Source organism: Mastigocoleus testarum BC008 (assembly GCF_001456025.1).
GTDB classification, from domain to species: Bacteria; Cyanobacteriota; Cyanobacteriia; order Cyanobacteriales; family Nostocaceae; genus Mastigocoleus; species Mastigocoleus testarum.
This window is the reverse complement of sequence record NZ_LMTZ01000066.1, coordinates 1-57671: the sequence shown is the minus strand read 5'-3', so window position 1 is coordinate 57671 and position 57671 is coordinate 1. Positions and strand designations below refer to the sequence as shown.

Genomic DNA, 57671 nt, shown 5'->3' with positions numbered 1-57671 from the left:
AGCAGTCAAAATTTCTAAGTATTTAAAAGCAAGTGAGTTACATTTGCAAGAAAAATACGCATTCCGCAAACCAGGAGCAGGAATGATATTTTTGGCATCTTTAGATTATGATGTCGACTTAGATTTATCTTGGATGATAGGTAATTATCCGGAAGATGAAGGTGCAGCAAGAAATGCTCAAATAGAATTTGTGCACACAAAAAATTGGATCCAAAGGTTTTTGTGAGTAATGAGTAATGAGTAACAAGTAATGAGTAACAAGTAATGAGTAATGAGTAATGAGTAATGAGTAACAAGTAATGAGTAATGAGTAATGAGTAATGAGTAACAAGTAATGAGTAATGAGTAATGAGTAACAAGTAATGAGTAATGAGTAATGAGTAATGAGTAACAAGTAATGAGTAACAAGTAATGAGTAATGAGTAATGAGTAATGAGTAACAAGTAATGAGTAATGAGTAATGAGTAATGAGTAACAAGTAATGAGTAATGAGTAATGAGTAACAAGTAATGAGTAATGAGTAATGAGTAATGAGTAACAAGTAATGAGTAACAAGTAATGAGTAATGAGTAATGAGTAATGAGTAACAAGTAATGAGTAATGAGTAACAAGTAATGAGTAATGAGTAATGAGTAATGAGTGATGAGTAATGAGTAATGAGTAATGAGTAATTTATTGGTTAAACTTGTTAGCCATAAACGTTAGCGCCTAGCAAAGTCTACCGTAAGTATTGCGTGTGCGTTAGCAGCTAACGCGTCTCTACGGAGTAATCTGTTGCAATGATTTATTGAATTGGTATAAGTTTACAAGCGCATTAACTGATAACTGATAACTGATAACTGATAACTCGACAAAAAAGTGGGGAAAATTTCCCCCACATTTAACGAAACTCTATTTTGTTACCTAAGAGCTTCGCGATTGGATTTCTGTAATTCTGAATTTCTGTGTTGGGATGAACCAGATTCCGGTGGGAAAGAAGGACAAAACCTAGTTTGAGCACTCATACAGTCCATATGTGGTATTTTGGCACATACCACGAGTAATGCACCCAAGACAAACAATAAACCGGAGATTGATAACGCTTGAACCCAAGATATATCCAGTGCTCCATGTACAACAACTTCCCTAAGCAAAGAAACTATTGCAATTTCTACTGCTACCCCCACCGCGATACTGTGTTCTTGCAAATAAACTACAAGTAGTCGGAATAATTCCACCAAAATCAGAATAAATAGGATTTGAGCCGTCACCTGTTTGTAATTAAGAGGTTGGGATAAAGCACGAAAAATCCCCCACAATTGCAATAGCATCACGGCAAACATGCTGCCGCATAAAACCATCACAATTAAATCCTGAAAGGTTTCCATACTACCAACAATCCAATTTCTGTCAATCCAGCGATCGCAAAACATGAATCGACTTTTCTTGCGCTTTTTCATGAAGGGTACCAGTTACAAAAGGAAATGCATTGTATGAAATCAAGAAACACACCAGCCTCCTCCATATCCCTAATCAAAACATTTAATTATGTCTTTATTTTGCCGCGATCTATTTGATTTTCACAGTATTATAATTACCCATTAGCGGCGTTGAGAGTTATTAGTTTGTATTTGTTCCAGTAATTGTCCTGCTCGCTGAGCCCATTGATTATTTCCGTTCGTTGCATATAAATCTCTTGCGTATCGCAACACTTGTGCAGCTTGGGGGTATTGGTTTAATCGTATAAATACCATCCCCGCTCCGTAATAAGCATCAGCATAATTATTATTAGCTTCCGCCGATTTTCTAAATGCTTTTAAAGCATCTTCTAATTTACCTTGGTCAAACAGCATACTTCCCATACTGTAGTGGGCTTCTGCATACTGAGGATTGATTTTAATTGCCCGACGGAAATAATTTCTTGCCCTTTTTTTTCTGCCCTGTTGTAGATAACATAAACCGGTATGATATGCAGGCTCCGGAGCTTTTTTACTATACTTCATTGCCTTTCTAAAAGCTGAAATAGCACGCTTACAATCCCTTTGTTGTTTGTATAACAATCCTAAGTTGTAGTGAGCAATACCTTCTTTGGGATTTAGTTCTAATGCCTTTTGTAAGAAACTATTTGCTTGAGTAAAATTTCCTCCTTCCAATAAAGCTCCTCCCAAATTAGCATAGGCTAGAGTAAATTTTGGATCTGCTTGGATCGCATTGTAAAAGGCTGTAGCTGCAGGTTGTAATTGTCCTGACTGTCGCAATGCTAATCCTAAGTTGTATTGGGCTGGGGCTAAATCTGGGTTGAGTTCTGTTGCTTTACGAAAAGCCTGAATAGCTTGTGGAACCTGTTGTGTTTGGATTAATTGTAACCCTTCGTTGAGAAAATCTTCTGCACTTCTTCCAACATATTGTGCTATGATTTGCTTCTCGATTTTTTTTCTTGTTTCTAATGATATTTCTAATATTTCTAAATTTTTTGGTTTGATAACAGCATTGCGATTAAGATTTGAGGTTTGCAGCAAAGAAGCAGAAATTGCAGTACTAGGATATAAAGCTGCTGCCAATGATATTAAACCACCGAACAAGATAAAACTAGAGCGAGTATAAAACTCATATTTATGAAGTAGTAATCGCATAGTTGTTTAGACTCAATAGTTATTGTTTTAGTTTGGTGTGTGTTTTGTTTTAGTTTAATTTTGATTTATCTATACTTAGATTTTGATACAGCCGAAAATATTCCCTAACTTCATTTTTATATAAAAATATTTGTAATACTTAACCGGGATTGCAGTAAATCTTACAAGAAAATACGATTTTGACCTGCAATGATAAAAAACAAGATAATCTCAGATTAAAGCGAGATAATCTCAGAAATGACAGCGAGATCGTTCTCAAACAAAAGTATTTTATCCCTGAAATTATAGATGGGGTAAAACCAATGTTTGTGCGTGATGCGCCAAGGAGGTTTTATGCAAGAAAAAGTCAAATCGGGTTCGCGTAACGTAGCAATTGTCGGTCCCTATTTAAGTGGCAAAACCACCTTGTTGGAAAGTTTGCTATTTGTTACAGGAGCAATTTCCCGCAAAGGCAGCTGTAAAGAAGGTAATACAGTAGGAGATAGCTCCACAGAAGCACGTGCTCGCAATATGAGCGTAGAAGTAAGCGCTGCTAGCACCAAGTATGAAGACACTAATTTTACCTTTATTGACTGTCCGGGAAATGTAGAGTTTGCCCAAGAAACCTACAATGCTTTAATAGGAGTTGACGCTGCAATAGTTGTTTGCGAGCCCGCTAATGACCGAGTTCTGACTTTAGCCCCCCTATTTAAATTCTTAGATGATTGGGAAATTCCCCATATTATCTTCGTAAATAAAATGGATCGGGCAAATAATCATGTTATTGAAGTATTAAACGCCCTCAAAACAGTTTCTAGTCGTCCCCTTGTTCCCCATCAATACCCAATTATGCAAGGTGAGGCGCTGACTGGTTTTATAGATTTAGTTAGTGAACAAGCGTATTTATATCATTCCGGCGCACCTGCACAACAGATCCCGTTACCGGAAGAACTTAAAGCAGAAGAACGCGCTGCTAGGGAAGATATGTTAGAAGCCTTAGCAGATTTTGATGACCATTTACTTGAAAAACTTTTAGAAGATATTGAACCACCCCAAGAGGAAATCCTTAAAGACTTAAAACTAGAATTAGGAGCAGATCTAGTTGTACCGGTTTTCTTCGGGGTTGCAGAACAGGATTATGGGGTACGCCCGCTACTGGAAGCGTTGATCCAAGAAGCCCCAGAACCTGAAACTACTGCGCAACGTCGCCAACTTGGGCAAAATGTTAATACTCCCATAGCCCAAGTATTAAAAACTTACTACACTCCCCAAGGTGGAAAAATTTCTTTAGTTAGAGTTTGGCGAGGAACTTTAACTGATGGGATGGTTTTAAATGGCGTTCGGGCTGGCGGAATTTATCGCCTCACTGGACAACAACAAAAGCTACTCAGAAAAGCTGAAGCGGGAGAAATTGTTGCTCTGAGTCGCTTGGATAATATCTACACTGGCGATACTCTATCTATTGATAAAGAATCTGTAAAAGAACTACCCAAGGCTGAATCTCTTAGACCTGTTTACGCTTTGGCGATCGCTCCCGAACATCGTAAAGATGAAGTTAAACTCAGTAGTGCGATCGGTAAATTATTAGAAGAAGATCCATCTTTAGCTTGGGAACAACATGGCGACACCCACGAAGTTATTCTTTGGGGACAGGGCGAAATTCATTTGCAAGTTGCGTTAGACCGTTTGCGGCGTAAGTATAACTTACCGATGTCTACACATATGCCCCAAGTTGCTTACAAAGAAACGATCCGCAAACCCGTTGATTCTATTCACGGTCGCTACAAACACCAAAGTGGCGGTCACGGACAGTTTGGCGATGTCTATTTAGATATCAAACCTCTCCCCCGTGGCGAAGGTTTTAATTTTAAACAAACTATCGTTGGTGGTGTAGTTCCCAAACAATATATTCCCGGAGTGGAAACAGGTGTACGGGAATTCCTGAGCAATGGACCTTTAGGTTTTCCTGTTGTTGATGTTGCGGTAACTCTCACCAATGGTTCTTACCACAGTGTAGATAGTTCCGAACAAGCATTTAAACAAGCTGCGCGAGCCGCGATGCAAACCGGAATGCCGAAATGTAAGCCAACCCTCCTTGAACCGGTTCTGCAAGTTAAAGTAAATACTCCCAGTGAATTTACCTCAAAAGTTCTCCAACTATTAAGTGGAAGACGGGGACAAATCTTGGGTTACGAAGCTGTAGGAAATTGGCAAGGTTGGGATAGCATTACTGCTTATTTACCCAAAGCCGAAATGCAAGACTTTATCGTCGAGTTGCGATCGCAAACTTTAGGTGTTGGTTCTTTCAGTTGGGAATACGACCATTTACAAGAGGTTCCTGACAAGTTAGCTGACCGAGTTTTGGCGATGAATGGTGATGGTAACGGTAATAGTAATGGTAATGGGAAGTAATCTGAGATTACGAAAAGATTTGGATTAATTTGAGATTACGAATTCAATTCACATTGCTGATTTGATTGATGCTTCCCACGGTTGTCAGCCGTGGGATTCTCCCTAAGTACAGATAATCTGCTCAATTTTTTGACTTTGCAATGATTCTTGTCTCTGGGAATTGTTGCTTACAGCGTAAACAGTACCAGCACCCATTGCATAAGCTAGAAGCGCCCCAATAGCCGCTTGAGGAACTTTTATCCTTAAAGTCCAAATCATGCGATATCTTGTAGCATTCTCAATAACCGCCTTGGATTAAAATCCCAGGCTAATAAATAAAGTCTGATAAATCAGACTATGCAAGGGTTTTAGTGCGTTTTAACGTACTTAGTCTATGAGCCTGGAAATTTATTTCAAGGTGGAAATTTGGGCTAAATGACATTGCTGCAAGTTATCAGAATCATTCAATTTTCGTCATTGCTATTATTTATAAGCACAAATGGTTGCCACAACTTCAAAATTTCATAACAAAATTATTGAGAGAAATAAGAGCTAAAATCCTTATTCTCCAACAATGTGGGCATTACCTAACCTAACCTTATTGAACATATGCAAGGTATATTTGTTGACGATTGTTAATACATTGGACTATACTTATATAGTCTAATGAAGTTGCGTGGTGGACATCCACCAGATACACAGTTGTGATAAAAAGTGTTTAAAGTTAAACTCCTCCTTAAATGTTTATTTTCACACTCCTTCTTCATAGTAGACATTTACAAGTTTCAAGATTTCTATTTTCAATAACCTAGTATTCGTGCTGGGATTAATAAGAGCAATGCCAATAGGGGACAAAGCAATAACCAGCAAGAGAATAATTAATTTATCTCGCTTCATTTTTAGTTTCAATTTTTTTTACGTTGATTAGTCCGGGAAACCGGACATTTTCATTTGAATAGCAAAAATTAGGGTTGATGAAATTCAATCAATCCTGAGAGTTTGCTCCTCGATATTTTTGGCAAAGCAAAAATGCTGCCAGTATAAATATATCACACATATCAGATAGGAATAGATGAAGGAATTTAGAAGGAATAATTCCTTTCCTGAAGCGATAGCTGGTACTGACGAGCTAATGGATGATGCATAATTGGAGGAGCTTGGGCAATTTAATTTTTACTTGTCATGTATTTACCCAAGCCCTCATGAGTAAAGCTTGTCACTACCAACATCTTTAACAAAAGCCAAAACACAAGTTAATTCTGATAACCTTTATCCCACCTGGAATTGTAAATTTCAGCCCAATATTATAAGTTTCCAGCTATGAAAGATTCTAGAATTATTAAAAAACACTCTTACCCATGACCCAAACATTACCTAAAACACTAACATTTGAAGAATTCGCCATTTAACTGTCGAGCAAATTTTTCAAGCTGCGACATTATGAAATACTGTAATAGATTCAAAGGACAGTAAATCAGAGAAAAAAGTTATTGACCCCTTGACGTAAGTCTCAGATAAAATTTTTACAATAATAAATAAAACAAAAATAATTTACATCATGAATCTGAAACGTCAATCAGGAGGAAATAGCGCCTTAATTGCTACCGTTGCTATTATTTGGGGCTGTGCAACAGCAATGATGGCTGTTTGCATTCCGATGATAGACATGACAGACGACGCTATCATACTGCCAATATTTGTTATTTTAGGGGCTAGCATATCTACGGTAGTAGCTTGGCGTAGTGGAAGTCGGCAGAAAGGAGAAATTGACGAATTAACCAATAAGTTTCGAACAATACAGGAACGAGTAATAGATTTAGAAGCTATTTGTAGCGCTCAAGAGTTGGAAATCAACAAAAAATTTGAGCAGTTAGAACCGACAGACCAACACCGTTCTCGATCTTAACTGCCTAAGTTCAAACTACCAACAACTATGAATGAGTGACCCAAGCATTTGGCCGCAATATCAACAATATTGGTTTGGTGAACCTTTTTACCAAACCTTTTTATTTATCTGTGGTGTGGGGATTATTTATCGAACAGAAATTATGGCAGCATAGCACTACGAAGTTACGTTAGGACATATATTAACCCTAAAATCCATACGTATTAGGCTTATGTCCTACGGACACGCTACGTTAGCGGAGCGAGGTGATAGCCTTAGACTGACTTTTTACTTTTTACTTGCGCGTAGCGCTATAAGATTTCCATTTTCTTAACTTTTAACTTTCTTAACTTCCCTAGTTTTTCTCGATTCGTTTCTAAACTGGACAAACAAAAAATCAAACTATCCGATAGAGACAGCGTGAAAAAGAATACGCTGTATCTGCGCTACAGGTGCTAAATGTGTTGCTAAATATACTCTAAACTCCGTTAACGACGGAGAACCGTCATGAATCAGCAAAACAATATCTTACAACCCAACCTCTTTGAACTGACTGGCTACAATACAAAAATCAGCTATTCTGCAACTAGTATTGCTGGAGTCCCACTATTAACCTATTCTCAAAACGATAAAACTCTTTCCTTCAAAGGAGAGGAGATTCGAAGCGAGGAGACTAACCTCGGTCAGAGTGTTACAGTCACACTAAAAAGTAATTTAGCAGATGAAGGTTTTGAAAGTTTGACCCTATTACTACCAACGATTAACTTACCCGAAAAATCTTTGACAAGTAGTATTACAACCTTGGCAATCCTATCTCAGCGTCCAGGTTTTATTCCTACTAACACCACAGGACAACTACAGCAGTATCAATCAATCTTTCTTTATGGAACTGCTCAAAAAGTCGAATCCTGATACCAGGATTTTTTTCAACAACAGGCTCTATCTTTTTTACTAAGGAGAAAATCAAATGACTGAAACTCTACATGGACTTGTTCTCACCGACACTACTGCAACTATTACAGTGACTAGTACTGGTTGCACCGACAAAAGCGACTTCAAAATCCAACTCCAAGAATCATCTCCTCCAATCGTTACCTTCGTCCGTGTGAAACCCGATTTTTGTCGAGTTGTTCCACACAGCGTTGATATTGTTTTCTCTCTCAAGGAAATTGGTGCAGCATCTTTTAAAGTTGCTAATCTGTTTGAGCCCGGACCAAGACGCTTAAGTGTTTAATGAATACCCTTAGAAATATTCACATAAAAGGAGACTAAGAAAATGGGAAAATTTAAAATGTCTGCAGAAGAAGTGAAATTATCAGGAAACCTAGTCAGATTGTTCGCAATAGGTGGAGAGACAACAGGATATGGCTTAGAATCGACTATCGAACTAGATCTGAAAACAAACAATCTAGAAGATAAATTTAATGAAGATGCAAATGTTTCTGTTGTTGGTAGTTTCAAATTAGTAGAGGGAGTTGAAACTGGTAAGAGATACGTATTTGTTGTATCTGAGCTTAAAGCAATTGGTTAAGCTAATCCAGAAGACGAAAATTCTCAAATAAATTTCTAGTGCATCAGACAACTCTAAAATTAAAAAACTCATCCCATAAACCTGTTAATGAGTTAAGCATAAACACGTTAGCAGGTTTAATCAATATCAAGTTAATCCATTTATATGGTAGTCAATGCTACTATGCCGCTAAACTAATTTCAAAAATAGCTCCTTGTGGTTGATTGTTTTTTACACAAATATTACCTCCATGGGCTTCAACAACCATTTTACAAAAGGCTAAACCCAATCCTATTTGAGAAACACCTGACATTAAATTACCGACCTCATATTTATCAAAAATCTTTTGGGATAAACCATCAGGAACACCTGGTCCAGAGTCAATAACCTGAATTCTGCAATTGTTAGAATTAGGGAATTCCACATTCACTACAATTTTGCTGTTGTGTGGAGAAAACTTAATAGCATTTGATAGAAGATTATCTAATGTTCGATGCATCATAGCAAAATCAACAGAGACTTCCTGATTAGATTTATCTAGCAATTGACTAACTAGTAACTGATTTTTTTGAGATGCGATCGCTTTAAAATTTGAAATAGCAGACTGTACGAGATTATAGATATTAACTTTTTTACGCTTTAAACAAATTTTACCCGATTCTAACAGAGCAACTTTGAGCAAATCATCAATTAATGCTTGCAATGCTCGCGCCGAAGAATGAATTTGATTTATTTGATACTTATGTTGTTCCTGAGGATATAGTGGATTTTTGAGAAGTTCCAAACCAAATAAAATAGAAGTAAGCGGACTTCGTAGATCGTGGACCATCATGTTCGCCATATCTTCTCGAAATTTAAGTAAGTTTTGCAGTTCGTCATGCTGTTGTTTAATCCTTAACATGGACTGAACTCTAGCACGTAGTTCAAGAGGATTTACTGGTTTACTAATGAAGTCATCTGCACCCGATTTTAAGCAGTGAGCTAAGTCTGCTTTAGCAGTCAGAGCAGTAACCATAATTATGGGAGTTGCTTGCCATTTAGACATCGTTTTTATTCTTTGGCAAACTTCAATACCATCCATACCTGGCATCATTACATCCAATAAAATCAGATCGGGCTGGAATGTGTCTAAAGATGCAATCGCTTCTTGTCCGCTGGCAGCATAATTTAGATCGTAGCCTTGATTACTTATCAAAGAGGCTTTGTCATTATCAATACTGACACTCAAGAGGGTTTCGATAACATCAAAATTATCAGGTTCATCGTCAATAACTAAAATAGATGGTTTTTCCATGAGTTATAATCCTGAATTACTAAAAGTATTTAACTTGTATTTTTAAATAGTATTTACGGACAAAACCTATAAAAAATATATGAACAAAACTTTTATATAAGATTTAGGTACATAAAATAGATACTTGCAATTAATAGCAACTAGATAAGCCCTATCAATTCTGTGTTCATGATTTGAGAGAATTTAAAGGTTTTTCAAGGGAAAGATATTTTTGAATAAGTATCTCGATTTTATCTGCTTCAAATTCCTTTGCTAGCTCCGAAACTTTCTCAGTAAAAGGTAAATAGCGTTCGCTCTTTTGACCTATTTGGTCAACCATTTTCCCTAGCTTCAATAGCAAACCATCTTGTGCTAACTCTAATAATATTTGTAAATCTTCAGAGGGAGGTACAATTAGCTCATCATCATCTTTACTGAAAATAGCAGTATAATATCTCTCATCTTTACTATGTATCCAATTCAACCGTAAGTGTTGAGACAGCAGGGTCAATAAATCCTCTGTATGGATTGGTTTGGGTAGAAAATCATTACCACCTGCATCTAAGCTCATCTGTCTATCCATATCTGAGACCGATGCTGATGAGATAATGACAGTTAAATCTTTAATACTATCTTCACTGCGTAAATGTTTTAGCATTTCAAAGCCATTCATTACCGGCATCATAATGTCAGTTAGTATTAAATCAAAACGTTGTCGTCTAGCTTTCATTAATGCTTCTTGACCGTTTTCTGCTTCGGTAACCTCAAAGCCAAGGGGTTTTAGTAACTCCACCAACACTGAGCGATTCTCCCATCGGTCATCAACAATTAAAAGATGGTAAGGTGGACCTTCATAACCAATAATTTGTAGCCCATTGCTTACTGAAATCTGTTGTTCCCAGTCATGAAAAATTGCTAAGCCCACTTCAAAGTTAAAATTACTACCTACACCTAATTCACTCTGAACTTGAATTTTGCTATTCATTAGTTCAATGATTCTTTGACTAATCGCCAAACCTAAACCTGTACCCTCTGCACGACGTTTTTTATCGCCGACTTGCTCAAAAGGCTGAAAGATTTGTTCTAGTTCATAAGGAGCTATACCAATTCCCGTATCTTCCACTTGAAACCGAATCGAGGCGATAGGTTGTTGTGTTTCTCCTGCACATCTATCCACAAGCTCAACTGTAAATGTTACACTACCTTTCGTAGTAAATTTGATGGCGTTGCTTAAAAGATTTATTAATACCTGGCGCAGTCGTTTTTCGTCTCCTAAGATACTTGTGGGCAAGTTATCATCGGGTTGGTAAATAAATTCAATACCTTTTTTATCAGAGCGCACGCGAAAAATTTCCACAACTCCTTGCAAGAAAGAGGGAAGGTGAATTTGTTTGAGTTCAAGGTCTAGTTTGCGAGCTTCGATTTTGGATAAATCTAAAATATCATTAATTAATGTCAGCAAATGGGAGCCACATTGATAAATTATTTGAACGCCATGACGTTCTTTTTCTTTTACTGCTTTAGAACGACGAAGAATTTGTGCATAACCTAAAATACCATTGAGGGGAGTACGAAGCTCGTGACTCATATTAGCTAAAAATTCGCTCTTAGCTTGATTAGCTTCATCGGCGCTCTCTTTTGCTTGTTCGAGTTTTTTGGTATAGATTTGCTGTTCCTGTAAAAGTTGGTTGACACAATGAATCAGTTGATTAAAGGAAGAAGCTAATAATCCAACTTCATCTTTGGTCTCAATGGGTGCTTGCAGATCAAAGTTAGCTTCTCTTGTGACTTGTAAGGCGATTTTATTTAAAGTTTGAATTGGTTGAGCTATCGTTCTACTAATATGTAAGGCAAGGAAAATAGCGATCGCAATTGAGATGCTCAAACCTGCAATAATAATTTGAGTACGAATTGCTTCAGCTTTTAGCAAACTAATTTCAGCAGTATTTTCCTGTTTTTCCGCTAATTCATAAAACTCTGTTAATCGATCGGGAAATTCAATAAAATCTGTAAATTCCTTACTTTTTACCAAATTTAAGACATTTTTTTCTGCTTTTTGGCTATTATTTGGTGAAGCAAGTAATAAGGTATTAACCTTGGGAACAAAATATCGTAATTGCTGTGCAAACTTTTCAACAGTTATTGCATAATCATCAAGTAGTGGTTGTAAACCTTTTAGAGTAGAAGATTTTCCGAATTGATTGTAGATAGCCAAGGTGTTCTGAATTTTATCAATTCGTTGAATAAGCTTCATACCTTCCCGATGAAAAGCTTGAGGTTTTTTTAGATGGGGTACCAGTTGCTTAGTTGGACGATTATATAAAATATCGACTTCCAATGTACTCAGAAGCTTTCTTTGCTGAGAAGCATTTTGTCGTTCTCGTAATGCTTGTTGTTGATAATAGTTACCTACGAATAATCCCGTTCCTGTTCCCAAGACAGCTATTCCCAAAGCAAGTGCGTAACCGTAGATAATCTTGTTTTTAATTTTCATATCCAATTACCTACTAGAAGTTGCTTTTCCATATTCAATTAATTACTTGATAACAATTGCTGAATGCTGTTGAGGAGATTTTTCAACTTGATGGGTTTACTGAGATAATCATTGGCTCCAGCAGCGAGACAGCGTTCTCGATCGCCGTTCATGGCTAAGGCTGTGAGAGCAATAATTGGTACATCGATTAGATCGGGTTCGCAACGAATATGTTCCATAGCTTCTAGACCGTCCATTTCTGGCATTTGAATATCCATCAGAATCAAATTTGGGACTTCCGAACGGGCTAAAGTAACTGCTTCCCGTCCGTTTCTTGCCAAAACAAGGCGATAACCCTTAGCTTTTAGATAACTGGCAATAGTATTAATATTCGCTTCATTATCTTCAGCTAACAAAATTAAGGAAGATAGTTCCTCTTCGGGCTGGCGGAATCCTAAACTACTACTGTTAGAATTTTCTAGATTAGTAAAAGATTGTATAGAAGTGTTATTACAGGGTAGGTCGAGTGTAAAACAACTACCAATTCCCACCTCACTAGTTACTCCCACATGTCCTCCATGAAGTTCAACAATGCGTTTAACAAGTGCAAGACCCAAGCCTGTTCCGTCATATTTTCGATTTAAAGCGCTATCGATTTGAACGAAAGGCTGAAATAATTTCTTGATATGTTCTGGGGCAATACCAATACCTGTATCAATTACTGCTATTCGTAAGTAAGTTTGAGGCAAGGAATTGGCCATATATGGGTCAGCAATACCCTGATGAAGACTAACCTCTAATGTAATGCGTCCCCCTTCCGAAGTAAACTTGACTGCATTACTAAGGAGATTGATTAATACTTGACGGATACGTCGTTGGTCTGCGGATATTTCAGGTAAATGAAAGGATTGTTTAATTTCCAATTGGATGGATTTTTTTAGAGCTTGTTGTTTGATAAAAGTCAGACTTGATTGGCATAGTGGACCTATAGCTGTGGGTGTCAAATCTAGCTCTAGCTGACCCGACTCAATTTTAGCAACATCGAGAATTTCATTAATTAACTCCAGGAGATGGGAGCCACTACGTTCTATAGTTTGTAGAGCTTTGATTTGTTGCTGATTAATTTCACCAAAAACTCCCTCCTGTAGTCCTTCAGTCATCCCTAAAATTGCGTTGAGGGGAGTACGAAGTTCGTGACTCATGTTAGCAAGAAATTGGCTCTTGGCAATATTCGCTTCTTCTGCTGCTTGCTTGGCTTGCTGTAATGAAACGACCTTAAGAGCAACTTGTTTTTCTAAGTCTTGAGTTAGTCTTCTTAACTGTAGATGAGTTTTGATTCTGGCAAATACTTCTTGTTCTTGAAATGGCTTGGTAATATAGTCTAACGCCCCTAGTTGAAATCCTTTCATTTTGCTCTCTAGGTCCGTTAAAGCTGTCATAAAAATAACAGGAATATTAGATGTTCTGGGATTTGCTTTGATTTTTTCACAGATTTCAAAACCATCCATATCAGGCATTTTTATATCCAGTAAAATTAAGTCTGGTAATTTACGCTCTAATTGTTTCAGGGCTCGCTGTCCACTAATAGCGATCGCCACATCGTAGCCCACCGCACTGAGGGTTTCAGAAAGGACATCTAGATTAGTCGGAATATCATCAACTATCAATATCAGTCCAGTTGATTCTATTAATTCTGTAGTCATAATTTAGATAAATTTAAGAGTTATTAAATATAAATTTGCTTTGAAATAAGTTTATTTATAATAAGCTTGTTTTTTAATTTTTTGATTTTAAAATAAGTTTTCGGTTTTATTATATTCAATTTTATTCAATAGTTTTACAACTTTATATAGTAATCCTAAATCATTTGTGAGAAATAATAATATATAAATATTTAGTACTATTATCTCACTCCTTATTAGCTACTGAGTAAGATAATAGTACTATTTGTTACTAATACTAAAATTTCATTCATGATTCATTTAGGGTTGCTATACTCTCTAATTGTTCCCATAAACTACATAACTGCTAACAATAGCCAGAAATTGAATCTTATTACTCCCGATAAAATTATAAGTAAACCCCTGATATTTTGAATTAGAATAGCTTTAGGATTTTTCCAAGTTAATATATTTCTGTAATAATATCTCAAGTTTTTCTACTTGAAATTGCTTAGCTAACTCTGCAATTTTTTTTGTAAATGGCAAATAGCGATCGCTATTTTTTCCCATTTGTTCGGCAGTTTTACTTAATTTAAGCAACAAACCATTTTGGACTAAATCTAGTAGTATTTGTAAATCCTCCGATGGAGGTGCAGTAAGTAGTGCATCATCATCTTCATCTTCGCTGATGATAGAATTGAATTCCACCTCATTTTCCTCATAGATCCAATTTAATTGGAGATGCTTAGATAATAACGAAAATAAATCTTCAGCATTAACAGGTTTAGGTATGAAATCATCACCACCTGCATCTAAGCTTTTATTTTGATCCGATTCTGATACCGATGCTGAAGAAACAATCACAGTTAAATGTTTGATATCTTCATCATTACGTAATTGCTTGAGCATCTCAAAACCATCCATTACTGGCATCATGATGTCAGTTATAATCAAATCAAATTGCTGCTGTTTAGCTTTAACCAAAGCTTCTCTACCATTTTCTGCTTCACTAATTTCAAATCCCAGTGGCTTGAGTAATTCCATCAAAACTGAACGATTTTCCCATCTGTCATCAACAATTAGTAAATGACGAGGCGATCCGTTATAACCTATGATTTTTTGACTGCGGTTAATTGACAGTTGCTGTGTCCAATTTTCAGCAAGTTTTAAGCCAATTTCAAAGTTAAAACTACTACCAACTCCAACTTGGCTAGTAACTTGAATTTTACTACCCATCAATTCAACGATTCTTTGACTAATGGCTAAACCAAGACCTGTACCCTCTGAGCGAGAACACCGCTCACCAACTTGTTCAAATGGTCGGAATATTTGTTCTAGCTCGCTAGAGGAGATTCCTACTCCCGTATCCTCAACTTGAAAGTTAATATACTGTGAATTAGTTTCGAGTTTTTGAGTTATTTCGACTTTGAAGCTCACGGAACCTTGATGGGTAAACTTTATTGCATTACTCAAAAGATTAATTAACACCTGACGTAATCGTTTTTCATCGGTGTAAATTCCCTCAGGTAGATTAGGATCTGGCTGATAGATAAAATCTATCCCTTTCTGCTCAGCTCGGATCCGACAAATTTCCACAACACCTTGGAGTAAAGAGGGAAAGTATAGTGCTTTAGGAATAACCTCCAACTTACGGGCTTCGATTTTAGAAAGGTCGAGGATATCGTTAATCAGAGTCAGCAAATGTGTACCACATTGTTGGATAATACCGACACCATGCCGTTCCTTTTCAGAAAAAGTTTTGACACGACTAAGAATTTGGGCATAGCCTAAAATACCGTTGAGAGGAGTTCGCAGCTCATGACTCATATTGGCAAGGAATTCGCTCTTTGCTTGGTTGGCTGCATCTGCGGATTCTTTAGCTATTTTTAATTCTTGAGTGCGTTTTTCGACCCGTTGTTCTAACACTTCCTTGCTGTGGTGCAGTTCACTAAACGCAGATTTCAATTGGCTTGCCATGCGATTGAAAGACTGGGCTAATATGTCAATCTCGTTGACTTGGGATTTACCAACATTTTGATCTAGCTTACCTGCAGCGATCGCTTCTGAAGCTTGACTCAAGATCAAAATCGGTTTTGTAATCCAACGTGAAGTAAAAATACCCAAGATACTGGCAACAGCCAGAGCAGCAAAACACAATAAAATGGTCGTACGTGTATTAGCATTAATTTGTTCCATAAAATCAGATTCAGGAACAACAACCACACTCAGCCAATCAATACCTCGCCCATCATTAATAGGTAATATCTCAATAAACTGACGTTCACCTTGAAAATCAAATTCTAATTGGTGACTTTTTTGGATATTTTTAAGGTTACCAAAGTATTGAAATAAATACTTAGCTGTAGCGCTAATAATAGGATCTTTGGAATCTACAGCGTTTATTCTGCCAACTTTCTTACCCTTTACAATATATGGTTGTTTAATCTTTGAACTAGCAACCATATTGCCATTTCTTTCAATAATAATGGTTTGTCCCCTACGACCAATTTTGATACTTGCTAAAAAATCACGTATTTGACCAACTTCAAAGAGATTATGAACAATCCCTAACAGTTTTCCAGATTTATCATAAATAGGGTGAGTAGGTGAAGTTGCAACTACAGGATCCTTAGTTTTTGTTGCTGCTCGTGAATAAAATGGACTCCAAAAAGGACCGTTAGCTTTAACTGTACTGATGTACCATGGACGAGTTCGAGGATCGTATTTTTTAGACTTTATCAGTTTGATACGGTTTCCTTTGCTATCGAGGCTGTATACCTCGCGAATCGGCGCAGTGGAAGGATCTCGATATCTAGCTACTAATTTATTATCTTTCCAGCGTTCAACTGCAACAACATTTCCTTCTGCACTACCAAACTGAAGATAATTAACAATTCTTTTATCTACCAATCGCCAGAAATATCGCTCTAGGGCAGGTAAATCTTTAATATCTACCAGACCTTCTTCCATAGCCTCAGCAATCACAGCATTAACCAGATGGGGATCGTTGAGGTAAGTAAAAACTCTTTGCTTAATGCGATCGCTTACTTCAGTTCTGAGTTGACCTGCAACTTCATTAACTGCCTTTTGTCCATTTCTGAGGGATAACCACCCCGTTAATGTCACGGCAGCGAAAACTTGGAGAATAAAGGGTAAAACTAGCAATAGTCGCAAAGATATTTTTTTAGAACGATTCATAAATTTTTACCCATAAAAACTTACATTTTTTGGCTAAATGATTTGATATTTCATCGATTATTATTGGTATTATTGGAAGTAATTCTGTTAATTGTGCTAATCCAATTTTGGTTTATTTACCAAAAGCTTAAATTAAATTAAATTAAATTAAATATGTTTGTGTATTTTATTGTTTGAGAGGTAACTCAATTAGAAACTCTGTTCCCTCTGAAGGTGATGAAATACAACTCAAATTACCACCATGTTTTTCTACCACAATTGAATAGCTAATTGATAGTCCTAAACCCTTGCCATTACCAACAGGCTTTGTAGTAAAAAATGGATCGAATATTTTATTTAAAATAGCCTTATTTATACCAATACCATTGTCAGCAATACTAATTAATACCTTACTGTCCTCCTTAAGTGAAGTGCAAATAGTAATTCTTGGTTTATCAAAGTTTGAGGTATTCTCCATTTTTTGGAGCAAAGCACCTATTGCATTACTGATAACATGCATAAATACTTGATTTAATTCAGAAGCATAACAGTATACTCTTGGAATTTGCTTGTACTTTTTAATGATTTCAATTTCTGCATGTTGGGAATTTGAAGTAAATTGATGTTGCAGAATTAAAAGAGTGCTATCAATTCCGGAGTGAATGTCGACGGGTTTCATTTCTGCTTCATCTAAGCGAGAAAAGTTCCGCAATGAAAGAACAATTTCACTGATACGCCGTGCCCCTATTCCCATCGAAGCAAGCAGTTTTGGTAAATCATCAATCAAAAAATCCAGTTCTATATCTGCAATTTTTGATTGAATGGTTGGTAAAGGCTGAGGATAGGATATTTGGTACAAATGAATTAATTCAATTAATGACTCTACATATTCAGTTGCTGGGGTCAGATTACCGTAAATAAAGTTGATCGGATTATTAATTTCGTGAGCAATACCAGCAACTAATTGCCCCAAACCAGACATTTTTTCAGCTTGAATAAGTTGGGCTTGAGTCGAGTAAAGTTTTTCTAGGGTAGACTCTAATTCAGTTGCTTTTTGTGTTAGTTGAAGGGTACGCTGGCTAACTTTTTGTTCTAAGGTATGGGAATAGTCTTCTAATTTGCCATAAAGTTGGGCATTTTCTAGGGAAATTGCTACTTGGGTTATAAGCAAATTCAAAACTGAAACACGATCCCGTGTAAATGCGCCAGTAGTTAATTTATTTTCTAGATATAACAACCCAATTAATTTACTTTGATTCAAAATTGGCATACAAAGTAGACTCTTAGGTTGTTGCTGTCTTAAGTATGAATCAGCCAAAAAATCGTTTTGTTGTATAGCATCATCTAATACCACTATTTTTAAGCTACGTTTGACATTGTTAAGTACTGTCGTAGGAATATCTGTACTTTCTTGATATGGTATGTTTACTAATTCTACACCCCGCTCAGGGGTAGCTAATGCTTTGAGAATAGCAGTGCTATCTTTGAGCAATATTAAAGCAGATTTGAGCGCCCCAGCATTTTCCATTACCACTTGCATTAACTTAGAAATTAATTTTTCTGTATGAATTTCACTTGATAATGCTTGTGAAGCTTTAAGCACTGTAGCAAAATCTAGAGCTTGGGAAATAGTGCTACTGCTTGAATAGGTTGTTTGAAGAGTTTGATTGATAAAAGAAGATAGATTACCCTGCTCGAAAGTAGCTTCACTCGATCTAATTTGATTATGTTGCTTTCGTAATATGGGGACAAGTAATTGGGGATAGCATTTTTCTAAGTCATCAGTTTTGGCTTTAGCTCCCCAAAGAGCATAGGAATAGTAAGCTTCTTGCATATAATCTGCAGCTATTCTCTCTTTACCCCAGTCGAGGTAAAATTTAGCCGCCAACTCTTTAGCTATTGCTTCTTCCTGAAGGTAGTGATTGGCTTTAGCTCCGGATATTGCTTTGTCATATAAATCAATCGCTTCTGCTTTTTGTCCTAAGACTCGGCATTTTTCTGCTTCTACCAAATCTACCTTATGTTGGTGATTCATAGGAGCATAGCGTGCCCATTGTTGATGCAATTGGGTCTGATTTTCTTCTATCTGCACAAACACCTCTGGTTTATGTTCCAATTCTGAACTTAAAGTAGCTAAAATACTCAAAGAATCATAGAAATAAAACGCTGGTTCCGCAACCATTCCAACTGCAGCAAGTAAATAGCGCCTGACTTCAATTGCATGATTTTGAGCAGCTTCAATTTCCCCAAACAAATAACAAAGCATCAGTTTGTATAAATTGAATATAAATAATCCAAAAAAGTCATGGGCTTCTACTAGCAGAGGTAAAAATTCTCCTTCTTGGAGGGCTTCTCCAGACAAAATATTCGCTGTCTGTCCTCCACGACCCAACAAATTTAAAATAGTTTGCCAATAAATTTGACACCAACCAGCAGTAGCTAATTGATTCAATTTCACCAAACCATTGCAGTAAGCGCGAGTTTCTTGCTCTAGGTCTCCAAGGGTTTGACTGCACCAAAAAGAATGAAAACAAATAGCTTTGGCATTATATCCTGCCATTTCCTGGTTTCCAACTTCGAGTGCAACTTTGTAACCCTCTTGCAGAAGCGGTAATGTTTCTTTAAGATGGGATTTACGGTGTAGGATAAATAACCCCATTGCATTAAATATCGCAGGTTTGATGGCTTTAGCATCCAGTTGCGAGAAAACCTGAAGAGCTAACTGACCAAATTTTACTCCTGTATCAACATCCTGTTTGAGTGTACAAGCAATAATGCCATAGCTAGCATAGGCAACAGATGAAGCTGATATATTCCCATATTGAATCGATAGTTTGACTGACAGTACAACTAGTAATGGATACAAAGGAGAACCACAGATACAAGCAATAGGTATGACACTATTAGCAACCCTAACAATAGCTATTTTTTCTTGCTCGCTCATGACTGGAAGATGAGCAAAATCTTCAATTTTTCGACCGTCGATTAGTTTATCAATATCTGCAATCGTATTTTGAATTTCTTTATGGGTAATTGTTTCCGGAAAACTAACACCCAACTGTTGCAATAACTCTTGTGCGATCGCAATAGCTTTGGTCAATTTATTCTGGGAAATATTTGCCTGAATTCGAATTAAGTAAATATTAACCTGTTCTAGTATTGATTCGGCATGTTTGATGACCGCCTCAATCAATTGTTCCATTACCTCGAATTCACCGCAAAGAAAAGCCAATTCAGCAGCGAGTTCATGAAATTCTAGACTCTCTTCATACTTTCCTTCTTTGATCGTGGAATCTTCCGTTAATGGGATATTTCCAGGGTTATCCATAGATGAAGATAATGGAATAATCTGCCCCTGCCAAACCTTGTCCCCCAACAAAGATAATCCAATCTTGGCATATTCAAGACCAGCTTGATAGGCACTAGCATTCCTAGCTTTGCGACAAGCTTGGAGGTTGAGTCGGATTAATTCATCTAGCTCTTTTTCGTCAATAATTAAAGCAGTTCCATGATTCAATTGATTAACTAGTTCAAAAATCCGGTCTTCTCTGGCTTCAGAAGACATACTTTCTAGGAGGATCTGTCCAATGTGGTAGTGGGTTATTTGTTTTTGCTTGTCAGGAATTAGGGAATAAGCAGCTTGTTGGACGCGATCGTGCAGAAAACGGTAAGATACATTTTCGGTGATTTTTTTGGTGTTGCTGGTATGTGGATATTCCCCATCATTCCTAAGATAAAACTTATACATTTCACCTTCTGGCACAATCAATCCCGATTGCAAAGCTTCCCACAAAGCATCTGCCGCTTCAATTTCAGATTTATCTGAAATCATTGCTAGGGTAGCTAAGTCAAATTGATTGCTAATACAAGCTGCTAACTGCAAGATATCCTGAGTTACGGTTGGAAGTTTCTGTAATTGAGTAGCCATAAACTCAACTACATCATCAGTTAGTCCTACTTCTCGTACTTTAGTAATATCACATTGCCAGTATCCTGCCTGAGAATCGAAGCAAATTAATCCATCCTCGTATAGTGCTTTGATAAATTGAGTCGCAAAAAATGGATTGCCTTGGGTTTTTTGGTAAACTATGTCGGTTAATGGTTGGGCTAATTTAGGATTACAGCTAAGAGTATCTGCCACCAATTGAGTTAAACTTGATTTACTCAAAGGTTTTAAGATAATTGTATTAATTTTTGCCTCTGTCTTCTTCAATCCATCTAAAGTCAAAATTAATGGATGAGCGGAAAAAACCTCATTATCTCGGTAAGCACCAATCATCAATAAATAACTGGTTTCTAACTCACCCACAAGTAATTGCATCAACTTCAAAGATGCTGAATCTGCCCACTGTAAGTCATCTAGAAAGATAACTAAAGGATGTTCTTTACTAGTGAATACTTGAATGAAATTTTGAAATAATAAATTAAACCGATTTTGTACTGCACTACCGGATAGTTCTGGTACGGAAGGTTGTTTACCAATTATTTTTTCTAGTTCGGGAATAACTTCAATAATTACCTGTCCATTCTCACCTAATGCCTGTAATATTTTATGTTTCCAACTTGATAATTGAGCATCACTTTCACTCAATAATTGCCCCATTAAATCCCGAAACGCCTGCACAAATGCAGAAAAAGGAATATTGCGATTGAACTGGTCGAATTTTCCTTTAATGAAATAGCCATGTTGTTTGACTATAGGTTTATGAACTTCCTTGACTACCGCTGTTTTCCCAATACCAGAAAAACCTGCGATTAGCATTAGTTCGCTTTTTAATTGACTGTCGCTCGGTTCAGAACTACTAGCATATTTTTCTAGAGTATGGTTATTAGAGTTATTTTCTATCCCAGAAACTCGGTTAAATGCTTCCAATAATATTTTAACTTCAGCTTCTCTACCATAAAGTTTTTCGGGAATAATAAATCGGTCACAAACATCTTTTTGAGCAATTGGAAAGTCTTTTATTTTTCCTGTTCTTCGAAGTTGTTTCAAACAGTTTTCTAAATCATACTTTAACCCCAAAGCAGTTTGATATCTATCTTCCGCATTTTTTGCCATCAACTTGGTGACAATATCTGATAGTACCTGGGGGATCTTTTCAGCATTAGCTGCTAAATTACCATTGTCAATTGAAGGAAGAGTTTGTGCAATATGGCAATGCACTAGTTCCATTGCATCATCAGATTTGAATGGTAACTCTCCTGTTAATAATTCAAAAAATGTTATACCTAAAGAATAAAAATCACTACGGTAGTCAATTCCTCGATTCATTCTTCCTGTTTGTTCTGGAGAAAGATAAGCGAGAGTTCCTTCTAAAATATTGGGATTTTTTATTTCTTGGGTTTCCTTTGATAACAAAGATGCAATACTAAAATCAATTAATTTAACCTGTTTTGTTTTCGCATTAATTAAAATATTGTCAGGTTTAATATCTTTGTGAATAATAAGGTTTTGGTAAAGTTGGTAGAGAATATCAGTTAGCTGAATTGCAATTGATAAAAATTCTATAAGAGATAAATTATTATTTTTGATATATTCTCGTAAAGATATTTCTCCTTTATCTTCCATCACTAGGATATAACCATTCCCATGGGTTTCTAATGATAAAGGGGAAATTATGCCAGGAACATTGAGTTTTTTTGTAATAAAATATTGATTACGAAATTGTAGTAATTCGTTAAAACTAGGATATTCAGAGGTAAGAAGTTTGATGACGACAGGTAAGGAATCTTGCTTTCGGATTGCTCGATATACTTTTGTTCTCGAACCTTGATAGAGTTGTTCGCAAATTTGATATTTGGGAATAATTGGGGAACACAGTACGGTAGTCATTGATACCTTAATTCTGTTACTGCTTGACTATTACTTCTCCAAAAGAAGTTGGATGAAGCATATTTACACCTTTTTAGTGTTCCCATGACACATATGTTTACTAACAATACTTGGAAACTCAGATCTGTGCACATTGGAGCGGAAGTATAATCTCAAATTCAGTTCCTTCATCTGGCTTGGAATATACATTCACAATTCCACCATGTTTTTGGACTATTGAATAACTCACAAATAACCCCAAACCTGTACCCCGACCAACTGCTTTTGTTGTAAAAAACGGTTCAAAAATGCGTTCTTGAATATTCACTGGAATTGTACTGTCTGTATTAGCAATCCCTATACTTACCCACTTTTCATCTATCGCTTTAGTACGAATCCCTATTTCTGGATTTTCACCCCTTTGAGTATTGTCTCGAATCGCATCAATTGCATTATTGATGATATTGAGAAAAACTTGATTGAGTTCGCTGGGATAGCAGGTTATTTTTGGTAAATTATGACAATATTCTTTGATTATTTTAATTTCTCTCTGATTTTCTGAACCTTGCAAACGATTTTGTAAAATTAATAAAGTACTTTCAATCCCGCTGTGTATATCTACTGCTTTAATTGCAGATTCATCCAAACGAGAAAAGTTACGTAAACTCAAAACTATTTGCTTGATGCGATTACTACCTGATTCCATAGATTTGATGATTTTAGTCACATCCTCAAATAGAAAATCCAGGTCAATCTCCTCACACTTTCCTTTTATTACCGAACTTGGCTGGGGATATTCCTGTTGATAAAGTCCCAGCAAACTTATCATTTCTTCGATATAACTTTTTGTATAACTTAGATTACCTTCAATAAAACTAATGGGATTATTTATTTCGTGAGCAATCCCTGCAACTAATTGACCCAAAGATGACATTTTCTCATTTTGAATTAGTTGTGCTTGAGTTCGCTGCAATGTTCTCAAAGCTTGTTCTAAATCCTGGGCTTTTTGGTTCAAAGCTCGAGTCTTTCGCTTCACCTCGGATTTGAGAATTTGGGAATAATTTTCAGTTTTCTGATACAACCGGGCATTTTCAATGGAGATTGCAGCTTGACTAGTCAAAAGTTGAAGGATTTCGATTCGATCCAGAGTAAAAGCACCCAAGGTCAAATTATTTTCTAGGTATAAAATACCGATGAGTTTTTTTTGCCGAATAATTGGAATACATAAAACTGATTTGGGTTTGTGGGTAACTATATAGTGGTCGCCAGCAAATTGGACTACTGAACTCAAGTTTTCAAAAACAGCTGTTTTTTGGGTGCATCTAACCAAATCAATTAAACTTTGGGGAATTTTCTGGTATCGCTTGAGGGGGATTTCTAAATGCTGTATCTGTTCTCCTTGTACTTGCTCTTGAAATGTACTTACTTGCTTAGGTTTATTATCAGCTTGAATAACTACAAACCATTGATTATCATCTTGACAAAGAATAAGGTGACCGCTTTGGGCTCCAGCATTTGCGATCGCTGTTTCCATTAAAGTTGTTAACAGTTTCTCTAACTCAATTTCCTGTGAAATAGCTTGTGCTGCTTTCATTACTGACGGAAAATCTAACGATAAATTCTGGCTGCTACTAGTTCTAATTACATTTTCGATAGATGTAGAAGTTATGTTTGCACTATTTTTAATATTGAGGTTATTAGTCTTAAGGATAGTTGCTAGCAGATAGGGGTATTGTTGTTCTAAGTGGTCAACTTTAGCCTTTGCACCCCAACGGGAGTAACAATAACAGGCCCCTTGCATATAGACCGCAGCAATTTTATCCTTACCCCAACTCAAGTAAAATTTAGCTGCTAATTCGTTAGCTAAAGCTTCTTCTTGAAGATATTTATTTTCTTTGGCTTTACCAATGGCGTGATCGTATAAATTTACTGCTTTGATTTTTTTCCCAGTAACACGGGCTATTTCTGCCTCAAGCAACAAAAATTTATGCTGGAAGTTTTCTGGACAATTCATTGCCCAAAGTTTCATTTTTTCTTGGTTCTCAGATAATTTATGCCAATATTTTTCTTGTTGAGATTTTGAAGCTTTTGAATAAAGACTGATAATATTTAGAGAATAATAAAAAATATGAACTGCAACCTGATATTTGGCGGCTAAGACTGCAATTATTTTTTTTGTTTCTTCAGAATAATAGAGGGATTCTGTTACTCTATCATATAAATAAAGCAACATTGACTTCAATATATAGTAATGACAGAGTGCATAAGTACTTTGATTATTCTGACATTTCTCTAGATACTTTTGTTCGCTGCAGCCATCAATATCGAATGATTCCAATGAACTTGTATGTCCAAGTAAGTTCATTATTATCATATCGAGTGCCAGGATTGAATCCTCTCCAACCTGATGATTATTTTTTTGCACAAATAACAAACACTCTGGCAAATTAGATATAATTTCTTCTAAATTTTTTCCCTGATAAAATGGATTTAATAGCTTATAAATCAGAATATAGCCCAAAAATAGAAAATTTCCAGATGCTAGTCCAGCTTGAATTCCCTCATCAAATATTTTCTCACTTCCTTGGAGGGGTTGATTCCAGGCATAGACGTTATTGCCAAAGATATAGCAAGCTTGGGTAATATCATCTAACTTGTTATATTTTCTGCTCAATTTTAATCCCAATAATCCAAAATCGTACCCTAATTTATAATTAGCTAAAGCCGTTCCTAAAAACATTCCATAAACAATAAAGCCGTAAGCAGAAGCAGGCACTGTACCATATTGATAAGAAAGTTCTACAATTTTCGTCCCTAACCAAAAATGTAGCTTTTCTTGTTGAGAGATATAAGAAGGGACTAAAAGACTATTTAATAACTGAAGACATATTCTTTGCTGTGGAACAGTGGATTCTGGTAATTCAAGCCAAGATTGAAAAGAAATATCTCGAATTTTTGAAGTTACATTCTGGAAAGAATTATGCAGAGATTTTTCAATATTTTCTGTCGACGGTAAATTTATTTTGAATAAATGCAGTGATTTTCTTCCAATATCTACTGCCATGATACCTTGACCCATCATGGTATATTGAATTATAAAAAGATTATATAAATCAGCTTTTTCTAATTTTTTTTGTGCTTTTTCTAAGGATAATAATATTAAATTTTCTGACTCCTGAAAATTACCATTTAGTTGTTCAGCTTCTGCTAGTAATCTATGAATATTGAAAGATAGTTCATAGTTATCATCCCATCCACTCTTCCCAATATATTCTTGAGCAATTCTCAAATAATCTCTAAATGCAACATAAGCTGTTGATTTTTTGGCTTTCTCACCTGCATGAATATTTAATTTTATCAGTTCGATTATATCGCGTTCTTCAGTAATTAATTCGTGTCCCAAATTTAAATGATCTACTATTTCAAATAGTCTTTCTTCTTGAGATTTACACTGAAGATTTGACAGTAATAAACGGCCAATATTTAGGTGAACTGACTTCTTTTGATTATCTTCAATTAATGTATAGACAGCTTGTTGTACTCGGTCGTGTAGAAATTTGTAAAAAATTTTCCCTGACCTTTCTTGATTAACATATTTTTCTGTGTCAAATTCAAATGTAAAAAAATCATCTGAAAAAAATTTATAAATCTCACCCTGAGGTATTACTAATCCTTCTTGCAGTGATTCCCATAAATTTCTGGCAGTTTGATAGTATGATTTTTTATAAACAATTGACAATGTTTCCAAATCGAAATGATTGCCAATACAAGCTGCTAATTTAAGAACCTTTTGTGTCTCTGGGGATAATTTCTGTAATAGAGCAGCTATAAATTCCACCACATCATCGGTAAGGAATAATGCATCGATTTGCGTCAAATCCCATTCCCAATAGTGGTCATCGCGATTAAATTTAATATTTCCGTTCTGATATAAAGCCTTGAGCAACTGTGTCGTGAAGAAGGGATTACCTTGTGTCTTACGAAAAATAAATTCAGTAAGGGGACGCGATCGCGCCGAAACTGACTTATCCGTGCACGGGGTTGAACAATTCAAGATATCAGCAACTAAGCGACTTGTATCATCAAAGCTAAGAGATTGGAGAGTAATTGTATTAATGACCACTTCTGCTTGTTTGAACTTCTCTAACAGGGCCATTAATGGATGTACGGAAGAGACTTCATTGTCCCGGTAAGCTCCTAACAGCAGCAGATGACTATTGCTCATAAGAATTTTGATGGACTCCATTGAAGCTGCATCACTCCATTGCAAATCATCTAAAAATATCACCAGTGGATGATCGGCTTTTGCAAAAACCGCAATAAAATTTTGGAATAACAAATTAAATCTATTGTGTGCAGCTGCTCCCGATAGTTCCGATACAGGTGGTTGTTTACCAATTAGAGCTTCAAGTTCTGGAATCACTTCAATCAAAACTTGGCCATTTTCACCAACAGCTTCTAAAATCTGAGTACACCATCTGAGTCGTTGGGAATCTGATTCTGATAATAATTGTCCCATCAAATCTCGTAGGGCTTGGACAAAGGCAGAAAAAGGAATATTGCGATTGAACTGGTTGAACTTTCCTTGAATAAAGTAACCTCGTTGGTGGGTCATTGGTTTATGAACTTCATTCACTACTGCAGTTTTACCAACGCCCGAAAATCCAGCTACCAACATTATTTCTGAACTACCATTGGTAACACGCTTGAAAGCGTCTAATAATTCTTGAACTTCCACTTCCCGTCCGTAAAGTTTTTCGGGAATTAAAAAATGATCGCACACATCCCGCTGACCAATTTCAAAATATCTAATTTCACCACTATCCTTTAATTGGTACAAACAAGTCTCTAGATCGTGCTTTAACCCCAAAGCACTTTGATACCTATCTTCGGCATTTTTCGCCATCAGCTTACTAATCACTTCACTGATGACTTCTGGTATCTCTGATTTAATGTCTGATATTCTAAATGCCTGTTGAGCGATATGACAATGTACCAAATCCATCGGGTCGTCAGATATGAATGGTAACTGTCCGGCGAGCATTTCAAACAAGGTTATTCCAAGGGAATAAAAATCGCTACGGTAGTCTATCCCTCGGTTCATTCTTCCTGTTTGTTCCGGAGAAATATACGCCAGAGTCCCTTCTAATAGATTAGGACTTTTGATTTCTTGGGTTTTTTTAGTAAGTAATGAAGCGATACTAAAGTCAATTAATTGAATCTGTTTCGTTTCGGGGTCAATGAGAATATTTGCTGGTTTGATGTCTTTATGAATTACCTTGTTTTGGTAAAGATTGTGGAGAATATCAGCTAACTGGATTCCTAAAGACAAAAATTCAACTAAGGAAAGTCTGTGGGTTTTGATATATTCATCTAATGATATCTCCCCCTTATCTTCCATCACTAGAATATAACCATTACCAAAAGTTTCCAATGATAAAGGATGAATGACACCGGGAATATCGAGGTTCTTGGCGATCGCATACTGGTTACGAAATTGCAATAATTCGTTGAAGCTTGGATATTCAGAGTTGAGGAGTTTTATAACTACAGCCAAGGAATCTTGTTCTCGCAATGCTCGATATACTTTTGTTCTTGAACCTGCATAAAGTTGTTCGCGAATTTGATATCCGGGAATAATCGGAGAACGACACACAATATTCATTTATGCTTTACCTTGTTGCAGCTTAGCCATGTACTTCTCTCATAGAAGCAGTGCGCAGTAATTCTACACCTCATTATGATTCCCACAAATTAGATATTCGTTAACACTCACTATTTGGCTTGGCTTTATTAAAATAGCTGTGCACATTGGAGCGGAAATACAATCTCAAATTCAGTTCCTTCCTCTGGCTTGGAAGATACATTCACATCTCACTATGTTTTTAGACTATTGAATAACTCACAAATAACCCTAGACCTTTACCCCAAACTACTACTTTTGTTAGCTGTTGTTTCTGAAATCTAGTATTCCCATAAACCGGATGGTGAATAATAACAAGCAAATTAATCCTAACAGGAAACAATTTTTATCCCAGATATTTCGAATGAATACCTACTTTATGTAAGTTGCAGATATCAATTAATTTTTAAAATACATCCCAAAATCAAAACACTTCCTATTAAATTTTTGATTAACTCTACTTATCTAAACAAAATAGTTACTTTTATTTACAACATACCTTATTTTCTCTGTTAACAAAATAAGGTATGTTGATGTAGAAGAAATTAATATAAATGCAGTCTTTTGTAGTGTTTAAGTGTGGATATTATACCATACAAATCTACAGGGAGCGCGGGAGGCTAACATAATGTTTATTGAAGTCATAGATAATCTCGTAGAAGTAAATTCGATTAAAGTTATTCGCTTTGATTTTCAAACTACTGAGCATTTCAACTCAAGGGATTATCAACCAAATAGCAGAATCCCAAGTAGTTTGGAGAGACTAAAAGAAATGAGTAAAGAATATGGAATTCTGACTGTTTATATTTTGTTAAAGGATAATACTCAAATTGTTGAAGTGAGAAAATTTGTGAGAAGAGATGAGATGGAAAAAATCAAGCAAGATATATTAGCAGAATTAAATATGAACTCTTCGAATGATAATCGCATAAAAATTGAAAATAGAAGTGAAAATCACGACACTAGAAAATATCAGGTAACCAGAAAAATTAAATCTTTGAATAACTAATTTATAATTATTCATTTTTCCTTCACAATTTGTAGTCTGTCTGTACCGATTGTCGATCCCCAATTTTCAAGTTCGGAAAATTTCTAAATTAAGGATATTCTCTTATAATCGGGACTTATGCACAGAGTCGAATAAATATGAGGGCTTGGGAGAAGCAAAAACCTTATATAACCCTTGATATTCGATAGAGCATCCTCTGTTAGGACGCTTCCTGGGTGGCATAAGTCCTAAGAATAATTTCTTGAATATTCCACGCTTTAATTATTCGATCTATGAAGTCTTATCTCGCCGCCGCCATTCAAATGACCAGCGTACCTGAGTTAAAAGAAAATTTGGTACAAGCGGAAGAATTAATTGAAATAGCAGTTCGTCAAGGCGCTCAACTTGTTGGCTTACCAGAAAATTTTTCTTTTATGGGAGAAGATCAAAAGAAGCTAGCGCAAGCCGAAACAATTGCTCGGGAAACCGAGAAATTTCTCAAAACAATGGCACAGCGGTATCAAGTTAACATATTGGGTGGTGGTTTTCCGGTACCTGTGGAAGGGAAAGACAAAGTTTTCAATACAGCATTATTAATCGATCCTAACGGTCAAGAACTAACCCGCTACCAAAAAGCTCATCTATTCGATGTGAATGTTCCTGATGGTAACACCTACCGAGAATCGATTACAGTAATGCCGGGGACCGAACTGCCTTCTGTTTATTCTTCTGAAACACTTGGCAATATCGGACTATCTGTCTGTTATGATGTACGTTTCCCTGAATTATACAGACACTTATCTGAAAAAGGTACGGATATTATTTTTGTCCCGGCAGCCTTTACTGCTTTTACCGGCAAAGACCACTGGCAAGTATTATTACAAGCACGCGCAATTGAAAATACCTGTTATGTAATCGCTCCAGCCCAAACAGGAATTAACTATGCCCGTCGTCAAACCCACGGACATGCGATGATTATCGATCCTTGGGGAATAGTTTTAGCTGATGCTGGTGAAAAACCAGGAGTTGCAATTGCTGAAATTAATCCTGCCAGAATTGAACAGGTACGCAGACAAATGCCTAGTTTACAACATCGTGTATTCTAGAAATTTTAAATACCTACTAGAAATATAGACAAAGCTGAACATGGGCGTCTAGTCTAACCTCCCCTCGGTGATAGCGCTGCGTGCCGCCGCAGCTTTGCCCCCTGTAATACTAAGTCCGGGTTAATTACCCCTTTTTAGAATGAGAGAGGGAAGTGTGGGAGGTGTGAGAAGTGTGGGGGAAATCCCAAAAAATATAAAGGGGTTTTAAAAATCGGATTTGGTATAAGAGGCAGCTTTGCTGAACTTGGCTACGCCACGCGTTTTGAAGGCACTACGTGAACACATGGTGCAATACCCATAGCTAGAGGCTATAACTATAGCTGCCTACCTACGGATCCGGAGCCTTTACCTGCGGGTCCGGTAGGCTTACGCTAGCCGCTAACAGCTAAATGTCGCGCGTTCTTAGCGGCATATGGGATAGTTTTTAGTACTTTTTCCTCATTATCTTCGTTTAAGCTCTATTTATTTAAAAGTCCAGTGATAAATACTAACTGGTAACTAAAGTTAAAGGATTGTATAAATGTTGTTACGAATACTTGTTGTTTTTTTTTTAACACATAAAATAACATTGTGATTTATTTTACGATTACTTCATGATTCTAAGGTTATCTGCAAAGGCTAAGTTTATTACTCTGGGCGTTCTAGCTAGTTTCTTGGGTAATGTTCGAGCAAGTCAAGCAGTAACTAGTAGTAACACTGAACAAAATTTTAAAGTAGAAGATTTAATAAATACAATTAATTCTTTCCATGAACAGAATCTTATCGCTCAAAAATTCAACATCACATCTTACACCTCTGAGAATAGACGAGAACATGGATTAGATAGAGCTCTATTAAACGAAGACGTAATAACTCCTTTAGAAGAAAGTGTAGAATACAGCTACAACAAAGTAGATCTAAATGGTGATGGTAAAAAAGAAGCTATTGTTTATTTAGAAAATCTTGAGTTGTGTAATTCTGATGAATGTCATATTTTTATCTTTCAGCCAGTAGGAAATAATTATCGCTTAGTATCCCAGATCGGTGGTGTATATGGGAGTTCGATTATTGTCAGCGATCGCAAAACAAATGGCTGGCATAATTTGATTCTCCCACGTAAAAAACATTATCTAGGTCAACCGACATACGTATTGGCCCGATTTAGTGGTAATAAATACATCAAAGGTGGCTTAATATCTTCAACAGCTAAGATTTCAGGAAGAGCATATTTAGCAGATCGAGAGGATTCGCCCAAAATTGTATTGAGATGGGAAACTATATCCAACATTTCCGCATCTGTTTCTACCCAAACTTCTGGACAAAAAGTTAATGTTCGTTTGTATCCATCCATTCAGTCTCCTATTCTCTATGCAGCCAAAAATGGCGATCTAGTTAAAATTCTTCAACAAAAGAGAAGTGATGATGGCTATGCTTGGTTTCAAGTAGAATCTAAGGATTCAGGAAATCAAGGCTGGATTCGTAGCGATTTACTGAAGTTTTAGAGAACTGGGAATAGAGAACTGGGAACAGGAAATTCTGACTTGACTCTTTTCCGCACTTCTTTGAAAAGGCACGAGGTATTTGCGCTGTTTCCTGTTCCCTTTAATAAAAAACAAAAAACCCGGGAACTTCAAAATTTCCAGGTTTGCTCAAATATTAGATTTAAATCCTCAATGAAGTAGAAACACTACCAATCGAGTGTCTCTACCTACCTAAGTACGGCGAAAGCTAAACTTTAGCAGTTTTCTTGGTTATAGCATCAAGTTCGCCGCTAGAATACTTCTCTGCAAAATCATTTAGAGAGATTTGCTTAATCTTACTAGCATTACCAGCAGTACCAAACGCTTGATAGCGATCGAGACAAACTTGCTTCATGTACTTGATTGAAGGCTTGAGGAAGTGGCGAGGATCGAAGTTAGAAGGATCTTTCGCTGCTGCTTCTCTAAACGCCGCTGTGATAGCTAAGCGGTTATCAGTATCGATGTTAACTTTTCTCACACCACTCTTGATACCCTTTTGAATTTCTTCAACAGGTACGCCGTAGGTTTCAGGAATCTTACCACCGTACTGGTTAATCATATCTAACCACTCTTGAGGCACGGAAGAGGAACCATGCATCACGAGGTGAGTATTGGGTAAACGACGGTGAATTTCTTCAATTCGGCTGATTGCTAAAATTTCACCAGTGGGCTTACGAGTAAATTTGTAAGCACCATGGCTCGTACCGATTGCAACTGCTAATGCATCAACTTGTGTTTGCTCAACAAAGCTAACTGCTTCATCAGGGTCGGTAAGTAGTTGCTCTCTGGTGAGAACTCCTTCAGCACCATGTCCATCTTCCTTGTCTCCTTGCATGGTTTCCAGAGAACCCAAACAGCCTAATTCTCCTTCAACACTTACACCAACCGAGTGAGCCACTTTCACGACTTCGGCGGTGACTGCGACGTTATACTCAAAGCTTGCTGGTGTTTTAGCATCAGCTTCGAGGGAACCATCCATCATCACACTGGTAAAGCCATTGCGAATTGCAGAGTAGCAAGTCGCTGGGCTATTACCATGATCCTGGTGCATAGCAACGGGAAGATGTGGATAGGTCTCGATTGCTGCTAAAATCAAATGACGCAGGAAGTTTTCTCCGGCATACTTCCGAGCACCGCGAGATGCTTGGAGGATTACTGGACTATCTGCTTCGTTAGCAGCCTGCATAATTGCCTGGATCTGCTCCATGTTGTTGACATTGTAAGCCGGGATGCCGTAACCATTCTCCGCAGCGTGGTCTAACAGCAACCGCATTGGTACGAGCGCCATAAATATTCCTCCTAATGTCGTGATTAGCTAGTCCTTATAAGACGAGCGTAATACTTAAGTTTATCTTAAGATAATTTTCAACTTATAGGAAATTATAACTAGTCACGTGTACTTCTGTTAAGCAAGTTTAAGCTGGACAAGGATAAACGCTTTGACGACCCCTTAAAACCTTATAGATTTATTTCTGTAGATTCATATTTGTAAATTTATTTTCTGTAGAACTCATATTTTCCAGATTAAAATTTTCTAGTTCAAAACTCTTACATAATTAGAACCTTGCAAAATTAATGTTTTTTGGCCTAAAAATACGCAAAATCAGAATATTTAAAAACTATCAATATCTTAAAATCACAATTAATTCAAAACAAATAGTTTGGATTTGATTTTCATATGGGTCGCCTGGGATTCGAACCCAGAACTAATCGGTTAAAAGCCGAGTACTCTACCGTTGAGTTAGCGACCCGTTGACCTATTAAATTTATATCTATTAGATCTGAATTTGTCACTTTCATAATAGTTACCATTAAATATATGGTACTATTTGGTTTCAATTGATTTCTCGTTTTCAACCAGCGACTATCGAATAATAGCATAAACTTTTCAAATTTGGTAAAAGATTTTGAAAAAAATCTAGAAAAAATTTGCGGTCAAGCGAAAAGTAGCCAAGTAGTCAGCTTCTGGCTCCAGAGTAATTAAACTTTCACCAGTATTTAAAGAGTTACGTGGAGCGCTCCAAGGCTCTAAACAATAAAAGTTTCTACCCTTAAGGGTCCAGAAAACTAAAGTTGAAAAGGTATCATCGTAATCGAATTTTAATTTCAATTTACGACTATGGTCGATAGTAGTAGCTGATTGACTATTTAATTGCTTAAACGCCACATCAATTTCATCTCGTTCGAAGTCAAATTTTCCGTTGAACTTGTGAATATCCTTGGTATTTTGGTCTTGATATTCCGATGAAGGAATTTCAAACTGTAGCTGAGTTTTATCGGTAGTTAGGAAATATGGATGGAAACCAGTGGAAAATACCATTGGTGCAGAATTAGAAAGATTAGAATAGCACTGCTGAATTTCTAAGGTCTCACCATGAATTTTGTAAGTAAAGCACAAGCTAAAATCAAATGGATAAACTGACCTTGTTTGCTCACAACTATTGAGAGTTAGTTTAATTCTTACTCCTTCATCACTAACAATTCCTTGGGCTTTCCAAGGTAAATTACGAGCAAAACCATGTTGTTTGAGGGTGTACTGTTGCTCTTCGTAAGTGTAGGTATTATCGGGTAAGTTGCCACAAATGGGGAATAAAATTGGAACTCCACCACGCACGCTTAATTGTGGGTCTACAAATCTTTGTTCGTCCAGGTAAAGAATATCTTTACCCCCAACGCGCCATTTTGTGATGATACCACCACGTTCCGGAACAACTTCCAACTCGGAATCAGTAGTCCGATCGCTGAGGATATAAGTTTTGTACTGTTTCTGTTGAAGAGAAATAGAAAACACGATTTTTTTTTGGATTGGGGATTAGGGATTGGGGATAGCACTGCGTGCGCCGCAAGCGGCATATGGGGATTGGGGATTGGGGATTGGGGATTGGGGATTAGGGAGCACAGACTCGGAATTGGTAATTACAAATTACCAATTACCCATTACCCATTACCCATTACCAATTAATTAACCATTACCCAATTTTTTAATTATCTTCAGCAAATATGAAGCGATATAGTTCACTAGGATCTGGCTCGGGACTACTTTCAGCAAATTTTACTGCTTCATCAATAAGTTCTTGAATTTTCTTATCAATACTTTTGATTTCTCCTTGAGAAGCTAAATTTTGCTCTTGAAGATAAGCTGCAAACTTTTTAATTGGATCGCGGGAAAACCAATATTCTTTTTCGTCTTGGGTCCGCATTTCATCTGGATCCGCTAAGGAATGACCCCGGAAACGATAAGTCAAAGCTTCAATTAGTGTAGGACCTTCTCCCGCCCGAGCGCGAGCAACAGCTTCTTTTGCCACTTCATGGACTGCTAAGACATCCATTCCATCGACTTCCACTCCAACCATGTTGAATACGCTGGCTTTCTTGTAAATTTCTGGGTCGGAAGTAGCGCGATCGTGAGCCATACCAATTGCCCACTTATTATTTTCTACCACAAAAATAATTGGCAGTTTCCATAATGCTGCCATATTTAAGGTTTCAAAAAACTGACCATTGTTACAAGCCCCATCGCCAAAAAAGCAAGCTGTGACCTGATCGGCATTTTCATCACCCAAAACTTCACGCCGGTACTTAGATTGAAAGGCTGCACCTGCAGCAACGGGAATTCCCTCGGCGACAAAGGCGTAACCTCCCAAGAGTTTATGCTCAGCAGAGAACATATGCATGCTCCCACCCCGTCCTTTAGAACAGCCTGTGGCTTTACCAAAAAGTTCTGCCATGACTTCTTTTGCTGGGACACCGGCGCTGAGGGCGTGTACGTGGTCGCGGTAGGTGCTACAAACAAAATCTTCACCGGGTCGCATTGCTTGAATAACACCGCTTGAAACCGCTTCTTGACCGTTGTAAAGGTGGACAAAACCAAACATTTTGCCCCTGTAATACATTTCAGCGCATTTATCTTCAAACACACGCCCTAAAACCATGTCTTCGTATAACCGCAATCCTTCCTGTTTGGTTATCTGGGCTGTGGCTGCATTAAAGTTCGGTAGTGTGCGTTCTTGAACCATTATTTCTCCAGTTCCCCTATAAAATTTAAAGTTACCATTTTAGATAAACTAATTTTATTGATTTTTAGCTGCGATTTCCCACAGTTTGACCCGTTTCAATCAATTGTAGTTATCAATCATAATTTATTTATTTGTTTTTTCAATCTAGTTTGGCTTAATAATTGAGATAAGAAAAAATGATCGTCAAGTCGTATGCAATATATTTACAAGAGTTGACTTGAGGGAAGTAACTTGCAGTTGAATGAAGAATTACGACGCATTGTGACGAATGTCCGTCTTCACTTCCATCGGTTTTTACGCAAACCTTACTTCCAATAAAAGTTTTGGAACAATATACAGCAGAATTCAGGAGTCAGAAGACAGGAGTCAGGAGTAGAATCTGCTTTATAACTGACTTTCAGTTTTTGAACTGTACCTCACTTAGTTGCAATCCGCTATAAGACCTTAAGCTAAAACCTTAATTCACAAACCTTAAGTCATAAATTTAAGTCATAAATTATTTAGCTCCAGTCATATTTCCCATCTGATATAGATTAAACTCAGTATTTTTATCTCAATGCTCTTAAGAATCATCGTCAATCGCATTTTTGTTTATTCTTAAGAGCTTTGGTAATTTCAGCTTTATCTGTAAATCTTTAAGTCAACCTTTGAAGCTATAAATTTGAACTACCTATAAATTTAAGCAACAAGTAATCAAGCTTGAATAGGCAGATTCAAGTCATAAAACTTAAATCGTGTATATTAAAATTTCAATCTTGCCTTCCCAAAAACCTCAAACCCTCAGAGCTTCAGAGACTAAAAGCCTTAAAAATACTAGCAAAAATTTAGATACCTCTCTAGGTGATTGCGCAGCACTTCATTAAATGGTAATATTTGTTTCTCATAGCATCAGCTTTAATTATGTAAACTTATCCTGATGTTCCCTGAGTTAAAAGTACGCTATATCAAGCTTCAGCTTCACAGTTGAAATCTAGATATCTATCAACTCAAAAATATATAACCATACTTATGTAAGTGCATTATTTATACCGTAAGCTGAAAAACTGCAGGAGGTAAATATTATGAAATTATGAAATTATGAAATTCTCGAAGAAAGTTATGTAACCACAGTTTTTTATAAATAAAATATCTAGATAAATGAACGCCATACACCATTACATAAGGCTTCCACGTACTATCCAGATTAATTATTTTTCAAGTAGCAATGAATATGAGGTTGTTACAGTAAATACTTGTGATACGTGGGTAAAGCGTTATTATTGTGGCACGGCGTAACAAAGTAAATTTTTATAAACCAAAAAGACTATAGGTAAATTTTTTATGTCGATCGCGCTGCAGGGGAAATAGGCTGTGCGAATTCCGCTAGATTACTACCGAATTTTAGGACTACCATTGGCGGCAAGTGAGGAACAGTTGCGGCAAGCTTATAGCGATCGTATGGTCGGATTACCACGTCGCGAATACTCCCAAGCAGCAATAGATTCTCGCAAACAACTCATAGAAGAAGCTTACGTGGTTTTATCTAATCCGAAAGATCGTAAAGCCTACGATCGACTATATCTATCAAATTCATATTATCCGGATGATACAACCGACGGTACAGTGGCTGTTGAGGAACGGCTACAAAATAATATTGGCAATACAGAACCTCAATCTTTAAATATAGAAATTGCCGAAGATGAACTCGTAGGTGCTTTATTGATTCTTCAAGAGTTAGGAGAATACGAACTTGTTTTAAAGTTGGGTAGTCCTTATATAACTAACAATTCAGTATCCCAAGCTTTAGATAGACAATTAACTCAAGATACACCCAGATTCGATCCCGGTGAACGTCCTGATATTGTCCTCACTGTTGCTCTTGCTTGTTTGGAATTAGGTCGGGAAGAATGGCAACAAGGTAATCATGAAAATGCTGCGACTTCTTTAGAAACAGGTAGAGAACTTCTGTATCGGGAAAATATGTTCCCTAACATTCAAGCGGAAATTCAATCGGATCTCGACCGGTTATGTCCCTATCGAATTCTGGAGTTACTAGCTTTACCTTTAGAGAAAAAAGCCGAAAGACAGCAGGGTTTGCGGTTATTAGAAGAGGTTTTAGAGCAACGTCACGGAATAGACGGCGATGGGGATGATAGATCTGGATTAAATATTGATGATTTCCTACGTTTTATTCAGCAGTTACGTCATTATTTAACGGCTGCCGAACAACAAAAAATATTTGAGGCCGAAAGTAGGCGTCCTTCTGCAGTAGCAACTTACTTAGCTGTTTATGCTTTGATAGCACGCGGATTTGCCCAACGTCAACCAGCATTGATTCGTCAAGGAAAGAAAATGCTGATGAGTTTGGGAAAGCGTCAAGATGTGCATTTGGAGCAATCTCTATGTGCTTTATTATTGGGACAAACAGAAGAAGCAATTTATGCTTTAGAACTTTCTCAAGAGTATGAAGCTTTAGCTTTTATCCGCGAGAATTCCCAAAACTCTCCTGACTTGTTACCAGGGCTTTGTCTTTACAGCGAGCGATGGTTACAAAATGAAGTGTTTGCCCATTTTCGCGACCTAGTAACACAACAGTTTTCCCTGAAAGATTATTTTGCTGATTCACAAGTGCAAGCTTATTTGGAAGCTTTACCTGTGGAACGAGAAGTAAGAAAAGAGTGGAAGCTTAATAATCAAAATTCTCAACACCAAAATCCTCAATATCAAAATTCTCAACATCAAAATTCCACATATCAAAATTCAACCCATAAAACTGCACGAGCAAATACTTCTCAAGGTCCCAATAGTAGAAATGTAAATTATCGACAATCCCAGGAGATTAATAACTCTGATCGCCAGAGATTTTCCGAACATCAAAATTCAAAAAGACAAGATTATTCTTATTCTTCTAATTCTTATTCTTCCAATTCTTCAAGAAAATCATTACAGACAAATAACGGCAACGGTAACATACACAGAACATCTGTACCTACAGATACTCGAGAGCGATTTAGTCGGGAAACTCAATCAAATTCAAACATTTCCGGTTCACATTTAAATGGTTCCCACTTAAACGGTTCGCATTTAAACAGTTCAAAGAATACAAATTCTGGAGCAACTGCAACATCCAGGCGTCAGCGTACTCGAACTAATTCCCGCACCTCAGATACTCACCAAGGAAATATCCATCAGGGTAATTTGCAAAGACCAAATTCTGGTTACATTTCGGTTGGGATAGATCGCCGAATTAGATTGCTATTAGCTTCGGTTGCTGGAGTAGCTTTAATTTTCTTGTTGGGAAGTACTGCTTTGGGATGGATAAAAAAGATTTTGCCTCCACCAACAGCTAAACCAGAAGAACAGTTAGCAATTGCAATTAATCAACCACCTGTAGAAATTCCCCGTTTAAACGAGGAACCCAAGTCACCAGATTTTAGCGAAAGTACTGCTGAAACTGTAATTCGTAATTGGTTACTTGCAAAAACCCGTGCTTTGGGACAAAGACACGATATTGATAGTTTAAGACAAGCTTTGACTGGTCAGTCGTTGTCGCAATGGGAAAGAATCGTGCGTCAGGAGAAAGCAGCGAATCGCTATCGAATGTTCCAACACAGATTAGATTCAACTAGTTTAAAAGTCACTCCTATTGATGAAAAGAATGCTAGTGTCGTTGCATCGGTGACCGAAGCAGCCAAGTTTTATCAAAACGGTCAAATCAATAACCGACAGTCTTACAACGAAACTATCCGTGTTAAATATGATTTGGTAAAGGTCAATAATGCATGGCGAATTCAAGAGATGTCAGTGCTTAGTACTGTGAGCAAGAATGATTGATTAATGTATTTTATGATTTGGTTATCAATAATTTAGAAAAAAGTAACTAATAAATTTTCTAATAACATTTCTTTAGTGGTTCGTTGTAAATGTGGACAGATTGAGCAACGGATAGAATTAAAAAATGGATGGGATGACTGTGAGGGAAATAAACACCTGTTTTTATCACCTACTTGTTTAGGCTAAAAACAAATATTAAATGACCAAGATATGTTTCAAAGAGTTTTTAATGAAGTTATAGTAGCGATTCAATTTGAAAATTCTTTACAAGGGTCAATATCGGTTTAAAAAACAAGAATAATTGTAATAATTACACAAAAACTATTTTTCAAAAGCTTTTCAGATAATCAGAATATAAAACTCGAAAGCAAAGTTTGTGAAAATTTTGTTCAAAGTAATGTAGTTACTTAAATACAGTTACAGTAGTAATTGATATTTTTATAGATATTCAAGTAGCTATCAATGAATTATGTAAAAGTTCCTGGTTATCTCCTCAAACAAATAAGAGAAGCATTATGCAGTGCTTTTTTCACTGAAACTAAATTAGCGATAATGCTACAAGATCGATTTGGTGAGAACTTACATGAAATGGCTGGGGGTGAAGATTTAAATTGAGATCGCTTTTAACTTAGTGAAAGTTTTTGAGGCACAAGGTCGATTAACAGAACTGATTTCTGGTGCAATTAAACAAAATAGTGGTAATCCTCAATTGCAAGAAGTACAGAGAAAATATAATAATTTATTAACGCAAAATAATAATCAAAATCCAAAATCTAATACACAATATTCTCAAAAGAATCAACCCATTACAGAATCTCTAAAAGTCCCAGAAATACCTGAAAACTTCCCCCAAATCAATAATTATCAACCTGTCACAGAATCTTCGAAAGTATTAGGGAAAGCTGAAAATTCTCCTCAAATAAATACTTTTACATTTAAATTTGCAACCATCACAAAAGAAACAAAATCAATTAATTATCATTACCACGGAAATCAATATTTTACTGAAAAACTGGGGAATCAAATTTCTTTAGAAATGGTTTGGATTCCTGGTGGTAGTTTTATAATGGGTGCACCAAAAACGGAAGAAGGTAGCGGTGATTCGGAACGCCCACAACGCGAAGTAAGAGTTCCATCATTCTGGATGGGTAAACATCCTGTAACTCAAAAACAATGGAAAGCCGTAGCAGGATTACCCAGAGTTAACTGCGATTTAAAACCAGATTCTTCTCATTTCAAAGGTGATAACAGACCAGTAGAACAAGTTTCCTGGTATGACGCTGTTGAATTTTGTGCCAGACTGTCAAATCATACTGGAAGACAATATTCTCTTCCCAGTGAAGCACAATGGGAATATGCTTGTAGGGCAGGCACAACTACTCCATTTAACTTTGGCGAAACAATTACAACTGAGTTGGCAAGCTGTCAGCCTAACATTGAGGCATCATTATTATCATTAATTCCCTTTGTTGGACAAGGAACAACTCCTGTGGGTAGCTTTGTGTCTAATGCCTTTGGGCTATACGATATGCACGGTAACGTTTGGGAATAGTGTCTTGATGATTGGCATTTAGACTATAATGGTGCGCCGACAGATGGTAGTGCTTGGCTAAGTGAGAATAATAATTTTTCTCGGGTAACAGGTCGTGCCGTACTGCGGGGCGGTTCCTGGATCTACTATCCTAATTACTGCCGTTCCGCGTTCCGCCTCAACGTCAATAGATCTGTTGGGCGCGACAAATCCAACGGCGACTTCAGTTTTCGTGTAGTCTGCGCGTTTGGGAATGATTTTTTGTAGTATTTTATGCCTCTAGGTTTTCCTTTACATTCCTTTCTTTTTTCCTTATTGCCCCTGTCTAGCGACTCGATTTTTTTGCAGAAAATAAGCTATCGATTTTTAAATTTCCAGTTTTGACAGTACTAGGTTAAATTAGGCGACTCAAATTACAAGTATTTTTTATACCTCGTTAATACATTAGTTAGTATTATTACTGCTATTAATGCGGCAAATATATCATCAAATAATAAAGTAGCGCGATCGCCATCTCATCACTGGTAAATACTAGGTGATTCCGCCCTCGCAACCGCAGTATTACTATTATTGTCATGCAATCATGACAAATTAAGCTATTCAGGGGTGTTTAGTCAGCTTTCAAGGGATAAAATGTCATGATTTGATGACTTAACAATCCCTCAAGGGCTTATAAGTCCGTTCAAGGAGTCAAAAAGACTCCTCAACCCCCTTGATCCCTCGGTGGCATTGCTGGTTAATATTTATTTAACGACAGTTTTACTCCGTTCCTGAAAGTGAAGTGCTAATTTTGGCATCAGTAGGAATCACAAAAGAGTAAATCCTTAACCGAGAAAATATACAAACTCTACTCCTGTTCGCACTAAAGATGGTTGATGAAAGGAGATATGGGGGCGATTAATCTCTAGTTAAGAAACCGCAAACAGGTTGGATGGCACCTAATACTTAGTAACTTTAGACACCTAGTTTAAAAGTTTGCCGATTTATAAGCCTATCTAAAATAAGCACATAAAAAACCAGGATTCGTCAAATCGAGAGTTTATCTGAGATAGATGGAAAATCTATCGAAGTATGCTGAACTGGGGTAAATAATAACGAATTTACCGTTCCTAAAATACTGGAGACCGAATTCATGGCAAAAGAACGCCCACCATTAGAAGAGATGACATTGAGGCAACTACGTAGAGTTGCCAGTGAATATGGCGTCTCCCGCTACAGCAGGATGCGAAAAGCGCAGCTATTAGCAGCAGTTCAAGAAGTAGAACGCAAAAAGATTTCTGTTAATCAATCTCGTTCGCCGGAGGCACAAGAAACCGTGGAAGCAGCAAAATTTGAGTTGGGTCAAGTAGATCGCACTGGTGGTAACCTTGCTGATGTTGATGAAGGACTAAACGATTTACCCGCAGGTTACGGCGAAAGTCGAATTGTTTTAATGCCTCGCGATCCTCAATGGGCTTATGCTTACTGGGATGTACCCAACGAGCATAAAGAAGAATTGAGAAGACAGGGAGGACAACAACTCGCCCTAAGAATTTATGATGTTACCGACATCGACTTAGAACACCAAAGCCCCCACAGCATTCAGGAATATCCTTCTGATGAGTTAGCGAGAGAATGGTACATACCTATTCCAGTAAGCGATCGCGATTATGTGATTGACATTGGTTATCGTTGTGCTGACGGTCGCTGGTTAGTATTGGCTCGTTCTGCAACAGTCCACACTCCTCCTGTTTATCCCTCCGACTGGATTGAAGATATTTTCATTACCGTTGACTTCGAAGAAGATTTACGCGGTCAGACTAAATACGAACTCGTACCTCCTTCCAAGAAACAACCAGAACCTGGTGTTACTACCGGTAACCAGATTTACGACCAAATCTTTGGTATGGCAGAATCTGCTGAAGCAATGCGAGTTGCTGGTTCTATCTTTGGTTCTATGCACCACGTACCTGGCTCAATGGCTCCAGAGCAAGCAATTAGTTCCTACATCTTCCCCTCCGGCGTTGGTATGTGGGCGCAGCCTAATGTATCAGGCTTAAATATGTCTGGTGTTGGTTTTTCTGCTTCTGCACCACCAGTTCGTCCCCGCAAGTTCTGGTTAATTGCTGATGCGGAGTTGATTGTTTACGGTGCTACCGAACCTGATGCTACAGTAACCATTGGTGATCGCCAAATTCAACTCAATCCCGACGGAACTTTCCGCTTCCAGATGTCCTTCCAAGACGGTTTAATTGACTATCCAATTAAAGCTGTTGCAGTTGATGGTGAACAAACCCGTTCAATTCACATGAAGTTCAATCGTGAAACACCCTCGCGTCACACCAATACTAAGGAAGAAGCTGTTTTAGAATGGTTTTCCTAATTTTTGCTGAAGGAATGTGAGATTTGAGATTTAAAATTTGAGATTTCAGATTAACAAAAATTCAGATATTGAACTTTATTTTCAAACCGCTACAGAATATTTTGTAGCGGTTTTTGTTTTCTCACATTTTTCTACATAAGAATAGAAAATACTGTGGTGTTATACGCAAGTAAAGAGTTCGGTAAATACTTATAATTCCTATACATGTGCGAAAAACTGGAAACTCTTTCTTCCTTTTTGCCCTCTCTTGGTGCGTATTCCCACCCTGCAGGGTGGCTACGCCGGACGGGGGGCTTTGGGTTCTCGCTTAGGGAGACGTTTTGCTGATGCATCACTGTTCCTTTCTCCCCTGCAGATTTAATAATAAGTAATTAAGAGAACATGACCGACTACGTCGGAAGGAAGAGGGAAGAGGGAAGAAGGAAGAAGTGTAATAAATTTGTATGTAAATTAATCCTTCTTTCTTACGACCAAAAGGGATACAAGCCCCTTAATTCTATTAAGAGCCTGCGGCGACGGCTTCGCCTCTGGAGAAATATAAACTTTTTCCTTATCAAATCCCCTTAATTTATTAATGGGGTTCCTTCTTCCTCCTTCCTTCTTCCTTCGTTAAATCAGAGCCTCAAGACTTGGATTTCCACAGAGAAACTGACAATAAGATAATTTTTACCTGTAACAGCACATCGACCTACGCCTTCTTGAATAAATAAGTATATTTTTTTATTTAGAAATTTCTCAATTAGTATTATCATCCATAGATCGTGTAGATACTTAAAATGCTAAACCTCTGTGCAATAACTAAATCTTTAGATTAATCTCTCAGTAAAATTAATATATGTCTAAGCAAAATATATTTTATTCATGGTTGATAACAGCAGTTATCCTAAATTTATTTACAGGTTGTAAAAATATTGAAAATATTGAAATTGCTGACAGTCAAGGGATTCAAAAAGCTCCGATTGAAACAGAAGTGATAGAAAGCAATCAAGAAAATAATCAAGAAGAAATTCAAGAAAAAGATTCAAAAGAATATTGTTTTGGTAAGGATAAAAATTCTAGCATTGCCTTCATAAAAACCAATAATTTGGGCGAGCAATATGAGAAAGGAATTAATCATGTAATTATTTTAAATCCCAAGTCTGAGGAATTAGATTTTAAAGTTAATGTTGGTTTAAACCATAAAATTTATAGCAAAACTAATCACGGTAAAATTAAGAAAGAATATGTACCCAAATTATTTTATGAGCTTGTCAATGAGGAAAACGCCAAATTAAATGGAAGATTACCTCTAGCAGCTATTAATGCTGACTATATTGATACTGAAAATAAACCCCAAGGATTAAACATCTCCCGGGGAGTAGAATATTCTGGAGCATTTAAAAATAAACGTTCTTCCTTTGGAATTTCAGGGGGGAAGCCAAGCCAGAGAAGAGCAACGATAAAAGTTGGTAGAAGAAACAGTGAAAGTTTAAATTACAATGTAGTTGGGGGAAATGGCAGATTTTACATTAACGGTAGATTTAAAGATATTTGTCAGGCTTTAGGGGAACTAGCTTGTAAGGGAGCAATAAATCGCTCGATGGCTGCGATTACTAATAAAGGCTATGTCATTTTGTTAGTAAACGATGCTAAAGCAAATTCATCCATTGAAATATCCTCATCGAATCGAGAACTTCTACCTCATATGTTTGATGATGTTTTAAAAGGTATTGCTCGTAATAACTGTTTAGGCAAGATTCAAGAGGGAATGCTATTTGATGGTGGAATGTCTCCAGGACTTTATTACAACAATAAAGTTTACCTAGAAAATCTGGGTCCAATTGGTTCAGTATTTTTGATTTATAAAAGAAACAGTTAGGCTGAATGACTGATGATAGGTGATAGGCGATGGAGTTAATTGTTATTTATTTTCTCTGTTTTCTGTTTACTTTATCCCATCACTGAAGCCCTGAATTTTGAGTTTACTGTATAACTTTTAAAAAGATAAAGATGATAAATAGGTTAATTTTAACGATAGTCTGGAGGTAGGAACAAGTAAGCATCATATGACACCTTCAGAAATTACGGATACTCTCAAAGAGTTATTTGGTACAACTACAGTCAATGTAGTTGAACGCGGCTCTTGGCAAGTAGAAATGCCTAGTTTTCGCCTATTGGTTTTGCTTTCTGAAGATGAAAGTTGGTTGCGACTACTGTTACCGATTTTGACATTTCAGGAAGCACAGCCTTTTTTAGAACAATTTTTAGAAGCAAACTTCGATGATACCCAGGAAGTTCGTTACGCCTTAAATCAAGGTGTAATTTGGGGAGTTTTTCAGCACACCAGGGAAAGTTTGACTGTTGAAGATTTTAAGAGTGCTGTTACGCGTCTTGTTTCTTTGCAGCAGGCTGGTATAAATGATGTTTTCAATAATCTGATTGAAAGCCGTATCCGGCGAATTATTGCAACTGCAAAAATTCAAGGACAGTCGTTAGAAGCAACAATGCAAACCTTAGATCGGTTTTATGCTGAAGGTTTGATGGGTGATCGAGAACAAACTTCACAGGAACGAGAACAAGTATTGGGGGCTTGGCGACGTCGATTAGAACAACTTTGGAACGATGTGGATTGAAATCAGTTGTCAGTTAACAGTTAACAGTTAAGTAGGTTAGTAAGAAAAATCATAACTTGTTTGTAATAGCGCTTTAGCGCTAAAGCGCTACTACGAGCCAAATACGAGTATTTTATATTTCTTTACATAGTTTACTTTTTTCTTGCCTACTTACTTAACAGCGATCAATTACTCATTATCATATGACGCTGTCGCGTCACAATCCCTAATCCCCTATAGCCAAGCTCCAGTCGCGGGGGCATGCAGTGCTATCCCCAGTCGCCAATCCCCTATCCCCAAAATCATGGACATCATTGAAACCCTCAAAGCAGATTACAAAAAATTTCCTGTAGATCAAACTTATAGCATCTACGCTGATAATGTTTATTTTCAAGATCCGATGACCAAGTTTCGCGGTCTTGAACGCTATAAAAAAATGATTCAGTTTATTCAAACTTGGTTTTTAAATATCAAAATGGACGTACATGGCATCCGCCAAGAGAAAGATTTTATTAAAACTGAGTGGACTTTAAGCTGGAATACTCCCCTACCTTGGAAACCCCGAATTTCAATTTCTGGCTGGAGTGAATTAAAGACAAATTCGGAAAATTTAATCGTTTCTCATATTGATTATTGGTATTGTTCGCGTTTTGATGTACTAAAACAGCATTTCTTTTCCTTAAACAGTCGATAATGTAAATAAATGTAAACGATATCTCAGGCAAATTATTCATGCGCGTAATTCTGATGACTGGTAAAGGAGGAGTGGGTAAGACCTCCGTTGCTGCTGCGACTGGACTTCGTTGTGCGGAACTTGGCTATCGAACGTTGGTTTTAAGTACGGATCCGGCTCATTCCTTAGCAGATAGTTTTGATATTGAACTAGGACATGAACCCAAGCAAGTTCGCCCCAACTTATGGGGCGCGGAATTAGATGCATTGCAAGAATTAGAAGGAAACTGGGGTTCTGTAAAGCGTTATATTACCCAAGTTTTACAAGCAAGGGGTCTAGAAGGGGTACAAGCGGAAGAATTAGCAATCTTACCGGGAATGGATGAAATCTTCGGCTTGGTAAGAATGAAGCGTCATTATGATGAAGGTGATTTTGATGTACTAATTATTGATTCCGCTCCTACAGGTACGGCGTTGCGGCTATTAAGTTTACCGGAAGTTGGCGGTTGGTACATGCGCCGTTTCTACAAACCATTCCAAAATATTTCGGTAGCACTCAGACCTTTGGTTGAACCTTTGTTTAAACCGATTGCTGGGTTTTCCCTACCAGATAAAGAAGTTATGGATGCTCCTTATGAATTTTACGAGCAAATTGAAGCACTAGAAAAAGTGTTAACAGATAACAATCAAACTTCAGTACGTCTGGTTGCAAACCCAGAAAAAATGGTCATCAAAGAATCATTGCGCGCCCATGCTTATTTAAGTTTATACAATGTAGCAACAGATTTAGTGATTGCAAATCGGATTATTCCTGACGAAGTTCAAGACCCATTTTTCCAACGTTGGAAAGCAAATCAGCAACATTATCGTCAGGAAATTCACGATAACTTCCTTCCTTTACCGGTGAAAGAAGTTCCTCTATTCTCGGAAGAGATGTGTGGTATGGCTGCTTTAGAAAGACTCAAAGAAACTCTTTATAAAGAAGAAGATCCCACCCAAGTTTATTACAAAGAAACTACTATCAGAGTTGTGCAAAATAACGAACAATATACTTTGGAATTATACTTACCTGGGATTCCCAAAGAGCAAGTGCAATTGAGTAAAAGCGCCGATGAATTAAATATTACTATTGGTAATCATCGACGCAATTTAGTTCTACCCCAGGCTTTAGCTGCACTACAACCTGCAGGAGCAAAAATGGAAGAAGATTATCTGAAAATCCGCTTTGCTGAACCTGCGAAGGTTTAATCAGTTATCAGTTGTCAGTTATCAGTTTTTTGATTATTGTTAACTGTTCACTGATAACTGACTTCACCGTTTGTGATGGTTTCGTATTGCTTTAGTTCTCTGCTTCCATCTGGCTTTGGTGTTGAGAGATTCTCTCTGATTTTGCTTTCTGGCGAGGTAATTTTTTTCCTTTTGCAGTTTTTGGTAATTCAGAAAACGCTTCTGGTCTAAAATTCCTTCTGCAAGTGCTTCTCGAACAGCACAACCCGGTTCATGTTGATGTTGACAGTCGCGAAAACGACATTGCTCCGCGAGTGTTTCAATGTCTGCAAAGGTTTCTTGCAAACCGTCTTGTACATCCCACAATTGGAGTTCTCGCATTCCTGGTGTATCTATTAATAATGCTCCAGAAGGTAAACAAAGTAACTCACTACTAGTGGTAGTATGTCGACCTTTGCTGTCACCTTGACGCACTGTCTGCACCACATGAACCTCTTTTCCAATAATTTGATTGGTTAGAGTTGATTTACCCACACCCGAAGAACCAAGTAAAACTATGGTTTGTCCAAGCTGTAGGTAAGGTTGCAATATTTCCAATCCTCGTTCATGCAAAGTAATAGCACTGATTGCAATAATTGGAACTCCTGGAGCGATCGCTTCTACTTCCAGCACTTTTTGTTCCCAAAATTCGCATAGATCCACTTTATTGAGGATAATGACTGGATTTGCACCACTTTCCCAGGTCAGCACCAAATAGCGTTCGATCCGTCTCAAGTTAAAGTTATCATCCAACCCACATACGAGAAATACCGTATCAATATTGGTTGCAATCATTTGTTCTTGTGTTTTAGCACCCGCAACCTTGCGGGAGAATTTACTTTTACGGGGTAAAACTTGGTGAATAATTGCTTGAGTCGAATTATTTGGTTGGGTAGCAGCAACCCAGTCACCCACTGCTGGTAAATTTTGAGAAGATGTCGCTTCATGTCGAAGTTTACCTGCTAGTACACCTGCTATTTCACCAAATTCTGCATATAAAAGATAGCCACCTTTATATTCTTGAGCAACTCTAGCCAGAAAATATCCTTCCATAGCCAATTGCTCAAAGCTAGAAGCAAACCAATTGCTCCAGCCAAGTAGTTCTAAATTCATTGTTTTCCTCTATGTAAAGCCTTTTGTAGAGATGGCTGTACAGAGGTATTTTAACTTCAGACTACATTCGCAACTCAAAAGACATCTGCAGGAAAAGAATTATACGTTTCCCACAAAATCCTGATAGAGACGTAGCATGATACATCTCTACATTATTTATTTTCTATGGATGTCTAATGCAAGAAAGTCTGTGTAAATGCAGAAACCTCTGTAAGCCGTATTTTCAGGGTTTGATCTATGAAGCGAACCACCGACTCAGTCATATTCCTTCTCCTTACTACTTACAGCCATGCTCATTACGAGTATAGCTCGTGCAGAAAAAGATGTGTTTGATGAGAAATTAAGAAAGTTTAAATGCAGTAAACCTCGTTCGTTCAGGATGAAGGATAATGTCGATACCCCTCAGAACAAAAATAAGACTTACCCACAGACAACTTAATTGTAGTCATTGCGACGATAGGTTAGCAGCTCGGTACGTAGCGCAGCTATAGCGTTTCCGTTAGGAAATAGCAATCCCAAACCAATGACCTTGCGGTCACGCTATAGCTATAGCTGCGCTACCTACGGAGCCGCTACCTTACGGATCCGCTAATGAAAATTCCTAACGAGTGCGTAAGTCCTAAAAAATCTAGAACAAAATAAAGGTAGATTTTTAGCGATCGCATTCATCGCCAATAAAAAGATAGGAAAGACTGCTATGACATCATTCACATTAAACTTAAATTCTGTAATTAAGCTCACCCCAGAGCAATTTTATAAACTGTGTCAAGCAAACCCTGACTTAAAACTAGAACGCAATACCCAAGGAGATTTAATTATAATGCCACCTACGGGAGGAGAAACAGGAAAAACTAACTCCAATATTAATGCTCAGATATGGTTATGGAACGAACAAAAGCAACTTGGGGAAGTTTTTGATTCATCAACTGGATTTACTTTACCATCAGGTGCTGACCGTTCTCCCGATGTTTCTTGGGTGGAAAAATCTCGTTGGGATACTTTGAGTAAAGAACAAAAAGAAAAATTTATTCCCCTTTGTCCTGACTTTGTGATTGAAATACTTTCACCTAATGATAGTTTGAAGAAAACTCAAAACAAAATGCAAGAATATATCGCCAATGGTTGTCGTTTGGGTTGGTTGATAAATCGCAAAAAACAGGAAGTAGAAATTTATCGTCCGGGACAAGATATTGAGATTTTAAAGTTACCTCAAACTTTGTCGGGGGAAAGTGTATTATCTGGATTTGTACTTAATATGCAAAAAATTTGGGAATAAAAAATAAACTTTTATTTACAATAACTGGGTAATTTTCACAAAGTCATTGCTGCAAAATACTCTTGTAGTAGTCGGTGAATGAAGCGATAGCGTCCACCAATACGTTGGAGAAATAAGCGTTCGGTGCAATAGTCGAGAAAGTGGGCGTAGTTCCAGGGAATGTAGCCATTGCAGTAAAGAATGGTGCGAAGAGAAAGATGTTTAGCTAAAGATGAGAAACTAAAACTTAGCAAAATCCAAAGAGTAAAAGAAATAGCTGTACTCCAAATATTTTGTTTTATATTCGAGGAGATAATATAGTAAATATAAAAACCCTGAATCCAGGTTACAATTAATGCAATTTTTAGTGTTTCGTAGAAACCTTGGTTTGGAATATTACTGTTTTCAATTGGCTTGACTAAAAATAAAGATATAAAGATAAAAGGAGCGATTAATCCACAGGAAAATACGGAAAATATTTTTCCTATGAGATTCAATATAAAGTTTAGTAAAAATCCTCCTTGTTGCTCAATAAATTCAAGATAATTGATTGTTAATAAAAATATTAAATAATGATGAGAGTAAGATGATTGGCGGAACTCTTTCATTTGTGAATTAACATTTAGACTTATCTGTACAATATCTTCTCTTTGTTTTAATCCTCTCTTTTTTGCTCCAATCACATACATTATTTTGGCTGACATCATATGCGTTCCATACATCAACACTACTATCGGCATCAATGAAAATTTGGAATGAACTAAGAACAATCCCTTCAGTGGAAATATAAAATATCTTTCAATTTCTTGTAGTGATGGAATTCTTATCTTTAATTTCTGAGAAAGATCGATATCATGAATTATAGGTACGTGCTGCTTAAATTCTTTTGGTAAATCTCGTTTGAAGAGCCAGCAAAATAGATGAATCCAAGGATATTCTATTAACCGCACTCCATCTGCTTTAGTTTCTGCTGTCAACATGAAAACGCCAAACAAGCCGATAAAGATATTTTGGATAATTACGAAATTATTAGGTGGCTGAAAATATGGTAATAAAGCACTTGTAGAAATGATTCCGACGCATAATGTATTAATAGCAAAAAGTAGAAACCAATACAGCCATTGATGATGCTTTTTTTTAAGAAAAAGATAAGGCTGCATTTCTTCAATCAAAAACTCAGTTTGGGACTCTTCTTGTAACTGCTGCGCCAAATAAACTAGCCATTTACGGGTTTTCCTTCTACTGGGAGGATTTTTATTTCGATAACTAAGACTCTTAAGTCCCTGCGATTCCATTTGTGATGTTACAAGCTCTCTACCAATAGCAGTTTCCCAGTAAGCATCGAGAAGGGATTGAATTCGTTCTTTAGTTGGTGTCAGTTTTCCCCATTCATAAAGAGATAAATTTTTATCAAAGGAAATAAATCCTAAAATCGACAAAAATAAGGGTTTTCTTAGGAGTCTTAATAGTTCTGCATCATCTTGCAGGGTTTCCCAAAATTCTATTTGGTTTAATTGCGCTAAATATGTTTTTATTTTCTCATCTGTAAGTGGTTGCAGCACAATAGCTCCATTCAGATGTAAGCGTGTCTCCTGCTTTGGTGAAGTCTCCTCTAAATCCTGCTCATCATTTTCTATTTGTTGTCGAACAACTTTCTCATACTCTTCTCGACGACTACACACAACCAAATACTGCGATCGCGATTCACTTTGCAAAAATTCATTAATTTTCTGCACGCATGGTTCTTGACGAATTGATTCTAATTCATCCAAACCATCAAGCATTGGTAGCAATTTAGCCTCATCTACCCAGTTAGTACCAACATCCTGACGCACCCCATACTTTGAATTTAGTTCTAATACTAACCATTTATGGATCGACTGTTCGTCATCTTTCCAATTGGAGAGATTAAGCAGCACCGGAATTGGATAATCAGCTTCTTTTTGAGCTCGTACAATCAAAGATTCAGCTAAATCTAACATTGTAGTAGTTTTCCCAGCACCAGGATCCCCCAAAATCAGTAACTGATCCGCAATTTCTTCTTGCTCAAAAACTTCTAAAATACTGGTACTGTGGGGGATAGGTTCACGCTTGCGGTTCCCAATTTTAATATCTGAACTCCAAGGACATTTTACTTGTTCCGGTTGAGCTTCCTTACCCAAATTTATTAATACTGCATTGTGTAAAGACCCCTTTAGTCGGGCTTTAACTTCTTCTTTCACTGCTTGGAGCAACAGTTTTTCATTTCGGGGACGTTTAGCTTTTTGCTTTTCTTGCAGAACTAAATGCAATACTTCCTTGATAGTTTCAGCATCTGTACCGTAATAAATGCGATCGCCAATCTGAATATTTCTACCATCTGCAATATTGACGATATCCTTACCCACTTGTATTGAACCGTCACGCAAGCGCAAAATTCTCCGCAGGGTCTTTATATCGTCCTCGGTTTCTTCCCCATCAGCGATACGGTCAAAAATGGCTCTTAATTCTTCATTAGAACTCATTGATATCTACACAAGTCATGCATTTTGCTAAACGTTGGGAGATATGACAACAATCAAAAGTGCTGTTAGCTGTTTGTATTATTTATTATATATAGGTCATGTAACTTCTCAGTTAGTTCTGGGTAAAAGCATTGGAAAGAGCAAAAAACTAAATAAACTTAATCAGTAACACAGAAATGAGCGAACAATTTACTCACGGTTATGCACTATTAATTGGCGTCGGGGAATCTGCTTATAGTAATTTGTCATTACCAGTAACCGTAAAAGATACTCAAGCAATTTATGCAGCTTTAATCGATCCGGAACTATGTGCTTATCCTGATAACGAAGAACATATTCGGGTGCTGAATAATCAAGATGCGACGAAAGAAGGTATTTTAGAAGGACTGAATTGGTTAAAAGCAAAAGCAGATTCTGACTCTCAAGCTACCGTGTTTGTTTACTATTCAGGACATGGTTGGCTCGAAGAGAATAACAATAGCTACTATCTGATACAACATGATATCGATCCTTTCGACTTAACAGAATCTGCATTAGCTGCTGAAACTTTCACCGATGCATTACGCCAAATTCAAGCCGAACGTTTATTAGTTGTAATTGATAGCTGTCATGCTGCAGGTATGGCAACATCTAAAGAAGGTAAAACTACCCCTGCTTTTAAACTTCCTCAAGGTTTTGTAGAAGTTCCACCATCCAAAAGCTTAATTGATAATTTGAAACAAGGTAAAGGTAGAGTCGTTTTTACATCATCGGAAGGCGAGCAAAAATCTTGGATTAAAGATGATTCTAGCAGTATCTACACTTATCATTTTCTCGAAGCTTTGCAAGGTGCGGGTAACAAACCAGGTGATACAGAAGTTCGAGTTTCTAACATCATGAATCATCTGGGTAAGGTTGTACCAGAAAGTGCGCGTCAGTTATATGACGCAAAGCAAACCCCTCATTTTGATATGGATGCAGGAGATTTTGTCATTACAAAACTGCGGGGTGGTAAAGGTTTACCCGATAAGGGATGGGATGAAATTAAATCTGAGGCGATGCAAAAGATAAATAAAATTGCTGATGTTATAAACCAGCATGGAAAATTTATTACTAATATTAATGAAGCTCACGGTCTTCACATTGGTGATGTTTATCACAAATAACTACTGTAAAGTGACAAGGATAATAAATGCCTACCCCCGATGAAATTAAGGTTATTTTTGAAAAACTTACAGCAGGTACTGCAACCGATGAAGATATTGAAATCCTGCGTCAAGCTTACGAAGGTAGTGAAAGGATATCGTTTCAATATGGTAATTCCATTGTCAATATTGGGCAGGGTAAGGATATTCACATTGGTGATCTTACTTATCAGACGATACATGCTGAGGTAATTCGAAAGGTTTTCCTTAAAGCTTTAGAGGAGCATCCAAAGACATCGAATAAAAAATATTACCCAGATCTACCACCTCATTTTATACGGCGTACTCAAGAAATAGAAAGGCTTAAACAATTAATTACACCAAAAAAACAGACTGATTTGCAATCATCTCATAAAGTAGGTGTGCATGGAATGGCTGGTATTGGTAAAACAGTATTAGCATCTGCACTAGTTCGTGACAAGGAGGTGCAACAGCAATTTTCTGATGGGGTATTCTGGTTAGACATGAGACAAGAGAATTCCCTGCATGAATTGCAACTTCAAGGCTTGCAAGATAAGGCTTGTTTAATTGTCTTGGATGATGTGTCGCGTGTAGAGCAAGTGAAGGCGTTTAATGATTTGGGAGAAGGCTGTTGTCTTTTGTTTACCACTTGTGATGCCAGAATCATCACTGATTTAGGTGCTGTGGAGTATAAACTGAATTTTTTCAACAACGAACAGGCATTAGACCTATTAGCAAAATGGGTTGGACAAGAAGTAGAAACTTTACCAAACGTGGCACGAGAAGTGGCAAAACAATGTGATTATTTGCCTTTGGCATTATCTCTTTGTGGAGCGCAAATAAAAGACGGTATGCGCTGGAAAAGTTTGCGGGATGCCTTACAAGAAACCAAGTTAAAACGTCTGAATCGTCCAGGTGGTAGCATTTATCAATTACTTAAAATTAGCATCGATGCCTTAGCAGATGAAAATAAAACATATGCTGAGTGCTATCGGGAATTATGTATATTTCCTTCAGGCTCATCTATTCCGGAAGCAGCACTTGCAACTCTGTGGCAAAAAACTCATCATGATATGGAAGAGCCAGATGTGGATTTTTTAATTATAATATTGACCCGCAAAGACTTATTGCGAAGAACCGGTAATGCAGCTGAGCAATTAGTTTCAATGCACAATTTACTATATAAATATTTACGTAGCTTAGTTAGCGATAGCGATTTAAAAGCTTTAAATGAGGAGTTTTTAGCAGCATATTGGAGTAAATCTACTAATGGTTGGCATACAGTTCCGGATGATGGCTATTTCTTTAAGTATCTTGCATATCATTTATTTAGTGCTGGTCGTGAGACAGATTTACGAGAACTGTTGCTGGATTTTAACTGGCTACAGAAAAAATTAGAGATTATAAATACTTATGCTTTGATTGCTGATTTCAATTATCTTTTAGATGATGTAGAACTACGTTTAATACAAAAAGCTCTTGTACTCAGTGCCCACATCTTAGAGCAAGATCGCAAACAATTGTGGAGTCAACTACAGGGTCGCTTGATGAGAGACACATCTACTACGATCGAGACCCTTCTCCAACAGAAACCTCCTTTTCCTCTATTTCGTACTCTTACTCCTAGCCTTCACCAAGCTGACACTGCTTTATTACGTATCTTTACTGGTCACTCCGATCATGTCAAAACCTTGGCAGTTTCTGCTGATGGTAAGTATGTTCTTTCTGGTTCATCTGATACAAGTCTGAAGCTATGGAATCTAAATACAGGCGAACAAATATGCACACTTGATGGTCATAATGCGATTATTTATACTGTGAAGTTGATTCCTGAACGAATGCAAGCAATTTCAGGAGCAGCAGACGGAAGTATTAAACTCTGGGACTTAGAAAAACAGGAATGTATACATACTTTTAAAGAAAATACAAGTTCTGTGTATACTGTGGCGTTGATACCTGAACGAATGCAAGCAATTTCAGGAACAGCAGACGGAAATATTAAATTATGGGATTTAGAAAAACGTGAATATAAATACACTTTGAGGGCGCATGAAGCTTCTATCAATGCTTTAGCGGTGCTTCCCGAACAAATGCAAGCGATTTCAGCCTCATCTGACTCAACTCTAAAACTTTGGGATTTAGAAAATCGGAAATGTATTGGTACTTTCCAAGGTCATCAGGGTGCAATTCAAACTGTTGCAGTACTCCAGAAACACAAACAAGTTATTTCCGGTTCAGCAGAAGGAATCTTAAAATTATGGAACTTGGAAAATTTTGAATGTCTACATACATTCAAGGCTCATGAAGGTTCGATTTGCTCTGTAATATTTTTAACTGACCAGATGCGAGTTGTTTCAAGTTCAACAGATAAAACTCTCAAGTTATGGAATTTAAAACAAAGAAATTGTGAACTCATACTCAAGGATAGCGATTGGGCAAACGCCGTCGCAATAATTCCTACCAGTGAAGACTTAATTGCTGCTTCTGATGATTACACTTTGAAGTTATGGAGTTTAAGCAATCAAAAGTCCAAATTATCTGTTGAAAGACATAATGATACAGTCAGGGCTTTAGCTGTTACAGCAGATGGTAAACAGGCTATCGCTATCTCTGCTTCTGAGGACAAAACTCTCAAATTATGGAATATAGGTAGCGGGAAGTGTGAACTTGAACTCACTGGTCACCACGACATAGTTACTGCTCTTGCTTTAACTCCAGATGGGAAACAAGCTGTCTCAACTTCCTTGGATGGCAAACTAAAAGTATGGGATCTGAGACATAAAACTAATAGCAGATGCAAACTCACTATTCATCAAAGCCTTCCAGCCACTAGCATCGCTTTTATAACAAATAGTGAAGAATCTATTCTCATTGCATCAGATAACATTTTATGGCTTATAAATTTAAATGATTTGGAATGTAATTTCCTTCCCGAAGTTCATAGCGATATGATTACAGATTTAGCTGTCACAGCAGATGGTCGACAAGCTATTTCTGCTTCAAAGGATGGCACGCTTAGGTTATGGGATTTAAAAAATGGGGAATGTAAACGAGTTCTGGAAACTCAAGCTAAGACAATTACTGCAATAGCAATGACACCAGATGGGAAATGGGTTGTTTGTGCTACAAACGATAACAATTTAAAGTTATGGAATTTGCATAAAGAAGAAGACAAGTATCAAAGTTTTTTGTTCGGGCATACTGATTGGATAAATGCTTTGGCAATTACAGCTGATGGCAAGCGTGCTATCTCTAGCTCATATGATAAAACCCATCTTCCGCACTCTAACTGTCACAATCGGTAATTACTTAAATAAATCAATAATAAAAGAGTAAAAAAGTACTTTTTACCAC

35 protein-coding genes and 1 tRNA gene (1 of these 36 running past the window's edge) are annotated in these 57671 nt (G+C 37.1%); 21 read left to right on the top strand and 15 right to left on the bottom strand.

Annotated elements, in window-relative coordinates; all coding sequences use genetic code 11:
- A protein-coding gene (locus BC008_RS48205; RefSeq protein WP_058183534.1) for an HAD family hydrolase crosses the window boundary here: on the top strand, positions 1-226 show its 3' portion. 335 nt of this gene lie to the left of the window's left edge; only the last 226 of its 561 coding nucleotides appear in the window; the start codon falls outside the window, past its left edge; its stop codon occupies positions 224-226.
- 673 nt (positions 227-899) lie between these two features.
- Here the strand turns inward: BC008_RS48205 and BC008_RS11010 are convergent.
- Both BC008_RS11010 and BC008_RS11005 read right to left on the bottom strand, forming a co-directional pair.
- Positions 900-1439 carry a phosphate-starvation-inducible PsiE family protein gene (locus BC008_RS11010; protein ID WP_027842665.1) on the bottom strand — a complete coding sequence of 180 codons (540 nt, stop codon included), beginning with the start codon at positions 1437-1439 and terminating at the stop codon, positions 900-902.
- Between the two features lie 141 nt (positions 1440-1580).
- Positions 1581-2612 (bottom strand): tetratricopeptide repeat protein, encoded by a 1032-nt coding sequence (locus tag BC008_RS11005; protein ID WP_027842666.1) that lies wholly within the window; start codon positions 2610-2612, stop codon positions 1581-1583.
- Between the two features lie 333 nt (positions 2613-2945).
- On the opposite strand from BC008_RS11005, the gene BC008_RS11000 reads away from it, so the two are divergent.
- Entirely contained in the window at positions 2946-5003 is a 2058-nt protein-coding gene (locus BC008_RS11000) for an elongation factor G (RefSeq protein ID WP_027842667.1), read from the top strand.
- A 102-nt stretch (positions 5004-5105) separates the two neighbouring features.
- On the opposite strand, the gene BC008_RS49425 is transcribed toward BC008_RS11000, so the two are convergent.
- Positions 5106-5261: a hypothetical protein gene (locus BC008_RS49425; RefSeq protein WP_161938104.1), complete on the bottom strand. Its 156-nt coding sequence runs from the start codon at positions 5259-5261 to the stop codon at positions 5106-5108.
- Positions 5262-6540: 1279 nt separating this feature from the next.
- Between BC008_RS49425 and BC008_RS10995 the strand changes: the two genes are divergently transcribed.
- The 5 genes from BC008_RS10995 (at position 6541) to BC008_RS10980 (ending at position 8398) form a co-directional block, all read left to right on the top strand.
- On the top strand, positions 6541-6888 hold the full coding sequence (locus BC008_RS10995; protein WP_058183533.1) for a hypothetical protein: 348 nt from the start codon (positions 6541-6543) through the stop codon (positions 6886-6888).
- A 31-nt stretch (positions 6889-6919) separates the two neighbouring features.
- The gene (locus tag BC008_RS52065) at positions 6920-7042 is read left to right on the top strand and encodes a hypothetical protein (protein WP_268768216.1); all 123 of its coding nucleotides are present in this window, start codon (positions 6920-6922) and stop codon (positions 7040-7042) included.
- A 332-nt stretch (positions 7043-7374) separates the two neighbouring features.
- Positions 7375-7779, top strand: coding sequence for a hypothetical protein (locus tag BC008_RS10990; RefSeq protein WP_058183532.1), 405 nt, complete (start codon positions 7375-7377; stop codon positions 7777-7779).
- Between the two features lie 55 nt (positions 7780-7834).
- Positions 7835-8101: a hypothetical protein gene (locus BC008_RS10985; protein WP_027842668.1), complete on the top strand. Its 267-nt coding sequence runs from the start codon at positions 7835-7837 to the stop codon at positions 8099-8101.
- Positions 8102-8143: 42 nt separating this feature from the next.
- A complete protein-coding gene (locus tag BC008_RS10980; protein ID WP_027842669.1) occupies positions 8144-8398 on the top strand; it encodes a hypothetical protein in 255 nt (84 codons plus the stop codon).
- Positions 8399-8558: 160 nt separating this feature from the next.
- Here BC008_RS10980 and BC008_RS10975 read toward each other — a convergent pair whose 3' ends face one another.
- The 6 genes from BC008_RS10975 to BC008_RS10950 form a co-directional block, all read right to left on the bottom strand.
- The gene (locus BC008_RS10975; protein ID WP_027842670.1) at positions 8559-9671 is read right to left on the bottom strand and encodes a hybrid sensor histidine kinase/response regulator; all 1113 of its coding nucleotides are present in this window, start codon (positions 9669-9671) and stop codon (positions 8559-8561) included.
- A 166-nt stretch (positions 9672-9837) separates the two neighbouring features.
- Positions 9838-12144, bottom strand: a complete 2307-nt coding sequence (locus BC008_RS10970; RefSeq protein WP_058183531.1) for an ATP-binding protein — start codon at positions 12142-12144, stop codon at positions 9838-9840.
- Positions 12145-12182: 38 nt separating this feature from the next.
- Positions 12183-13826 (bottom strand): response regulator, encoded by a 1644-nt coding sequence (locus tag BC008_RS10965; RefSeq protein WP_027842671.1) that lies wholly within the window; start codon positions 13824-13826, stop codon positions 12183-12185.
- Between the two features lie 405 nt (positions 13827-14231).
- Positions 14232-16982: a hybrid sensor histidine kinase/response regulator gene (locus tag BC008_RS10960; protein WP_027842672.1), complete on the bottom strand. Its 2751-nt coding sequence runs from the start codon at positions 16980-16982 to the stop codon at positions 14232-14234.
- 166 nt (positions 16983-17148) lie between these two features.
- Positions 17149-22794: a trifunctional serine/threonine-protein kinase/ATP-binding protein/sensor histidine kinase gene (locus BC008_RS10955; protein WP_027842673.1), complete on the bottom strand. Its 5646-nt coding sequence runs from the start codon at positions 22792-22794 to the stop codon at positions 17149-17151.
- A 118-nt stretch (positions 22795-22912) separates the two neighbouring features.
- The gene (locus BC008_RS10950; protein ID WP_027842674.1) at positions 22913-28438 is read right to left on the bottom strand and encodes a trifunctional serine/threonine-protein kinase/ATP-binding protein/sensor histidine kinase; all 5526 of its coding nucleotides are present in this window, start codon (positions 28436-28438) and stop codon (positions 22913-22915) included.
- A gap of 646 nt (positions 28439-29084) precedes the next feature.
- Between BC008_RS10950 and BC008_RS10945 the strand changes: the two genes are divergently transcribed.
- From BC008_RS10945 to BC008_RS10935, 3 genes are all read left to right on the top strand, one after another.
- Positions 29085-29465, top strand: coding sequence for a hypothetical protein (locus BC008_RS10945; RefSeq protein ID WP_027842675.1), 381 nt, complete (start codon positions 29085-29087; stop codon positions 29463-29465).
- A gap of 272 nt (positions 29466-29737) precedes the next feature.
- On the top strand, positions 29738-30550 hold the full coding sequence (locus BC008_RS10940; protein ID WP_027842676.1) for a carbon-nitrogen hydrolase family protein: 813 nt from the start codon (positions 29738-29740) through the stop codon (positions 30548-30550).
- A 593-nt stretch (positions 30551-31143) separates the two neighbouring features.
- On the top strand, positions 31144-32031 hold the full coding sequence (locus BC008_RS10935) for an SH3 domain-containing protein (protein ID WP_036268733.1): 888 nt from the start codon (positions 31144-31146) through the stop codon (positions 32029-32031).
- A 226-nt stretch (positions 32032-32257) separates the two neighbouring features.
- Here the strand turns inward: BC008_RS10935 and fba are convergent, their stop codons facing one another.
- The 4 genes from fba to pdhA all read right to left on the bottom strand — a co-directional run bounded on the left by fba (position 32258) and on the right by pdhA (position 36065).
- A complete protein-coding gene (fba, locus tag BC008_RS10930) occupies positions 32258-33337 on the bottom strand; it encodes a class II fructose-bisphosphate aldolase (RefSeq protein WP_027846658.1) in 1080 nt (359 codons plus the stop codon).
- 391 nt (positions 33338-33728) lie between these two features.
- Positions 33729-33800 (bottom strand) — tRNA-Lys (locus BC008_RS10925).
- A 167-nt stretch (positions 33801-33967) separates the two neighbouring features.
- On the bottom strand, positions 33968-34840 hold the full coding sequence (locus BC008_RS10920) for an aldose epimerase family protein (RefSeq protein WP_027846659.1): 873 nt from the start codon (positions 34838-34840) through the stop codon (positions 33968-33970).
- A gap of 190 nt (positions 34841-35030) precedes the next feature.
- Complete coding sequence (pdhA, locus tag BC008_RS10915) at positions 35031-36065, bottom strand: pyruvate dehydrogenase (acetyl-transferring) E1 component subunit alpha (RefSeq protein ID WP_027847037.1); 1035 nt, start codon at positions 36063-36065, stop codon at positions 35031-35033.
- A 1350-nt stretch (positions 36066-37415) separates the two neighbouring features.
- On the opposite strand from pdhA, the gene BC008_RS10910 reads away from it, so the two are divergent.
- The 8 genes from BC008_RS10910 (at position 37416) to BC008_RS10880 (ending at position 48282) form a co-directional block, all read left to right on the top strand.
- A complete protein-coding gene (locus tag BC008_RS10910; protein ID WP_027845444.1) occupies positions 37416-39878 on the top strand; it encodes an IMS domain-containing protein in 2463 nt (820 codons plus the stop codon).
- A gap of 462 nt (positions 39879-40340) precedes the next feature.
- Positions 40341-40493 (top strand): hypothetical protein, encoded by a 153-nt coding sequence (locus BC008_RS49420; RefSeq protein WP_161938103.1) that lies wholly within the window; start codon positions 40341-40343, stop codon positions 40491-40493.
- A gap of 16 nt (positions 40494-40509) precedes the next feature.
- Positions 40510-41430: an SUMF1/EgtB/PvdO family nonheme iron enzyme gene (locus tag BC008_RS52690; protein ID WP_063800760.1), complete on the top strand. Its 921-nt coding sequence runs from the start codon at positions 40510-40512 to the stop codon at positions 41428-41430.
- A 1111-nt stretch (positions 41431-42541) separates the two neighbouring features.
- Positions 42542-43771, top strand: coding sequence for a DUF4912 domain-containing protein (locus BC008_RS10900; RefSeq protein WP_027845445.1), 1230 nt, complete (start codon positions 42542-42544; stop codon positions 43769-43771).
- Positions 43772-44606: 835 nt separating this feature from the next.
- Positions 44607-45629, top strand: a complete 1023-nt coding sequence (locus tag BC008_RS10895) for a phosphodiester glycosidase family protein (RefSeq protein WP_027845446.1) — start codon at positions 44607-44609, stop codon at positions 45627-45629.
- 187 nt (positions 45630-45816) lie between these two features.
- Positions 45817-46383, top strand: a complete 567-nt coding sequence (locus BC008_RS10890; RefSeq protein WP_027845447.1) for a hypothetical protein — start codon at positions 45817-45819, stop codon at positions 46381-46383.
- Between the two features lie 283 nt (positions 46384-46666).
- Positions 46667-47056, top strand: coding sequence for a DUF2358 domain-containing protein (locus BC008_RS10885; protein WP_027845290.1), 390 nt, complete (start codon positions 46667-46669; stop codon positions 47054-47056).
- A gap of 38 nt (positions 47057-47094) precedes the next feature.
- On the top strand, positions 47095-48282 hold the full coding sequence (locus BC008_RS10880) for a TRC40/GET3/ArsA family transport-energizing ATPase (RefSeq protein ID WP_027845291.1): 1188 nt from the start codon (positions 47095-47097) through the stop codon (positions 48280-48282).
- 63 nt (positions 48283-48345) lie between these two features.
- Here BC008_RS10880 and rsgA read toward each other — a convergent pair whose 3' ends face one another.
- Entirely contained in the window at positions 48346-49413 is a 1068-nt protein-coding gene (gene rsgA, locus BC008_RS10875; RefSeq protein WP_027845292.1) for a ribosome small subunit-dependent GTPase A, read from the bottom strand.
- 697 nt (positions 49414-50110) lie between these two features.
- Between rsgA and BC008_RS10870 the strand changes: the two genes are divergently transcribed.
- Positions 50111-50689, top strand: a complete 579-nt coding sequence (locus BC008_RS10870; RefSeq protein ID WP_027845293.1) for a Uma2 family endonuclease — start codon at positions 50111-50113, stop codon at positions 50687-50689.
- A gap of 35 nt (positions 50690-50724) precedes the next feature.
- Here the strand turns inward: BC008_RS10870 and BC008_RS51260 are convergent, their stop codons facing one another.
- Positions 50725-53172, bottom strand: a complete 2448-nt coding sequence (locus BC008_RS51260; RefSeq protein WP_027845294.1) for an NACHT domain-containing protein — start codon at positions 53170-53172, stop codon at positions 50725-50727.
- Between the two features lie 176 nt (positions 53173-53348).
- On the opposite strand from BC008_RS51260, the gene BC008_RS10860 reads away from it, so the two are divergent.
- Positions 53349-54317, top strand: a complete 969-nt coding sequence (locus BC008_RS10860; protein WP_027845295.1) for a caspase family protein — start codon at positions 53349-53351, stop codon at positions 54315-54317.
- A gap of 26 nt (positions 54318-54343) precedes the next feature.
- Positions 54344-57622: an NB-ARC domain-containing protein gene (locus BC008_RS10855; RefSeq protein ID WP_027845296.1), complete on the top strand. Its 3279-nt coding sequence runs from the start codon at positions 54344-54346 to the stop codon at positions 57620-57622.
- Positions 57623-57671 lie beyond the last annotated feature (49 nt).

What these genes read in the sequence shown, in the direction of transcription:
- BC008_RS11010 (WP_027842665.1), bottom strand. Translation starts at nt 1,439, where the DNA reads ATGAAAAAGCGCAAGAAAAGTCGATTCATGTTTTGCGATCGCTGGATT.
- BC008_RS11005 (WP_027842666.1), bottom strand. Translation starts at nt 2,612, where the DNA reads ATGCGATTACTACTTCATAAATATGAGTTTTATACTCGCTCTAGTTTT.
- BC008_RS11000 (WP_027842667.1), top strand. Translation starts at nt 2,946, where the DNA reads ATGCAAGAAAAAGTCAAATCGGGTTCGCGTAACGTAGCAATTGTCGGT.
- BC008_RS49425 (WP_161938104.1), bottom strand. Translation starts at nt 5,261, where the DNA reads ATGATTTGGACTTTAAGGATAAAAGTTCCTCAAGCGGCTATTGGGGCG.
- BC008_RS10995 (WP_058183533.1), top strand. Translation starts at nt 6,541, where the DNA reads ATGAATCTGAAACGTCAATCAGGAGGAAATAGCGCCTTAATTGCTACC.
- BC008_RS52065 (WP_268768216.1), top strand. Translation starts at nt 6,920, where the DNA reads ATGAGTGACCCAAGCATTTGGCCGCAATATCAACAATATTGGTTTGGT.
- BC008_RS10990 (WP_058183532.1), top strand. Translation starts at nt 7,375, where the DNA reads ATGAATCAGCAAAACAATATCTTACAACCCAACCTCTTTGAACTGACT.
- BC008_RS10985 (WP_027842668.1), top strand. Translation starts at nt 7,835, where the DNA reads ATGACTGAAACTCTACATGGACTTGTTCTCACCGACACTACTGCAACT.
- BC008_RS10980 (WP_027842669.1), top strand. Translation starts at nt 8,144, where the DNA reads ATGGGAAAATTTAAAATGTCTGCAGAAGAAGTGAAATTATCAGGAAAC.
- BC008_RS10975 (WP_027842670.1), bottom strand. Translation starts at nt 9,671, where the DNA reads ATGGAAAAACCATCTATTTTAGTTATTGACGATGAACCTGATAATTTT.
- BC008_RS10970 (WP_058183531.1), bottom strand. Translation starts at nt 12,144, where the DNA reads ATGAAAATTAAAAACAAGATTATCTACGGTTACGCACTTGCTTTGGGA.
- BC008_RS10965 (WP_027842671.1), bottom strand. Translation starts at nt 13,826, where the DNA reads ATGACTACAGAATTAATAGAATCAACTGGACTGATATTGATAGTTGAT.
- BC008_RS10960 (WP_027842672.1), bottom strand. Translation starts at nt 16,982, where the DNA reads ATGAATCGTTCTAAAAAAATATCTTTGCGACTATTGCTAGTTTTACCC.
- BC008_RS10955 (WP_027842673.1), bottom strand. Translation starts at nt 22,794, where the DNA reads ATGACTACCGTACTGTGTTCCCCAATTATTCCCAAATATCAAATTTGC.
- BC008_RS10950 (WP_027842674.1), bottom strand. Translation starts at nt 28,438, where the DNA reads ATGAATATTGTGTGTCGTTCTCCGATTATTCCCGGATATCAAATTCGC.
- BC008_RS10945 (WP_027842675.1), top strand. Translation starts at nt 29,085, where the DNA reads ATGTTTATTGAAGTCATAGATAATCTCGTAGAAGTAAATTCGATTAAA.
- BC008_RS10940 (WP_027842676.1), top strand. Translation starts at nt 29,738, where the DNA reads ATGAAGTCTTATCTCGCCGCCGCCATTCAAATGACCAGCGTACCTGAG.
- BC008_RS10935 (WP_036268733.1), top strand. Translation starts at nt 31,144, where the DNA reads ATGATTCTAAGGTTATCTGCAAAGGCTAAGTTTATTACTCTGGGCGTT.
- fba (WP_027846658.1), bottom strand. Translation starts at nt 33,337, where the DNA reads ATGGCGCTCGTACCAATGCGGTTGCTGTTAGACCACGCTGCGGAGAAT.
- pdhA (WP_027847037.1), bottom strand. Translation starts at nt 36,065, where the DNA reads ATGGTTCAAGAACGCACACTACCGAACTTTAATGCAGCCACAGCCCAG.
- BC008_RS49420 (WP_161938103.1), top strand. Translation starts at nt 40,341, where the DNA reads ATGAATTATGTAAAAGTTCCTGGTTATCTCCTCAAACAAATAAGAGAA.
- BC008_RS10900 (WP_027845445.1), top strand. Translation starts at nt 42,542, where the DNA reads ATGGCAAAAGAACGCCCACCATTAGAAGAGATGACATTGAGGCAACTA.
- BC008_RS10895 (WP_027845446.1), top strand. Translation starts at nt 44,607, where the DNA reads ATGTCTAAGCAAAATATATTTTATTCATGGTTGATAACAGCAGTTATC.
- BC008_RS10890 (WP_027845447.1), top strand. Translation starts at nt 45,817, where the DNA reads ATGACACCTTCAGAAATTACGGATACTCTCAAAGAGTTATTTGGTACA.
- BC008_RS10885 (WP_027845290.1), top strand. Translation starts at nt 46,667, where the DNA reads ATGGACATCATTGAAACCCTCAAAGCAGATTACAAAAAATTTCCTGTA.
- BC008_RS10880 (WP_027845291.1), top strand. Translation starts at nt 47,095, where the DNA reads ATGCGCGTAATTCTGATGACTGGTAAAGGAGGAGTGGGTAAGACCTCC.
- rsgA (WP_027845292.1), bottom strand. Translation starts at nt 49,413, where the DNA reads ATGAATTTAGAACTACTTGGCTGGAGCAATTGGTTTGCTTCTAGCTTT.
- BC008_RS10870 (WP_027845293.1), top strand. Translation starts at nt 50,111, where the DNA reads ATGACATCATTCACATTAAACTTAAATTCTGTAATTAAGCTCACCCCA.
- BC008_RS51260 (WP_027845294.1), bottom strand. Translation starts at nt 53,172, where the DNA reads ATGAGTTCTAATGAAGAATTAAGAGCCATTTTTGACCGTATCGCTGAT.
- BC008_RS10860 (WP_027845295.1), top strand. Translation starts at nt 53,349, where the DNA reads ATGAGCGAACAATTTACTCACGGTTATGCACTATTAATTGGCGTCGGG.
- BC008_RS10855 (WP_027845296.1), top strand. Translation starts at nt 54,344, where the DNA reads ATGCCTACCCCCGATGAAATTAAGGTTATTTTTGAAAAACTTACAGCA.